Source organism: Streptomyces sp. NBC_00400 (genome assembly GCF_036048035.1).
Lineage (GTDB): Bacteria > Actinomycetota > Actinomycetes > Streptomycetales > Streptomycetaceae > Streptomyces.
Genome location: NZ_CP107940.1, coordinates 7,696,019 through 7,752,879 on the forward strand (window position 1 = coordinate 7,696,019; position 56,861 = coordinate 7,752,879).

Below are 56,861 nucleotides of genomic sequence, written 5' to 3' on the forward strand. Positions count from 1 at the left end.
AGCTCGCCGTTGGGCCGGCGGATACGGATCGACAGCTGCTGGGCGGGGGAGGGCAGCCGGCCCGGCTCCACCATCGACATCAGCGCGGGAACGTCGTCCGGCGCGGTGCACTCCAACAGCGTCTCCACCCGCCGGTCGAACCGCTCCGGAGCGATCCCGAACAGCTCCAGTACCTGGCCGTCCGCGTCGATCCGCCCGGTGCCCAGCATCAGCGTGAAGGCGCCGCCCCGGAGGGTGTCCAGTCCCGGTCCCAGCAGCGACCGCCGCTCCGTGCGGGCCATCACCCGGGCCGCGACGGCCTCCAGCCCCGCGGACACCTGGTCGGCATGGAGTTCCAGCAGATGGCGGCGGTCGGCGTCGAAGGCGTCCTGGGCCTTGTCGAGGACGACCAGGCACCCCAGCCGTTTGGCGTCCCCGCCCAGCGGCAGCACGCCCAGGGAGACATCGGACGGCAGTGCCCCGGCGCCGTCCCAGGGCTCTGCACCGGGGCTGCCCGGCGGAGCGGTGACGCCGTACTGCGCGAGCTCCGCCGGGCTCAGCCACAGGGGCAGGCCGGTGCGGAAGGCTGCCGCGACCGGGGAGTTGCCGGACAGCGGGAAGCTCGCCGGCAGTCCGTAGGGGGCGCCGGTGCCGCCGACCATCTCGGCCAGCTGAAGAGCGCCGCTCCCTTCGGCGGGCACATAGACGGCGGTCAGCTCAGCCCCGGTAGCCCCGAGGACCCGTGCGGTCACTTCCTGTACCGCCTCCGTATGCCGGAAGCCGTCGTCGTAAGCCACGGTCTCCGTATCCGCCCTCCGGAGCCGGAGCGTCCACCCCGCCACCGCTTCACCGGATATGTCGTCATTCACGGCCTCCTCTCCATGGTGCGGCACGCAGGGAGGGCACAGCTAGTCGGAGCGGGGGCACGGTGTGTGGCGTCAGGGATTCAGGGTGTCAACACGGCGGCCCCCTGCACCCGGTCGGCGGCCAGGTCCGTGAGGGCCTGCGGGGCACGGCTCAGCGGGTAAGGGCTGACGGTGACCCGGATGCCGATCCTTGCCGCGGTCGCCAGGAACTCCCGGCCGTCCTGCCGGGTGTTGGCGGTCACGCTGCGCAGATTCCGCTCGTTGAAGAGATGCCGCTGATAGTGGAGCGAAGGGATGTCGGTGAGGTGGATGCCGGCCACGGCGAGCGTGCCCGCACGGTCGAGTGCCTCCAGCGCCACCGGCACCAGATCGCCCACCGGCGCGAAGAGGATCGCCGAATCCAGCGGTTCGGGCGGGCGGTCGTAGGCCTCGCCGGCGGAGGACGCGCCCAGATCGAGGGCGAGTTCACGGGCCCGAGCGGACCGGGTCAGCACATGGACGGTCGCGCCTTCGGCCAGGGCGACCTGTGCGGCCAGATGTGCCGAGGCGCCGAAACCGTAGATGCCGAGCCTGCCGCCGAGGGGCAGTGCGCTGCGGCGCAGCGCGCGATAGCCGATGATCCCGGCGCACAGCAGCGGTGCCAGGTGTGCGGCGTCCTCGCCGTCCGGGAGCGGATAGGCGAAGTCCGCGGGGACGAGAGCGGTATCGGCGAAACCGCCGTCCGCGTCCCAGCCGGTGTACCGGGAGGCCGGACAGAGGTTTTCGTGGCCCGCGCGGCAGTACCGGCAGACACCGCAGGTGCCGCGCAGCCAGGCGCCGCCGGCCCGGTCACCGGCTCGGAACGCCGTCACCGCCTCGCCGGTGGCGATCACGCGGCCGACGATCTCATGGCCCGGGACGGTGGACGGGCGGTGCGGGGGCAGATCGCCCTCCGCCAGATGCAGATCCGTACGGCACACCCCGCAGGCCTCCACACGGAGCAGCAGGGCCCCCGGGCCCGCCTCGGGGGCCGGACGGCGCACGGCGGTCAGCGGCCCGGAGGCCATCGGGCCGGGACGCCGGACGGCCCAGCCGGACACCGTGTCCGGGCCTGCAGTGGTGGCCATGTCCCCAGGATGGCGCCCACCGGAGAGGCGGACAAATGGTGCGCCTCCGGGGCCCGCGGTCCGCCGATGTCCCGGGGCCCGCGGTCCGCCGGCGCCCCGGAGTCCGCGTCGTGCGGCGTCACCGGGGCGGGTCCGGAACCGGCCGGAGCGGGCCGCTCAGCCGGGAGGCAGGTGTGCGAAGTCCGCGTGTGCGATGACATAGCCGGATCGAGTGGTTTTATGGTCTCTTGCGGCGTATCGCGAGTGTCCCTTCCGCTTCCAGGGGATCCCCTCTTCGAAGAAGGGTGGGAGAGGCGCATGCGCGACACCGTCGGCACCGGCCGCTTTGCGGCAACCGGTGGCTGGCGTGTGCTGGTGTGCGTCGCGCTGCTGGCGTTACTGCACACCGCACTCACCACCGGCTGCTCCCATGGACCGGCCTCCGATGCCCATGGCTGCCCTCCGCACGCCGGCGCCCCCGCCGTGCCGGGCGCGGCCGAGCGGACCTGCGTCACGGCGGGGCCGCTGTCGGCGGCCACCGGCGGCGGAAAGCATCCCGGCAGCGGCGTCCGCCGCCTGTGCGACGCCTCGGCCTGCCATCTGCGCCATCAGGTCCCCACCGGGGCCGGTGGCAAGGCGCTCGGGCACTCTCCGGTCGCGCAGCTCCTCACCGCGTCGAAGGACGCCTCTTCCGGGGCCGCCGTCACGGCCGCTGCCCCCGCATCGCCACCACGCGCGCTCGTCCTGCGCTGCTGAGCCGGCCCGGCCGCATCACCCACCCCACCCCGTCACGGGGCCATGGGGCGATCGCGGTCTGCCGTCATCCGTTCTCGGCACTTCCACCGCAGGAGATGTGGCATGCCCCTCGATGTCTATGCCGCTCTCGGCGCGCTCGTCCGCGCCGAGGCCCGACGCACCAAGCCGGTACCCGCGCCCACCCCCGCCGACCACGCCGCGAAGCAGCAGCCGAGCACCCCGGTGCCTCCGCCGGCCGAACCGCCCGCCGAGCCATCGGCCGAACCGCCCGCCGACCTGTCGGCCGAACCGCCCGCCGACCTGTCGGCCGAGTCGCCCGCCGAGGCGCCCCCCGAGCCGCCGGCCGCCGCCACCGCGGCCCCGTCCTCGGCCCGGAAGAGTCTGCTCCTGAGGATGATTCACCGGCTGACCGCGTTCTTCGGCCGGCGGCGGCGTACTGGATCAGGGGCGGAAGGGCCACGCCGCCCGGTGCGCGGTCCGGGCCCCGACGGTCCGGGCGCCGACCGTCCGGGCGCCGACCGTCCGGAGTGTCACCGACGCCGGGACGGGGCGCGCCCCGCGGAACCGCCGTCGGGGTCGCCGCTCGCGTAGCGGCCGTGGAAGTGCGTATACCGCTCCAGCGGGTCGCCGTCCATGCTCCACGGCCAGAGGGTCGCCACCCCTCCGGTGGCCCGCAGCGCGGTCCCGGCCTCGGTCGTCCGGCCGGCTTTGATCAGGGCGTAGGCCAGCAGGTTGAGGTCGGCCAGGGCCGTCGCGTGCCGGAGGAACCCCGGGCCCGGCCAATAGTGCGCGGCCTGGTCGAGAGCCCGGGCGGCATCGGGGCGCCGCCAGATCTCGCCGGCGCCCAGAGCCGTCATGCCGCCCTCGGCGACCGCTCGCTGGTGGCTGATGGCGAGCGAGGTGAGTTCCAGACCGGCGGCGGGGGCATCGGGCGGCATCAGGGAGCGGACACCGTCGAGCAGGTCCAGCACCAGGGCGCTGGAGCCGCACTCGTCCGGCGAGAGATAGCCCAGGGCCTGCAGATGCGCCTCGCGGTTCCAGGGATCGCGGGCCTTGATCTCGCGCCAGATCGCTGCCAGCTCCGTGGAGGGACGCTGCTCCACGCGGAGAGTGGCCAGGTGCACCGTCCACGGGGTGGGGTCGGCGGGCAGCAGCTCGGCGGCGAGCCGGCAGGTCTCGCGGGTGGCGTGCAGGTCGACGGAGGAGTCCTGCTGCCGGGCGTGGAGCAGGTCCGACCAGGCGTGGAGCAGCAGCGCGCCATGGTCCTTCGGGCTGTGCTGGCGCCAGATGCCGGGCAGCGACCGGCCCGCCGACCCGGCGAGCACCCCCAGGCGGTGGGCCTTGCGGTCCCAGTCCTCGCCGGCTTCGTTGATCGCATCCGCCATCAGCGCCATGACGGCGGTGTCCAGCGAACCGCGGGACCAGCAGGTCTCGACGCGTCGCCGGACCCGCCCCAGGGTCACATCGTCGAGCTCGGGGACGAGGCGGGGAAGGCTGCCTTTGCGGCGTCTGAACGCGGGCATGTCTTTCGGCGGCCTTCCGGTGGTGGGCTCGTAGGCGGGGAGAGGAAAGGTGCGTGCGTAGCAGGCTAGTGGCACCGCTGTGCCGTACGGGCGGCGGGTGCGGGGCACACCGCCGACCGTACGGCACAGCGTTCGGTGGCCGTACGGCCACCCTCGGCTAACGGGAGGTGACGGCCGCCTTCTCGGCGGCACGGGCGCCGAGCCGGTCGCGGACCAGCGACACCCCGACCACCAGCACGGCGAGGAGCACCGACAGCAGCACCTGGATCCGGCCGCCGCCCTCGCTGTCGTCGGTGAGCATGTAGACCAGCACGAACGAGATCATCGCGATCGTCGCCCAGGTCAGGTACGGGAACAGCCACATCCGGACGACCAGCTTCTCGGGGTTCTCGCGCAGGATGATCCCGCGCATCCGCAGCTGCGAGAAGCAGATGACCAGCCAGACGAAGAGCGCGACCGCGCCCGAGGAGTTCAGCAGGAACTGGAAGACGGTGTCCGGCCACAGGTAGTTGAAGCCGACGGCGATGAAGCCGAAGAGGACGGAGGCGAGGATCGCGGCCTGCGGCACGCCCCGCGAGTTCGTCCGGGCGAAGGCCTTCGGGGCGTCGCCGCGCTGGCCGAGCGAGAAGGCCATCCGGGAGGCGGTGTAGAGGCCGGAGTTCAGACAGGAGAGCACGGCCGTCAGCACGATGACGTTCATGATCTGGCCGGCGTGCGGGATGCCGATGGAGTCGAGGGCCGCGACGTACGAGCCCTTCTTGGCTATCGAGGGGTCGTTCCACGGCAGCAGGGAGACGATCACGAGGATCGAGCCGAGGTAGAAGATGCCGACTCGCCAGATGACGCTCTTGGTGGCCTTGGTGACCGCGCGCTCCGGGTCCTCGGACTCACCGGCGGCGAGGGTGACGATCTCGCTGCCCATGAAGGAGAAGACGACCATCAGGACGCCGGTGAGGATGGCGCTGGGCCCGTTCGGCAGGAAGCCGCCGTGTGACGTCAGGTTGCTGAAGCCGGTGGCCGCGTTGTCGGAGCCGGGCAGGACGCCGAATATCGCCAGGCCGCCGAGGACGATGAAGGCCGCGATGGCGACGACCTTGATGCCCGCGAACCAGAACTCGAACTCGCCGAAGGAGGCGACCGAGGCGAGGTTGGTGGCGGTGAGGACGAACATCACGATCAGCGCCCAGGCCCACTGCGGGACGGCCGGGACCCAGCTGGTGAGGATGGCCGCACCGGCGGTCGCCTCCACGGCGAGCACCACGACCCAGAAGAACCAGTACAGCCAGCCGATGGAGAAACCGGCCCAGCGGCCCAGCGCCCGGTCCGCGTAGGCGGAGAAGGAACCGGAGGTCGGGTTGGCGGCCGCCATCTCGCCGAGCATCCGCATCACGAACACGACCAGCGCGCCGACCAGGGCGTATGACAGCAGGATGCCGGGGCCGGCGGCGGCGATGCCGGAGGCGGAGCCCACGAAGAGACCGGCACCGATGACCCCACCCACGGCGATCATGGACAGATGGCGGTTCTTGAGGCCCGACTGCAGGCCTGACTGCTGCGGGGCCTGCCCGTGCCCCGGGGGAGCGGGCGGAGCGGCCACGGGGTTGGGGGGAGATGTAGTCATCTTCGACATCCATTGAGGGTTGGAGGGGTCATGCACGTGGTGACTGCTGGGATCGCCTCGGTGGCCGGATGCACGACAGGGCCGGGTGCCCTCAGGCGGCGATCGTGGCCCTGACGTAGTGCGAAGGCGCGACGAGCGGGCCGTGGCCTTCGGATGCCCTGCGCGGGTGGGGAGCGCTGACCGCCCCTCCGCGCTGGGGCCCCCTCCTTGTGGGAGGTGAGCCGCATCACGTCCGGATTGGGATTTGCGTAAGCGTATGTGGCGGTGCGCGGCGGCGTATTTGTGAGAGGGGACAAATTCCCCTGCGAGAGCTGTACGGCAGGCCAATGAAGATTGGCGGGAAAGGGGCTCGCGCTCCGGGGCTATGGGTGGTGAGCGGTCTTCGCCGGCCGCTCACCTCGCCCCTGGGGCCGGCCGCCGCGACGTCCGCTGGTGCGGGCGGACAACACCTCCGGCGAACCCTTGGTCAGCGGGACAGATGCCTCGGGCCGCGGGCGCCCTAGCGTGAGTTCGGCCCTTCCGACGGCCGACGAGCAAGGGGACTCCATGGCCACCCTTCCCTCCGCCCGACAGACCCGTACCGCCCCGCCGCACGCTGTGCCCGCCACCCCATCAGTGGGGGGCGACGGCAGCGGGTCGGGGGACGTAACGCCGGGTGAACCACGCGGTGACGCTCCTGCGGGGGAGCCGCCGGAGCACCGGGCGGGACCCGAGCGTCCGAGGTCCGAGGCCGAAGGCGAAACCGAGGACGAGGCCGAAGAGCCCGGGATGGATCAGGCCACGGGCCCGGCGGGCCAGGCCCCCGGGACCGTGGTGATCGGGGCGACGACGCTGGCGCGCCGGGTCTGCGCCTCCCTGGAGGAGAGCGGACACCCGGTCGACCACCTCGCCGCACCGGACGACCAGGACCTGCGCCGGGCGCTCGCCGCACGGCCGGCCGGGGTGGCTGTCCTCGTGGGCGACGACTTGTCCGCACTGCGCTATGCGCTCGCGGTACGCCACGTCTGCGACACCGTCCGGATCGTGGTCACCGTCTTCGACCGCACCGTGGCGCAACAGCTCCGGTTGCTGCTGCGCCACTGTGTGCCGGTCTCGCCCGCCGACCTCCTGGCGCCGACGCTGGCCGGACTGTGTGTGGACCCCGACGCCCTGGCCGTATGGGACGACGGGCACGGTGCGGTGGCGGTCCGCCGGCCCGGGGAACAGCTGGTGGAGACGGCGTGGCGGGCGAGCACGGGCGCCCGGCGGCGCGCGCTGCTCGGGCGGCTGCGGGGGCAGTTGCAGCCGCATGACGCGGACGCCCGCCTGCTGCTCATCGGGCTGCTGGGGATCGTCGCGGTACTGGCCGCGGACTGGATGTGGCTGGTCGCCGTGTTCCACCAGCCGGTCAGCACCGCCTTCCTGGAAGCCGCCCGGGTCGTCGCCGGCGTGGGACCTGCCGCGCCGCATCCCGGCCATCCCGTGTACGAGGTGGTCTCCGCCGTGGCGATGCTGGTGACGGTGGGATTCACCGCGCTGCTGACCGCGGGCATCGTCGACCGGCTGTTCGGCCCCCGGCTGGTCGGCGTCCTGGGGCCGCGGGTGCTGCCCCGGGCCGGTCACGTCATCGTGGTGGGGCTGGGGCAGGTGGGGCTGCGGCTGTGTCAGACGCTGCGCCGGCTGGGGGTGCCCGTCATCGGTGTCGAGCGCGAGCCCACCGCCCCGAATCTGCGCCTCGCCCGGTCGATGGGGATACCCGTGGTGCTGGCGCACGGCGAGGACCGTGCGGTGCTGGCGCGGCTCGGACTGGCGCGGGCACGGGCGCTCGCCGCCGTCGGCTCCCACGAACTGGACAACATCGCCGTCGCGGTCGCCGCCCACGGTGTGGCACCGGACATCCGGGTGGTGCTGCGGGCCGGGGAGGACGAGGCGATCGCGGAGACCCGCTCGCTGCTGCCTCTCGGGCTGACCCGCGATATCACCAGGACCAGCGCGGCCTTCGTGGCCGCCCATCTCACGGCCTGCCCGTCCGGTGCCGCGCCCCGACGTGTCGTGGCCGATGCCGACTGCGACTATGTCGACCTGCCGGGGCGCGGTCTCGTCGGCCGGCCCGTCGCGGCCGGGGACGGCTGCGGCCATGTCTGTGGCGAGGGCGAACGGGCCCCGGCCCGTAGCGTGCCCGGGCCGGGGTGAGGCGCGGCACCCCGGCCGCGCTCCGCCCGGTCGTGTCCTGAGGTGTCCGGGCCGGTCGCGTTCCCGGGCGCCCCGCCCGTTCGCGTCCCTGAGGCTGAGCCCGGCCCGGTCCTCCGGCGATCCGGCCCGGTCCTCCGGCGATCCGGGCCGGCTCAGCCTTCCTCGACGGAGGATCCGGCCTCGGACGGCATGCTCAGCTCGGTCCAGATGATCTTGCCGGTGGGGGTGTAGCGGGTGCCCCAGCGCCGGGTGACCTGCGCGACGATGAACAGCCCGCGCCCGCCCTCGTCGGTGGTCCGGGCATGGCGCAGACGCGGCGAGGTGCTGCTGGCGTCGGAGACCTCGCAGATCAGGGCGTCCTGCCGGATCAGGCGCAGCGTGATCGGCCCGGTGCCGTGGCGGATGGCGTTGGTGACCAGTTCGCTGACGATCAGCTCCGTGGTGAACTGCAGGTCGTCCATGCCCCACTCGGACAGCTGCCGGCCGGCGAGAGCGCGGGCGCTGCCGACCACAGCCGGATCGGTGGGCAGGTCCCAGGAGGCGACCTGGTGCGCGTCCAGGGCGTGGGTCCGAGCCAGGAGGAGCGCGGCGTCATCGGACGGCGGCCCGGTCATCAGCGCCTTGACCACATTTCCGCCGATGTCCTTCAGCGTCTGCCCGGGCAGCGCGAGGGCGTTGCTCAGCCGGGACAGCCCGACGCCGATGTCCCGGTCGCAGGTCTCGATCAGTCCGTTGGTGTAGAGCGCGATCAGACTGCCCTCGGCCAGCTCCAGTTCGACGGACTCGAAGGGCAGCGTCCCGAGGCCGAGCGGCGGTCCTGCGGGCAGGTCGAGGCAGTCGACGGCGCCGTCAGGGCCGACGACCAACGGTGGCAGATGGCTGGCGCGCGCCATGCTGCACCGCCTGCTGACCGGGTCGTACACGGCGTACAGGCAGGTGGCCCCCATGAACGTCGAGGACACGCTCGGGTCCCCGGCGTCCGCCGCCGGGTCGGTGCCCTGCGTCTTCACCAGGCCGATGACCAGGTCGTCCAGCCGGGCCAGCAGTTCATCGGGCGGCAGATCCAGGTTGGCCAGGGTGCGTACGGCGGTACGCAGCCGCCCCATCGTGGCCGCGGCGTTGATGCCGTGCCCGACCACATCCCCGACGACCAGGGCGACCCGCGCCCCGGACAGCGGAATCACATCGAACCAGTCGCCGCCCACTCCGCTCGGGGCGTCCGCGGGGAAGTACCACGACGCCACCTCCAGGGCGGATCCGCCGGTCAGTTCGTGCGGCAGCAGGTTCTGCTGCATCACCCGGGCCGCGGCGCGCTCGCGGGTGAAGCGGCGCGCATTGTCGACACACACCGCCGCCCGGGCGACCAGCTCCTCGGCGAGCCGGACGTCGTCCGCCACGAAGGGCCCCAGACGGCGGGAGCGGAAGAACGTCGCCGCGCCCAGGGTGATGCCCCGGGCCTTGACCGGCGCCACCATCACCGAGCGGAAACCGAAGGCACGGATCACCGCGGCCCGCACCGGGTCCTCGGTGACCCAGGAGCTGGTGGCGAAGTCCAGTACCGGCTCCACGAGGGATTCGCCTTTGAGCAGACAGCGCGCGATGGGCGACGAGGGGGAACGCTGAACGGTTTCCCCCACGGCCAGCCCGGCCTCCGGGCAGCCCTCGTGCACCGACTGCTGGCCGGAACGGCGCATGGTGGGGGTGTTGTCGACCGGTCCGGGAACCGGCTCGGCGCCCCGCAGAACCGAATCCAGCAGGTCGACGGCGACGAAGTCGGCGAGCGCCGGCACGGCGACATCGGCCAGTTCCTGTGCGGTCCGGGTGACATCCAGCGTGCTGCCGATCCGCACGCTGGCGTCGTTCAGCAGCGCCAGGCGTTCCTGCGCCCGCCAGCGCTCGGTGACGTCGATGACCATGTACCACAGGCCGATGCGCCGGCCCTGGGGGTCCTCCAGCCCGAAGAACGACGCCGAGTAGGCGCGCTCCTGGCTCGGGTCCGCGTAAGTGGGGCTGCGGAATTCGTAGTCCATCACCGGTGCCCCGGTCTTCAGGACCCGCCGCATCCGCTCCTCGAACGCCTCGGCCTCCAGCTTCGGCAACACCTCCGCCACCCGCTTTCCCAGCCGCCGGTCGAGCGGGATCAGGCGCTCCAGTACCTCGTTGACCCAGACGTACCGCAGACCGGTGTCCAGCACCGCCATGCCGACCGGTGCACGCGCCAGGAACGGTTCCAGCATCAGCTGGTTCACTCCGCCGCCCGGCATCCGCCACTCCTCCAGCGCGAGGACGGACCACCGTTCGTGGCCGGTGCGGTCGAGAAGCGGCGTGACCTGCACCGCCAGCTGCAGATCCCGGCCGCCGCGGTGACGGGCCGCGACCGACCCGCCCCAGCCGTCCCCCGAGCGGCACCACCGGGCCACGGCGGCCACCCGCGCCGCGTCGCCGGGTAGCGCCAGCAGCTCTGCCGCGGGACGGTGCAGGATCTCCTCGGAGGGATAGCCGAGCAGCCGCTCCGCCGCCCGGGTCCACGCGATGACCCGCCCCTGTGCGTCCAGTTCGGCCGTCGCCGCCTTCGCCATGTGCCATGCACGGCCCGACCCGCCCGGCACGGTATTTTCCGAGGTCATCATCGCCAGCCTGTCAGCTCAATGGAGCGATATCGCCCAGTTTAGGAGAATTGTGGACTAGCGGCGGTTTGTGTGATCCGAGGGACGGGACGACCGCGGCTCGGCCGTCGTGCTCGGACGTGGTGCTCGGCCGTCGTGCTCGGACGTGGTGCTCGGACGTGGTGGTCAGGCGTGGTGCTCGGGTGTCGTGCTCGCCTGTCGCGCTCGGCCGTATCTGCCCGTGCTCAGGGAGTGGGCGGCAGCCGCAGCTGGAGCATCGCCAGCAGTCGCTGATCCGGGCGGCTGAGGTCGAGGCCGGTCAGCTCCTCGGCACGGCGGATCCGGTAGCGCAGCGTGTTGGGGTGCACATGCAGCTCGGTGGCGGCGGCCCGTACATCGCCGAAGGCGTTCAGGTAGGCGAGGACCGACTCGGCCAACTGCCCCTGGCTCCGGCTGTCGTGAGTGACCAAGGCGGTCAGCCGGGGGTCGCGCATCTCCGGGTGCGCGGAGAGCAGCGTCAGCACCTCGCTGACCAGCACCTCGGCCTGGATGTCCGGCAGCGCGGCGACCGTGGTGGCGACGCCGGCGCTCACCATCGCGTCGAGGATCCGGTCCGCCTCCCGCCGTGATTCGGGAACCTCCCCGAGCCCCGGCACGATGCAGCCGATGGAACCGCGCAACGACATGCCCAGATGCCGGCGCGCGGCCTCGGCGATCGCCTGCCCCCAGCCGCGCAGCGTGCCGGTGTCGATGCTGCGAGGCAGCTGCGGCAGCAGCACATAAATCCGCGCATCGGCCTGGGTGACCAGGGCGCTGCGGTGCCGGGCCGCGGTGTGCACCGAGATCAGGTTGCTGACCTCGGAGCGGGTCAGCTCCGGCGGGGTGGCCTCCGCGGTCCCGTACGAGAAGCCCAGGACGGCGGCCGGGCGGGCCGCGTCCAGGGCGAGGTGGTTCGCCAGCGGCTGGGGGCCGGTGCTGCCCTCCAGCAGTCCGGCCGCCAGTGTCCGGGTCAGCGTCAGGTCCGCGGAGAGCTCCCGGCGGCGCCGTACGAGGTGGAGAGCGGCGACCCGGGCCGCACCCAGCAACGCCTGGTCCGAGTGCTCGGTCAGGGGTGCCGAGCCCTCCTGCACCCAGATGGTGCCCAGCTGCCGCTCTCCGGACCGGATGGCCACCGCGAGCCGTCGGCGGATCCCCAGCTCGGGGTGGCTGTCGATACAGATCACCTCGTCGGAGGCGCGCAGCCGCTGGAAGACGCCCCACTTCCGCAGCCGCGCCAGATACGCCTCCGGACCCTGCCAGCCCAGGATGGACAGCCGCCGCAGGTCGTCGACCTCGTCGGAGTCGGTGGAGCGGGAGTAGGCCAGCACGCGGTTGGCGGTGTCCTCGATGCTGACGATGCCACCGGTGAGAACGGCGGTGGTCTGGGCGAGCGAGAAGAGATCGCCTTCCTCGTGCCCCTCGCCGGGGCGCCCCTGCGGCACACTCTCCAACGCCGCGCGGACCAGCGCATCCACCTGCTCCCAGCGCGCCTCACTCCGGACGGACAGCAGCGCGATGCCCGCCTCGACGGCGGTCGCGCTGAGCGCCGCGGCCTGTCCGGGAGTGTCCAGCTTGACCGCGACGGCGGCGGCGCCGTCACGCCCGCCGGCCCGCAGCGCGGGGAATGCGGCGCGGCCGCGGGCGCCTATGGCGAGCACCAGCTCGCCGGGGTGGGTGATCGGCGGATCCTCGGGGTCCAGCAGCGCGACGCTGCGGATTTCTACGTCCAGCCCGGCGGGCGCGGCCTGCAGCTCCACCAGCGGCTCACCCAGCGACATCAGCAGTTGGCGCAGGCTGATCCCGGTCGGGGGTGCCGAGGCCGCCGCGGCCGGCTCCATGGCCGGCGCCTCTGCTGGATCCGGGTGGCCTGGGCTCATGGGGCTGCTGGCCATCTTGCAGGCACTTCCGATCACGTCACATCAAGCATTCGGTCGGCCCTGAGGTGAGCCACCACCGCACGTATGAGCTACGCCAACAGTACTGATGCTATCCGCCGGGGTCATCGGGGCCATCGGGGCCATCGGGGCCATGGGGGCATCGGGGGCGCAGGGGCCGCGGGGGCCACCGGAGCTCCGGGCTCCCCCCCCTCACCCCCTCACCCCCTCACCCCCCCCATCCCTCGTCAGGTCGTACGGCCCTGTGGGGCGCCGGGCGAGGGCTCCTTCCTGAAGGCCCACGTCATCTTCGGCTCCATGACGAAGCGCAGGGCCCGCTGGACCGGTGGGGTGCACAGCAACGTCACGATCACACTGGCGAGGAGCGTGACGGCGAGGGCGCCCCACGGGGTGTGGATCCAGTCGGCGTCGTACCAGTCCCACCAGCGGGAGGCCTTGGCGAGGAATCCGTGCAGCAGGTAACCGTAGAGCGTGCCGGCGCCCAGTACGGTGCACCAGGTCCGGCGGCCGGGCACCCAGGCCAGGAAGCAGGCCGTGAGGACCAACGAGCAGCCGAACATGGCCAGTTGCATCAGGACACCGCACCACCACGGCACCCCCAGATGCTGTGCGCTGTCGGTGTGGTAGAACCATGCGTCGTTCATGCGCGGCACGGCCCAGTAGGCGAAGGCCAGTGCGGCCACGAGGACGGGCACCGCGGCGATCCGCGCCGCCCGGCGGCGCACGAGCTGGAAGTGCTCCGGTTTCAGGCACATGCCCAGGACGAAGAACGGCAGGAATTGCAGGACCCGCTGCAGGTCCAGGCCGCTGCCGAGATCCGGGGAAACCGAGGCCGCCAGGGCGATCGCCAGGGCCAGGGGCACCGGCCACCGGACGATCCGCCACAGCGGGGCGGTGAGCCGCCAGAGGAACAGGGCGACCAGGAACCAGGTGAGGAACCACGGGTCCGTCAGGTCGACCGAGAAGTCCGGCAGGTCGCCGGCCCAGTACCGGAACGCCGCGTAGGCCGTCTGGAAGACGATGTACGGGACGGCGACGCCGGTGACCAGCCGCTGCAGCTGGTTCCGCCGCATATCGAAACTACGGGAGAAGTAGCCGGATATGACGGTGAAGGCGGGCATGTGGAACGCGTAGACGAAGATATAGAGCGCGGCCGCACTCCGGCTGCCGGCGTACAGCGGTTCCCAGGCGTGGCCCAGTGCCACCAGCACGATCGCCAGGTATTTGGCGTTGTCGAAGTACGCGTCGCGGTGCTTCGCCGGGGGCGGTGGCGCCGGCTCGCCCTGGATGCCGTCCGGGGCGCCGGCAAGGGAGCGGGCGGCCGGGGAGTGGCCGGGGACGGCGGTCCGCTCGGCGGTGGCCGGCCGCTCGTTGTCCTGCAGGGCGGAGGCCGAGGCGGCGGAGGAGGAGTGGGAGAGCGAGGTCACGACACGGCCTCCCAGCGGTCGGTCGGCCGCCGGGAGCTTCTTGCCGTGGTGGTGGGGGCGATCACTGTGACGCTCGTGGCAAGCGGCATCCTGACTCCTCATGTGTGCTGGTGGGGGACGGGTGGAGGACCCTACCGGTGCCGGGTGGCGCTCCTGGTGTGAGCCGGCGGGGCCCGGTGCCCCACAATGCTGTGGGGACTTTCGACTCGTGATGCGCCCGCGGATCGGGAGGCGCGCCCACGGATCGGGCGATGCGCCTGCTCGGGAGGTGCGCCCGCGGGCCGGGAGGTGTGCCCGCAGGCCGACGGTGCGCCTGCGTCTCGGCCATGGGACGGTTCCCCCCTCCTGGTCGTCTACAGTGTTGTAGACCATCTGGCACTCTAGACACCGGGGCGCGCGGGACGCATCCCGACCCATCACGGGAGGGGCTGACGACATGGCGCGGTGCCCGGGTGCCCGTCCTTGTGTACGTCGCCGGTCATGGGCACCGTTCATCCGTACCGAATCCCGGCGGCCATCCGCCACCCGGGCCCGCCACCATGGCCGTTGCTCTCCCGGTCCCGTTCGCGTCGGCCTCGTTCCCACCTGCCTCGTGCGCACCGGTCCCGCTCACACCGGTCCCGTTCGCCGGCCGCACGCGCCGCCCCGCCCGCCCGCCGGGCCGCTGCCGCGCCCGCCCGCCGCGCCCTTCGCTTCGGCCCGACGGCACGACCACCAGTACAGTCGCCTCACCGACCGGTGCGCCGCGGCATACGTGGGTCCCGGTGACGCCGGAGGCATCCGCGGGACCCGCCCCGGCCGAACCGAGAGCACCGGCGAGGGTGCCGGTGCCCCCTCGCCCCCGCCGCGCGCCGGGCCGCAGGACCCCACGCCCACCGCACCACGGCGCACCCGCGCCGCATGTCCACCTCATCACCGGAAATGGATCCCATGAGCGCGATCAGCATCGGCCAAGCCGTCGTCCTCGGAGCCGTCGAGGGGGTGACGGAATTCCTTCCGGTCTCCTCCACCGGGCACCTCAAGATCGCCGAAGGTCTGATGGGCATCCCCGTCAACGACAAGACCGTCGTCGCCTTCTCCGCGGTCATCCAGGTCGGCGCGATCGCCGCGGCGCTCGTCTACTTCTTCAAGGACATCGTGCGCATCGTGGGTGCGTGGTTCCGCGGGCTGCGCAATCGCGAGGAGCGCTACCACCACGACTACAAGTTCGCCTGGTGGGTGATCTACGCCACCATCCCGATCGTCGTCGTCGGCCTGGCCGCCAAGCCCCTGATCGAAGGCCCGCTCGCCTCCCTGTGGGTGGTGGCCGGGTCGCTGATCATCGGCAGCGGGGTGATGTGGGCGGCGGACCAGATGGGCCGCCACAAGCGCGGTGAGGACGACACCTCGCTCAGGGACGCCATGTGGGTCGGCTGCTCCCAGATCCTCGCCCTCCTCTTCCCGGGCTTCTCCCGCTCCGGCGCGACGATGTCGACCGCCCTCATCCTCGACCTGGAGCGCGTCGCGGCCACCCGCCTCTCCTTCTTCCTGGGCATCCCGGCCCTCACCGGAGCCGGCATCTACGAGCTGAAGGACGCCATCGGCGCCGGCGCCGCCGTTGCGCCCCTGGCCATCGGCACCGTCGTCTCCTTCGCCGTCGCCTACGCCTCCATCTCCTGGCTGCTGAAGTTCGTGGCCAAGCACTCCTTCAACTCCTTCGTGATCTACCGGATCCTCGTCGGCGCGCTCCTCTTCGGCCTGCTGGGCATGGGCGTCCTTTCCTGACGACCGCCGCGGGTTCCGGCGCGGGTCCCGGTGGGGCGCCGATCGCCTCCCGCCGGAACCGGCGGGCCGCGGCAGGGCGGAGCACCTGGGGCGGGACCCGCCGCCCGGCGGCCTGTCCGCCGGCCCGGGGCGATCCGGCGCGCGAACGGTTGAACGCTCCCGGGATGCAGTCCGTACAAAGGGGTGTGCCGCGGGATTTTCCCCGATTCCCGGCCCGGCCCGGCCTTCCTGTGGACCTGGGCCCCGCGGCCGCTCCGCCGGTGTTTCCCCTGGCACCGCGGAGCGGCCGCCTTCACCGCCGCGCGCGCCGCCCCGGATCGTTCGACGACCGCGCCGCCGCCCCCCACCCGACGGGACATCAGATTCCACCCGGCTCCGCATGGGGTGTGTGTCCAGGTCAGCGGCACACTCGGTACGATTCCTGCCGCTGCCGGCCCGCGCCGACCTGAGGCCGGTTTATGCCGACGTCTTACGGGGGTTACTTCCACATGTTCGGAATCGTCAGGCCCTGCACCCATCGCCTGTCGCAAGGCCTCAAAGCGGAGTGGATGGCCCATCTGTGCGGTCTCTGCCTCGCGCTGCGGGGCGACCACGGGCAGTTCGCCCGGGTCGTCACGAACTACGACGGGCTGATCGTCTCCGTGCTGACAGATGCCCAGTCCGGCCCCGCGCAGACCCGCCGCCGTACCGCGGGGCCCTGCCCGCTGCGGGGTATGCGGACCGCATCGGTGGCGCAGGGGGAGGGCGCGCGCCTCGCGGCATCGGTGTCCCTCGTGCTCGCCTCGGCGAAGATACGCGACCATGTCGCCGACGGGAACGGAGCGTTGCGCCGCCGGCCCGTCGCCGCCGCCGCGCGCAAGGTGGCCGCGGGATGGGACCGGGCGGGGGCGCGCACCGGCGCCACCCTCGGCTTCGACACCGCCGTACTCGTCGACGCGGTCGACCGGCAGCTGGGCATTGAGGAGCTGGCCGGGCCCGGGACACCGCTGACGTTCATCACCGAACCGACCGAGACGGCGACCGCCGCGGCCTTCGCGCACACCGCGGTGCTCGCGGGCCGGCCGGGCAACGCCGCGCCGCTGGCCGAGGCCGGCCGGTTCTTCGGGCGGCTGGCCCATCTCCTCGACGCCGTGGAGGACCGTGCGGCGGACGCCGCCGAGGGCGCCTGGAACCCGCTCGCCGCCACGGGCGCCACCCTCGCACAGGCCCGCAGGCTGTGTGACGACGCGCTGCACGGCATCCGTCTCGCGCTGCGCGACGTGGAGTTCGCCGACTCCGCCCTGGTGCATGTGCTGCTGGTCCACGAACTGCGCCGCTCGGTGGACCGCGCCTTCGGCACGGCTTCCTGCTCCCACCAGGGGCACGGAGCGACGGGGCCGTACGACGGCCAGGGCCAGAACCCGTACCGAAACGGCGGGCCCTCCCCGTACGGACAGCCTCCGCAGAACGGGCAGCCGCCCCAGTACGGCCAGGCGCCGGCCGGCGGCGGCCCGTACGCCCACGGGCAGCAGCATCTGAACGGACCTCAGAACCCGTACAGCGGCGGTCCGGTGGGCCCCGGCGGTCCGACCGGCGGCCACGGCGGCTCCGGCGGCGGCGAGGGCGGGCTGCCGCACTTCCCGCAGCAGCCGAAGAAGCCCCGCGGCTTCCTCGCCGGCTGTGCAGCCGCCATCGGACTGTGCTGCACCTGCAAGCTCTGCTGCGCGGAGGAGTACGAGGGGCCGTGGTCGCGCAAGAAGCGCGAGGGGTGCTGCCAGAACTGCGATTGCTGCGACGGTTGCAGCTGCTGTGAGTGCTGCGAATGTTGCAGTTGCTGCGACTGCTGAATCGCTGACGGTTCCGGACGTCCGCCGGGTGGGTCGGGAAGGTCAAGGGCGACTTCACCGGCCCGCTCTGCGCGTCCGTCCGGCACGCCGGGCGGGACGCAGCCTGGGTCGCGGACCGACCCGCCGAGAGGAGCTCAACCAGGACCGGGATCAATGTGCCGTCCACGATCCACACCCGTTCCGCCGCGTCGGCGCAACGCGTTGCCGGCTTGAGAGAAGGGAGAGGACTCAGCCGCTGGATGACGTGACGCACAGGCCTCAACGCCCCACGCACACAAGGGAACACCACGCTCACGTCGTGCCGTCGTCAGCCGCTCTGCCGAGTCCGGTACCGGCGCAGGACCAACCAGGCCACGAGGGTCACGGCCGCCAGCCCTGCGACCACGGCCCAGCCGACTGCGCCGAAGCTGCCTGTCAGCCTCTCGGCTGAGGCGCCCGCCGCCGCCCCGCCGAAGACGTACAGCGCCGACCAGGTCGCGGCTCCCGCTAGAGAAGCGGGAAGAAAACGGGAATAACGCACCTTGGCTACTCCGGCTGCCGCCGGGGTCAGCGTCCGGATCACGGGCAGCAGACGGGTAAGAAAGACCGCCCATGCCCCATGACGGTGCAGTGCGGCCACGGCCCGGTCCCACTGCCGGTCCTCGATGCGACGCAGCAGCGCGACGGAACGCAGCCGGTCACCGTAGCGTCGGCCCAGCACATACCCCACGTGATCACCGCAGCTGGCAGCCAGCGCGACCACCACGAACAACCCAGCCAGCAGCGCCTTGCTGTCCACCGCCGCCCCCGCTATCAGCACCGCGGTCTCCCCCGGCACGGCGACGCCGACGCCCAGGCCTGATTCGGCCGCACTGAACGCCGCTGCTGCTCCCAACACCGCCGGCGCTGGAAGATCCTTCAAAGCTTCCATGGCCTGCGTGAACCATGACACGTGCTGCGCCCTCCCGACCTCTCGTTTCACTGCCCACTGGGGCACATCCAGTTCATCCCGGGGAGGGGAGGGAAACGGTCATCCATGGGATGAGTCGAGTCCATGACTCAGGTCGTACAAGCGGTTGCCGTGTCATTCCTCCAGAAGCGACCGGCGCACGCGGTTCGTATTGCTGTCGCCTGCTGATCAGCCCGTACCCGCCCGAAGTTTCCCGAGTACTACAGGGCCCCGAGGTGAAGGCCTGTCCCACTGCCCGGACGTTCCACGCAAGCTGCGGCGCGCACTGTTGATCACTCTGTGTGCGGGGGCCGCGTGGTGAGCCTGCTGGACGCGCTTCCTGACGACTTCACCCCACTGCCGAGGGGACCTCACGCGAAGAAGGCGCAGATGGGTCGAGCCGGTGCCGCCGGGCAGCAGCGAGACCATCAGATCGGCGTGCCGGGGGTCGGCGGCGGGTGAGCAGTTGTCGCACCGTCAGGGGCCGGTCGACGGGCAGGGTGTCGCGGCTCGGGCGGCGGCCGGAGTGCAGGGCGAGGACGGTGCCCGGGTCGGCGCCCAGGGCGCGGGCGGCCCGCTCGACGGCGGCCGGGCGTTGGCCGGCAGACAAGCCTCTGCCGCCGCACGATCAACATCGCAGCCAGGTGTGCCCCATCCGTGCCCTCCAGCCCGGTCAACACCGGTCACGAGGGGCACCACGAGCGCCCTTCGGGCGATCAAGGATCGTAGCGTCTTCCCAGGTCAGACGCCGCATGGCCGCCCCAGGGCCCGTGGATTCCCAAGCTCGGAGCGCGTCTCGCCGAGTCACTGCACCGCCCTGCCGGCGCCGTCAAGATCGCTACGGAATGATGCTGACTTTTCTGACGTGGCGTCAGACTTGAGGTCTGGATGTCTGGGCCCCATCCGGCCGCGCAGCGCAGCGCCCTCTGGCGGCGAATGGCCCCCGCGAAACAAGGCTTGCGGGGGCACGGAGATCGATTTCAGACCGTCCGGATCACAGACGCCTGCCCGATTCGGTGGCCGGTCTGGTCGAACCGCTGTTGAGCAGGAGTGCCTGGGCGTGTGCTCAGGCGGTAACGACGGCTGCTGGTTGCCTCGGGGTCAGGTGTCCGCTCCGGGCCAGTGCCGCGACAGAAGCGGCGCAGGTGAGTCCGGTGGCGCTGAGTGCGGACCAGGTCAGCCAGGCGATGTGGTGATGCTGGGCGAAGCCCCACAGTGCTCCGGTGGCGAGGTTGCCCAAGGTGATGCCCAGTCCGGAGACGGTGTTGTACAGCCCATAGTGGGTGGCGACCAGGCGGCCGCCGGAGAGGGCGACGACCGTGTCCATCTCGAAGGGGTAGACCACCGCGCTGCCCACGGCGAGCAGTACGACCGCTGTCACCAAGGAGACGAGGGTCATCGCTCTCGCTCCGGGCTGGGCGAGTGCGAGGGGCGCGAAGGCCAGCCCCATGGCCGCCAGTCCACGGAAAAGGGCTTCGTGCGGACTCCAGCGCCGCTTCGCCCAGCCGGTCAGGTGTAGTTGCCCGGCGACGGCGACAGCTGCGGAGACGACGAACAGCCCACTGGTGACCTTGGTCCCGTTGGCTCCCAGGGCCTCGTCGGCGGCGAGGGGGAGGGCCAGGTAGACCTGGAAGGTCAGTACGTAGGACCCGATCATCGCGGTCGAGAAGAGGAGAAAAGGGCGGTTGGACACGACGGTGCGCCATTGGGCCAGCACTCCGGCCGTCGCGTCATCCTTGTTCGCGGAGTCGCCGCGCCGGGCCGGCAGAGTGCGCCACTGCAACAGGGTGAGCACGGCGAAGATGGCAGCGGCTGCCGCGCACACCGCGCGGAAGTCGGCGGTCAGGAGGGCGAGGCCGACGAGCGGGCCGAGGAGCATGCCCCCCTGATAGAAGACGTTGAAGGTCGCGAAGGCGTCCACACGCCGGTCGCCCGCTTCGGCTGCCAGGTAGGCCCTCACGGCCGGGTTGAACAAGGCTCCGGCGAACCCGGTGGTCGCCGACGCGAGAACGAGGGCCGGGAGGTTATCGACCCAGCCGAGGACTCCGAAGCCGACCGTGCGCAGCAGGCAGCCGGCCATGATCGGGGCCTTGTAGCCGTACCGGTCGGCGATGGTGCCGCCGATGAGGAACATGCCCTGCTGGGAGAAGTTCCGCACGCCCAGGACGAGCCCGATGGCCCATGCGGCCAAGCCGAGGTCTCCGGACAGATGGGCAGCAAGGTAGGGCATGAGCATGTAGAACGCGAGGTTGATGGCGAACTGGTTGGCCATCAACAGGCGTACCGCGATGGGGAATGAACAGGTCTGCCGCCACACCGACTTCATCGGCTCACTCCTGCCGGCTGCTGCTCGCGCGTAGCGCCGAGCGGATCGGCGACGGTGGTGCATCGCGTCCAGCGGGTGACTGTCATCTCGCCGGGGTGAGTGATTTCCTGCGGTTCGAATGCCGGATCGTGGCCGAGGAGGCCGTGCTGCCGGCAGTACGTGTCGTCGAAGACCGTGCCGACGTAACGCTGGGGACCGTCGGGGAAGATTGCGACGATGTGCGACTCGGCCGGCATCCGGCCGGCCAGCCACCGGGCGACCAGGGCGACCGCGCCGACGCTCCAGCCGCCGGTGGCGTACCGGCACCGCGCGAGCGCACGGGCTGCCCACACCGACTCGGGGGCGGCGACCCAGTGCACCTCGTCGAAGAGGTCGTACGCGACATTGCCCGGGTAGATGCTGCTGCCGAGGCCGCGCATCAGTCGTGTCCCTGCGGGCTGTCCGAAGATGGTGGATCCGGTGGTATCGACTCCTACGATGTGGAGGCTGGGGAAGTAGCCGCGAAGCACTGCACCGATGCCGGCGGAGTGGCCCCCGGTACCGACGCTCACGACCAAGGCGTCGATACGGCCGAGTTGCGCCACGAGTTCATGGGCGAGCGGCCGGTACGCCGCCACGTTGTCCGGGTTGTGGTACTGGTCCGGGCACCAGGCACCCGGATGCACGGCTAGCAGCTCCTCGACCTGCTGACGGCGGGCTTGCTGCCAGCCGCCGACGGGGTGCGGGGCGTCGGCCATCTGGACGTCGGCCCCGTACGCGGTGAGCAGCCCTGACATCAGCGGTTCCATCCCGGGGTCTGTGACGACGGTGACCGGGTGGCCGTAGGTGACCCCGGCGAGGGCGAGCCCGAGGCCGAGGGTGCCGGAGGTGGACTCGATGATCGGGGCGCCGGGGAGCAAATCGCCCCTCTGGCGGGCGGATTGGACCATGTACAGCGCGGTCCGGTCCTTGATCCCACCGGGGTTGTGGCCCTCCAGCTTGGCCCAGAAGCCGCTCCCGCCTGCGGTGAACGGCTCCCCGACCCACAACACAGGTGTGTCGCCGACGAGACCGGCAGGCGTATGCAGGGGGCGTTTGGCGTCCGCGAGCAGCTGGGCCGGCGCGGCGGGGACGGTGGGTACGGCGAATTGGTTCATGGCGTGCTTCTCCCTCGGCCGGTGCGGTCATGCGGCGCCGGCCGGTCATGTGCGGGTGGAAGGAGGCAGAACTGACCGTGAGCCGGGAGGCGGCAGAGCTCCAGAAGGTGGCTCGCTCGCGCGGCTCAGGAACTGATCAGTTCTGCCACACGCCAAGCAGGGCTCGTTTGTGGCCATGTGCTGCGCCGACGGAGTCGTTGCCGACAGGCGGTCCCACCGCGGCCAAGTCGCCGGCGGACATGGTGGCGTCGAAGGGCTGAGGGGTTACGGTCGGCTGCTCGGGAGCCTCGATGCTCCGTGGGGCCTGGACGGAGGGCTCGTCAGCTCCGGAGCACTCGGCGGATCCGTGCCCACCATGACGTGGCGATTCACCGGCAGGGCCATCAGCGTTCTCCGTCTCCTGCGAGCAGGTGGAGGAAGCTGTCAGGAAGGCGTCGATACGGTCCGTTCCCGCTGGGGCCGGCCCGTGTGCGCAACCGAGCACATGGATCAGGGTTGCCAGAACAACGCAAAGAGCTGCCCTGCTCCACATCGCTGGGCGGTCGCTGCGGCACACTGCCAGAACCCTCACAAACGCGCATCGTAATGAAGCGAACACATAAAGTGCTTGTGAGGAACGTGTGCTCCGTGCCCGGTCACGTGGCTCCCACGTGGGGAATCCGCAGGAATTGCAAGGGCGGTATGGGGTTGGCGGCAGATGGCAGCGTGTACCACTCCGAGCGCGTCGATCGCCACATCGGGTGAATGGAGGGCATGGGCGGCTTCCTCACCGTGAACGTCCGGGTCCTCCTGGACGGTGAGGAGAGTCCGGACGGACACCGTGACGCTGGTTCAGTCAGCGTGACAGGGGTCAGGCTTAGCGCAGTCGGATTCGCAGCCGTCGCCTTCGGCGCGGCCATCGTGATCGGTGTGGTCATGGCCGGTGTGGCCGTGGCCTTCGGCTCCACTACAGACCGTGGACGCCTTCGCGGAGTGCTTCCCCTTATGGCATGGGGGTGCGTTCCCCGCGTGGGGCTGACCGGGGTGCGCTTCCTCGCAGTCCTGGTGCGCCGTCATCGTGCTGCTCCTTCGTCATCCGGCGGATGGGTCGGTAGGCAGGATGTGGTTGACCGGACATCCGGTGGTGGTCACTGCCCACGCCGCATACAAGGCGAGTACGGTCCAGGCCCAGCGGGTCACCGGGTGACCGTCGTGCAGGGGCGGCCCTCGGCCGCCCCTCGTACTTCCGGAGCACCGTCGCCGCCGGCATTCCGCACCTCACCGGCCGGGCCGCCTTGGCCGCGACCGGTGAACTCAACCTTTCGAGGTGAGGGGCGGCCACGGCCCTGCCATGGCCGCCCCCCGGGCCGGTCAGGCGCCCGGTGGCACCCGCGACGGGCGTCCCGAGCCCCCGGTGAAGCGGTAGCCGGCGATGCCGCCGAGGGCAGCGAGCAGTCCGCCCGCCGCGGTCCAGATCCAGCGGTCGGACCACCCGCCGGACGACCAGCCGCCGTCCGGCTCGCCCAGGGCGGCGGGCTTCCCCGGCGCGGCGCTCTCCCGGTCCTCGGGAGTGGCGGTGGAAGCGCCGGGTACCAGGGGAGCGGCGAGCGTGCCGTCCACGTCGTGGGCGCCGCCCCCGTCGGCGAGGGCGGCATCGACCTCGGCGTGTACCGGCAGACCGAGGTCGTCCTTGGGCAGGTCGACCACTGTCAGGCGTACGTAGTAGCTGCCCGGCAGGGGATCGTTCGCCCACGGTTCCGCCCAGGCGCGGACCGTGCGCAGCGTGCAGGACAGCTCGACGGAACCCGCATCCCGGGCCGCCGGCCTGGTCTGGGCGCCGTACTGGCACGCCTGACGGCGGCGCAGCCCGTCATAGACGTCGAGCTGCCAGGTGGCCGTGCCGTGCCGGGCGCTCTGCGGGAGGGTCACCTTGGCCTTGACGGTGGCGCGCTGCCCCGCGTCCACGGGCAGCACCCAGTAGAGGTAGTCGCCGGTGGACGCATCGGCCGTGGCCCGCTGGTCCGGTGTGATGGCGGTCGCCGTACGGAACGAGGTACCGGCCTCCGTCGGGGCCGGCGCCTCCCCGTCCGTGCTGGTGCTCGGACTGGGGGAGGGGCTGTCGGCGAAGACCGTTCCCGCCGTGCCGAAGAGGGCGGCGCCCGCCAGCACAGCGGTCGTCAGGGTGCGTAGGGTGCGCATCAGTTGGTCCTCCAGACGGTCACGCGCCAACGGGAGATCCAGCCCCACAGCAGGCCGGCGATCAGCCCGGTGAGGGCCAGCGAGACCAGCAGCCACCAGCCGTGTCCGAGGCCGAAGAAGGCCGCGTCGGAGGCGTCATCGGGCCCGTCCACCAGGTCGACGGTCAGCTCCACGGGCAGGCCCGGATCGGTCTTGACCGAGGCGGGCGCCGAGAAGGAGTTGCTGACCTGCAGACAGACGGTCTCCGCCGCGGATTCGTCGTCATCCGAGGAGGCGGACGAGGCCTTCGGGTAGCGCAGCCCGGAGGAGATCACATCCGTACGGCCGTCGCCGGCCTCCGCGCCGCGGACGATCTCCCTGCCGTGCACGGTCGAGGCCCGCAGCAGGACCCCGTAGTCGTTGTTGACCGCACGGTCGGCGGCGATGCTCACCGAGGCCCGCAGTTCCTGGCCGGGCCGCACGTCCACCTGGTACCAGCGGTGCTCGGCGAACTTCTCACGGTCGGTGTAGAGGCCGGGCTTGAGCTTCGGGGCACCGGCGCACTGCTGGGCCCCCTCGGTCGCCACCGGAGTGACCACCGGACGGGCGGCGCGGTCCACCAACTGGTGCACCCGGTCCCGGAGTTCCTTGGTGTGCTGTACCGAGGTGTAGGTTCCGCCGGTCGCCTCGGCGATACAGCTCAGCTGGTTGCGGGTCTTGGCGTCCGGCAGCAGCCCGAGGGTGTCGACGGTCAGGTGGATGCCCTTGGCGGCGATGTCCCGCGCCACCTGGCAGGGGTCGAGCGGGGCGCAGGTGTCCTCGCCGTCCGTGATGAGGACGATCCGGCGGGAGCCGTCGCCGCCCTTGAGGTCGTCGGCCGCGCCCAGCAGAGCCGGTCCGATGGGCGTCCAGCCGGTGGGGCTGAGCGTGGCCACCGCGGTCTTCGCCTCGGTCCGGTTCAGCGGCCCGACCGGGTAGAGCTGCCGGGTGTCCTTGCAGCCGACTTTCCGGTCCTCGCCGTGGTAGTTGGCGCCGAGGGTGCGTATGCCGAGCTGGACCTCGTCCGGCACGGCGTCCAGTACCTCGTTGAACGCCTGCTTCGCCGCGGCCATCCGGCTCTGGCCGTCGATGTCGCGTGCCCGCATCGAGCCGCTGACATCGAGCGTCAACTCGACTTTGGGGGAAGGCTTGGCGTCCGGTTCATCGGCGCCGGCAGGTGTGGGGGCGAGCGCGAGGGTCATCGCGGCCAGCAGGCCGCACACCCCGGCCGCCAGCCGTTTTCTTGTGATCATCGCCGGATCGTATGGAGAAAGTCCCGGCATTCCAAAAACGGCTCCTCAAATGCGGTGCGGACAAGGGGCGGTGGGGTGGTGGCCGGCCGTGCGGACCGGCGTCCGTTCTCCGTACGGCGGCGGGAAGGGGGGGTACGGAGCGCCGCCCGGTGCCGTGGTCAGGCCAGTGCGGCGGCCATCCGCCGTACGGCCTCGGTCAGCAGCTCGGGCGAAGTTGCCAGGTTGAGCCGGACGTGCCCGGCGCCGCCGGTGCCGAAGCCGGCACCGGGGCTGAGCGCGACCCTGCCGCGGGCGAGAAAGACCGCGGCGGGATCGTCACCGAGGCCGAGCGGGCGGCAGTCGAGCCAGGCGAGATAGGTGCCGGCGGCGGGGCGGTAGCGGACCGCGGGGAGCCGTTCGGCCAGCAGGCCGTCGAGCAGCCGGCGGTTGTCGTCGAGGCCGCGGAGCACCGCGTCGAGCCAGTCGCCGCCGTCCCGCAGGGCGGCCGTGTGGGCGATGATGCCGAGGTGGCTGGGGCCGTGGCTGACCTCCTCCGGGATGCGGGCCAGATCGTCGGCGGCGGGCCCGGCGAGGGCGAGCGCGGCCTTGAGGCCGGCCAGGTTCCACGCCTTGGACGCCGACATCAGCGACAGTCCCGCCTCCGCCCCCGGCACGCTCAGATAGGGCACGAAACCGGTGTCCAGGGAAACCACCGGGGCGTGGATCTCGTCGGCGACGACCCGTACGCCGTACCTGTCCGCGAGCGCCGCGACCGCGGACAGTTCCTCGGCGCCGTGCACGGTGCCGGTGGGATTGTGCGGGCTGCACAACAGATACGCGGCGCGGCCCCCGTCCGCGACGGCGCGCCGGAACGCCCCCTCCAGCGCCGCGAAATCGATCCGCAGGTCCGCACCCAGCGGCGCTTCCACCACGCGCCGGTCCATATGCGTCACGAACTGGTAGAACGGCGGATACACAGGGCAGTTGACGACCACCGGGTCTCCCGGCCCGGTGAGCTGCTTCAGCACCTCGACGATGCCCAGCATCACATCGGGCACGATCGCCGTACGTTCCACCGCGAGCCCGTCCCAGCCCCATCGCGTCCGTGCGAAACCGGCCAGCGCCCGGGCGTACGCCGTGCCCGCCGGGTAGCCGGTGTCGCCGAGCGCGACCGCATCCGTGATCGCCGCGGCGACCGGTTCGGCAAGCGGGACATCCATCTCCGCCACCCACAGCGGCAGCACATCGTCCGGGTAGGTACGCCACTTCATGCTCGTACGCCGCCGCAGTGCGCCGAGGGAGAGCCGGCGCAGCGGGTTGGGGTCGTCGGGGTGGGCACGCGGCACGAAATCCATGGAGCCAAAATAGGCACGGTGTGCGGCGAAGGGCAGAGGGAAAGCGGCCCTCGTCGTCGCCGGGGCGGGTGGCGTCGGCCTCCGGTCCGCGCCGGCCGGCCGGCGCGGACCGGGCGTCAGGTGGCGGTGAGCACCAGAGCGGCCTGGTCATCGGGGGTGGACCGGCCCGCGAAGGCGGTCACCGCGGCATGGACGGCCTCGATGAGACCGGCGGCGCCGGACGTCGTGCCGGGGCGGTCGAGCAGGGCATCGGCCAGACGGTGTTCGTCGAAGAACTCGCCGGTGGCGGAGCGGGCCTCGGTGATGCCGTCGGTGACCAGCACCAGGCTGTCGCCCGGCGAGAGGTCGAGCCGGCAGGGGGCGCCGTGGAATTCCGGGCCGATCCCCAGGAGCAGGCCCGACTGGACCAGATGCTCGACCGTGCCGTCGGTGCGGCGCACGAGCGGCGGCACATGACCGGCCCGGATCAGCTCCAGTGCGAGGTGCGACCGGGCGTGCCGCAGTTCGCCGTACACGAGGGAGACGAAGTGGTCCTCGTCGAGCGGGCTCCCGGTGAGCGCGTCGTTGATGGCGGCGACCACGTCCGCCGGATCGTGCAGCAGACGCGCGGCGGCGCGTGCGGTGTGGCGGACCATGCCGGTGGTGGTGGCGGCCGGTGCGCCGCGCCCGCAGACATCGCCGATCATGAACGCCCAGCGGTCGTCGGGGAGCGGGAAGACGTCGTAGAAGTCGCCGCCGACCTCCAGGCCTTCGCCGGCGGGGTGGTAGTACGCCGCCAGATCGGCGCCGGGAATCCGGGGCAGCTGGGGAGGCAGCAGCCCGGCCTGCAGATCACGGGTCAGCTGGACGCGGTCGCTGAACTGGTGGGCGTTGTCGGCACTGGAGGCGGCCCGGCGGGCCAGCTCCTCGGCGAGGGCGATGGCATGGCCGTCCAGCGGCCGGTCGGTGGCCAGGAGGGTCAGTACGCCGAAGGTGCGGCCGAGGGTGGCCAGCGGGACGCTGACGTAACCGGTGACGCCGGGCAGCACGGGCCGGTCGCCGGGCGAGGCCGCCGGGTGGCCGGTCTCCGTGGCGCCGGAGGCCAGGACACGGGCCACCGCCCGGTCGACCTGCCCGGCGAGCGCCGGGGAGGCGAGGAGGTCTTCCTCGGCACGGCCGGCGGCGGCCACCGCGATCCGCCGGGTCCGGCCGTCCTCCAGTACATCGACGCTGCACAGCGGGGCCAGGGTCGGGACGGTCAGCCGGGCCAGGCGCTGCAGGCAGTCCGCGTAGTGCGGCTCGCGGGTGATGGCCGTGCTGGCGTCCAGCACGAAGGCCAGGTCCTCACGGGCCTCCCGCTCCCGCTCCCGGGCGGCGCGGCCCGCCTCCAGGGCCTGGTGGCGCTCGATGGCCAGTGCGGCGATGCGGGCGAATGCGGCACTGAGGGCCAGGTCCTTCTCCTCGGGGGCCTTGGGGGCGCGGTGGTACATCGCGAAGGTGCCCAGCAGCCGGTCGTCCGTCCCCAGGATCGGGGTGGACCAGCACGCCGCGAGCCGGGCCCGCGCCGCCAGCTCCCGATAGCCCTCCCACCGGTGATCCGTGGCGATATCGGTGACGGTCACCGGCACCCGCAGATACGCGGCCGTGCCGCAGGAGCCCACGTTCGCACCGATGGCGATCCCGTCGATCGCCTCGTTGTAGAAGGCGGGCAGGCTCGGGCCGGTGCCGTGCCGCAGATGCCGGCCGTCGGGATCGGCCAGCAGCACCGAGACGATCAATTCCGGCGACAGGTCCTCGATCGCCCGGGCCATGCCGGTCAGAATGCTGCCGAGCGGGGCGTCGCGGGCGATCTGCTCCAGCAGGATGCGCTGCTCGGACGCGAGGAGCTGGGCGTGGTGATAGATGGTGGTCTCCACCGCGATCACGGCCACCCCGTCGACCTCGCCCACCGCGTCCCGGCGGGGCTCGTAGGTGAAATCGAAGAACCCCTCCCGCTCCTTCCCCGGCGCACCGAGCACCAGCCGCGCGCCGCGGGCCCGGAACGCGGTGCCGGTGCGGTACACCGCATCGAGCCGGTCCAGCACGCCCTGCGGGCCCAGCTCCGGAATCAGCTCGCCGATCGGCGAGCCGGTCTGCGTACGGCCGCCGCCGAACACCTCGAAGAACGACGGATTCGCCGCCTCCAGCAGATGGGAGGGGCCGCTCAGCGCAACGAAGATCACCGGAGCCTGATCGAACAGGTCCTCGTACTCCTCGGTCCGCCGAAGCGGGGACCGGGGATGAGTGGTGACCGCGCCGAGGCGATCCGGCTGTAGGGACATGACAGGCCGCCCTCTCTCGCACGCATCGACCGCGGCGCCCGTCCACCTCCACTCTGGCACACCACCCCGAGGAATCCAGGCCGCAGCCGGAAGGGTCACCGAGCGGATGCTCTCGGCGACACGCTGCACTCCTCGTCCTGCCTGTCGTCCTTCCTGCCGCTGCCGCTGCCGCTGCCGCTGCCGCTGCCGCACGCCGCGGGGCCCTGGTGCGTCCGTTCGGAGTACCCGGCGCCCTGCCCGAGAGAGGCTGCGCCTCATCTGTCCCCTCCTCTCCTAGGGTCCTGAGGGCCGGTCCGGCCTCGGCCGGTGGCCGCTCCCGCCTCCGCCGACGGGATGGAACCCAGTGATCGAACTCGCCCCGGACCAACTCCCCCCGCTCACCGACTGGTTCCCGGCCGGCTCCCCCGGGGCAGCCGCGCTGCCCGAACACGTACGGGCCTTCGGCACCGGCCGCTGGTGGGCCGACCGGGTCACCGCTCCGCGCGCCCTGGCCGTGGCCTGCGCGGACCACGTCCTGCTCCGCGGCGACCCGGGCGCCCTGGCCCCCGACGCCCTCGCCGTCTTCGGCGCGCACTATGTGCAGGCCCCCGCCCGCTTCCTGCCCGCCCTGGCCGGCGCCTTCGACCTGGTCGTGCCGTGGGAGCGGATGCTGTATCTGCACCAGGTGCCCGTACCGGTGCCGCGCATCCCGGACGGGGTGACGATGCGTCGGCTGGCGGCGGAGGACGCCCCGGCACTGGCCGCCCTCGCCCCGGATGCGGCGTGGCTCCATGCGAGCTGGGGCGGCCCGGCCCCTCTTGCCGCCTCCGGGCTCGGCTGGGCCGCCTTCCGGAAGGAGCACGTCCTCGCTGTTGCCTGTACGTACTTCCAGGGCACCCGGTACGAAGACCTCGCCTGTTTTACCGTCCCCGGACACCGCCGTCAGCGCCTGGCCCTGGCCTGTGTCACCGCCCTGTGCCGGGACGTCGCCACCCGCGGCCACCTCCCGAGCTGGACCTGCTCCCGCGACCACCGCCCCAGCCGGCTCCTCGCCTGGACCGCGGGGTTCCGCCTGGCGCGCGAGTACGTGCATCACCTGACCGGAAAGCCGGCCCGCCAGGGAGCCGGACTTCCCGCCTGAATGCCCGCCTGCCGTCCCGGTCCCCGGGGACACGAACGCGCCACACCGCCGAACACCACGGCGACGACGTCCCGCCTACGTACGCTGACGTGGCCGTCCCGTCGATGGCCGGTCCCGTTCGCGGTACGACAGGAGCTCACGATGGCCGCCTCCGCCGGTTCTCCTCCCCGGGCCGCAGCACGGCATCGCCTGCGCGCATGGATGCTGGAGGGCCTGGCCGACATGGCCAAGCACCACCCCGGGCCGCACGCGGGTCCCCAGAGCGCCCACCGTGGACAGCGCTGGTGGCGGGTGATGTGCCTGACGGGAGTGGACTACTTCTCGACACTCGGCTATCAGCCGGGCATCGCCGCCCTGGCCGCGGGCGCGCTGTCGCCGGTCGCCACCCTCGTCCTGGTCCTGGTGACGCTGGCCGGCGCGCTGCCGGTGTACCGGCGGGTGGCGCGGGAGAGCCCGCACGGCCAGGGCTCGATCGCGATGCTGGAGCGGCTGCTGTCCTTCTGGCAGGGCAAGCTGTTCGTGCTGACCCTGCTGGGGTTCGCCGCCACCGACTTCCTGATCACCATCACCCTGTCGGCGGCCGACGCCGCCACCCACCTGGTGGAGAACCCGCACCTCACCAGCGCCCTGAACAACAGGCAGCTGGTCATCACGCTGATCCTGATCGCGCTGCTGGGCGCGGTGTTCCTCAAGGGCTTTCTGGAGGCCATCGGGGTGGCGGTCGTCCTCGTGGGCCTCTACCTGGGGCTCAACGTGGTCGTGGTCGTCGCCGGAGTGTGGCATGTGGCCACCGCGGCGCACGTCGTCACCGACTGGTCCCATGCCCTGACCACCGAGCACGGCAGCGCCCTGGCGATGGTCGGCGTGGCCCTGCTGGTCTTCCCGAAGCTGGCGCTGGGCCTGTCCGGGTTCGAAACCGGTGTGGCCGTCATGCCCCATATCGAGGGCGACCCCGACGACACCGAGGAGCGCCCCACAGGGCGCATCCGGGGCGCGAAGAAGCTGCTCACCACCGCCGCCGTGATCATGAGCGTCTTCCTCATCATCACCAGCTTCATCACGACCCTGCTCATCCCCGAGCCGGCGTTCCGGCCCGGCGGGCCGGCCAACGGACGCGCCCTGGCCTATCTGGCCCACGAGTACCTGGGCTCCGCCTTCGGCACGATCTACGACGTCTCCACCATCGCCATCCTCTGGTTCGCCGGCGCCTCGGCCATGGCCGGCCTGCTGAACCTCATGCCGCAGTACCTGCCGCGCTACGGCATGGCGCCCCACTGGGCACGCGCGGTCCGTCCCATGGTGCTGGTCTTCACTCTGGTCGCCTTCCTGGTGACCTGGATCTTCAACGCCGACGTCGACGCCCAGGGCGGCGCCTACGCCACCGGCGTCCTGGTCCTGATCAGCTCCGCCGCGATCGCGGTGACCATCACCGCACGGCGCGCCCGCGAACGGGGCTGGACCATCGGCTTCGCCGTGATCTCCGTGGTGTTCCTCTACACCACCATTGCGAACGTCATCGAGCGCCCCGACGGGGTGAAGATCGGTGCCTGCTTCATCGCCGGGATCATCCTGCTGTCGTTCCTCTCCCGCCTCGCCCGCGCCTTCGAACTGCGCGTCACCGACGTCGTGCTCGACGAGAAGGCCGAACGGTTCATCCGCGACGCCGCCCACCGCAAGATCCGCTTCATCGCCAACGAGCCCGACCAGCGCGATCTGTCCGAATACCGCGACAAACTCCAGCAGATCCGCACCGACAACGACCTGCCGGCCGACGACGACTTCATCTTCGTCGAGGTCACCGTCGGCGACCCCTCCGAGTTCGAGAGCGAACTACGGGTACGCGGCGAGGTCATGCACGGCCGCTTCCGGGTGCTCGCCCTCGATAGCTCCACCATCTCCAACGCGCTGGCCGCGCTGCTGCTGCACGTACGCGACGCCACCGGAGCGCGGCCGCACATCTACTTCGAGTGGACCGAGGGCAACCCCTTCGCCCAGTTCCTCCGCTTCTTCCTCTTCGGGCAGGGGGAAGTCGCCCCCGTCACCCGCGAAGTCCTGCGCGAGGCCGAACCCGACCGCGACCGGCGCCCCCGCGTCCACGTCGGCTGAACGAGTCCGGCCGTGGTGTGCGCAGGGGCGCCGGTCGCGGTGGTTCAGATGCGGTCGGCGGCGATCAGCAGCAGTGGTCTCGAGCGGTGATCGGATCGGAACGGTGTGCCTGAGCGGGGCGTCAGGGGCACTGGCGCACCGCGTGGATCCGGTGGACTGGGTGGACAGGAACGACACGCCTGCGGGGTGGAGTCGGGCAAGACATGGCGGTGGTCTTCGGCGACTGTGCCGTGCTGATGCCTGGGCAAAAGATGCCCGAGCGGAGCGGGGCTGCCCTACCGTAGGGCGCCATGAAGGTCCTGATCATCGGCGGCAGCGGGTTCCTGGGGACGGAACTTGTGCGCCAGGCGACGGCCGCGGGCTGGGAGACAGCCGCAACGTACTGCTCCCGCCCCGGAGCCAGCCCCGGAGCCATGTGGCACCAGCTCGACCTTCGCGCCACCGGGCACGTCGACGAGGTGCTGGCAGCGGTTGCCCCCAGCGCCGTCATCAACGCAACGAGTGGAAACAGTGACTGGGCGGTCACGGCCGAGGGCTCGATCCGCCTGGCGATGGCCGCGACGAAACGCGGTTGCCGCCTGGTCCACGTCTCCAGCGACGCGGTGTTCTCCGGTTCGCGGATTCACTACGACGAGACCTGCTTGCCCGACCCGGTCACCCCGTATGGCGCGGCAAAGGCCACCGCCGAGACGGCTGTGCGGCTCCTGGCGCCGGCCGCCGCGGTCGCACGCACGTCATTGATCATCGGGCACGGCACATCCGTGCATGAGCGCATGGTCCATGCCCTGGCTGCCGATGCGCACGACGGTGTCCTGTTCACCGACGACATCCGCTGCCCGGTGCATGTCGAAGATCTGGCCTCCGCTCTGCGGCAACTCGCAATGTCCGACCAGGCCGGGATATTCCACCTCGCCGGAGCGGACGCCCTCAGCCGCTACGAACTCGGCGTTCTCATCGCTCAGCGCGACGGACTCGACGCCACCCGGCTGCCTGCCGGGCGTCGCGCCGACAGCCGGGTGCCCGGGGCGCTCGAGGTCCGCCTCGACAGCAGCGCCACGCAGAGGCGCGTACACACCCGGCTGCGTGGGGCCCGGGAGTTCCTTCAAGCCCGGTAATACGGGGGTGGGATGCTGCCGGCCGATAGGCGGGACAGCCCTTAGGGCCGCGCAAGGACGCAATCGCCGCAGAGGGCTCCCGAGGCGTCCGGAGCGGCACGGTAGATCAAGCAGCAACTCCGCCGCCGGAAGCGCCCGTTGCCCGCGTCCAGGGTGTGGGTGTCCCGGAGCTGTGGCCGGCTCAGGAACAGCAGGGCCGTTGTGCGGGCGGGGCGCGCCAGGGCCGGTGCCGCGGACACCACGCCCGCGGCCGCGCCGTTCACGGCCGATGCCACGTTGCCCCACAGGATGCGCGGGGAGACCGAGAAGGACGCTGCGGCGTCGACCAGTTCGCGGATCGGCCCGTCGAGCAACTTCTCTACGGCGTCGGCGTCGGCGTCGGCCCCGGTGTCCGCGGAGGCGTGGGCGTCGGCCCGGGTACGGGTACGGGTACGGGCGCCGTCATCAGAGTCGGAGTCGGAACCGGAGTCGGAGTCGGAACCGGAGTCGGAGCCGCACTGGGCGCTACCGGCGGCGATGGAGGCCACCGTCTCTCGCGGCAGTGACAGGGCGAACGCGCCGCCGAGGCCGGAGTGCCACCTCAGATCGTCCAGGGCGGGCGGTCGTGAGGGCAGGCGCAGGCCGTGCAGAGCGGCCAGGCCGAGCATCGGCGAGATGACCCGCGCCACCAGGCCCAGGTGCGCCACGGACGCGGCCACCCGCAGTTCGACGGCCTCGGGCGGTCTGCCGCTGCGGGCGGCAAGCGAGGCACGCACCTCGCTGACACGCTCCCGCAGAACGCCGCTCTCCTCCCGCGCCACCTCGCTCAACTTGCGCCAGGGGGAACTGAGTTCCGATGCCGCGGGGTGCGTCTCGAAGGCGAAGAAAGGCCCGAAGGCCGCGACCTGTTCCTGCCAGGCGGCAGTGGGTTCCGTCATGGCTACCTGTCCGGTTTCGAGGAGACGGGGGGAGGGCGGGGCGGAGCCGGTTGCGCAGAAGAGCCGGCCGTGCAGGACGGGGCGCTGCCGGGGGCGGAGCGCGACCGCGCTACCGGGGCAGTGCACAGCCCTTCACTTCCCCCGTTGGTAGAGGTCGGTCAGCAGCGCGACGGCAGCGTGGGTCGCCGGATGCGGGTCCTGGCGTCGCCAGATGAGGTGGACCGCGATGGGCGAGGCATCGCGCAGCCGCCGGAAGACGATCCCGTCGCGCCGGTACTGGTTGACGGTGCTCTCGGGGGTGATGCCGACGCTGCGGCCGGTGGCGATCAGCGCGAGCCAGTCATCGATGTCCTGGGTGAATTCCACGACGGGACGCGCCGACGCGGGCCACAGGTCGGCCGTGGTGGTGCCGGTGCGCCGGTCGATGAGGAGGGTGCGTTCGCGGATGTCGGCCAGGGCGATGGAGCGGCGGGTGACCCAGGGGTCGTCGTCGGCCATGGCGCAGTAGCGGCGTTCCCGGCCGACGACGGCACTGGCGAAGCGCGCGTCATCGAAGGCGGTACGCACCACGGCCAGGTCGCACAGGCCCTCCGCCAGGCCGCCGGTGGGCGAGTTGGTGCGGACCAGATGCAGCTCGACGTCGGGGTAGCGGGCGGCCCAACGACGCTGGTACTCGGCCGTGTGCCGGCCCATGGCCGACCATGCGTGGCCGATGCGCAGCCGGGTGTGGCCGGTGGTGGCTTCGCGGATGAGGTTGTCGGCTTCGGCGAGCATCTTGCGGGCGCGCGCCAGCACCTGGACGCCGGCGGTGGTGGGGATGACGTTCCGGCTGGTGCGGTGCAACAGCCGTACCCCCAGGGAGTCTTCGAGCGAACTGAGCGTGCGGGACACCGCCGCCTGGGAGATGCCGAGATCGATGGCGGCATCGGTGAAGCCGCCGGCGTCGACGATCGCCACCAGACAGCGCAGGTGTCGCAGTTCCATTGTCCAATCCATAACCACAGCGCATCGATGAGTACGTGCATGCATTTTACGTATGGATGTGTCCGGCCGGATGCTCGGTGCATGGGAAAGAGCACTCAAGGCGCGTGGCACCCCGAGGCAGCTCGTGGGGGACCGGCGGCGCACCCGGGCCGTGCGGCGGGGGTGGCGATGATGTTCGCGAGCGGGCTGTCCAACCAGATCGGCGCCGCGACCGGAGCGCTGGCATTTCCGGTGATCGGACCGGCGGGCGTGGTGGCCGTACGGCAGTGGGTGGCCGGACTCGTCCTGCTGGCGGTGGGGCGGCCGCGGCTGCGCGCGTTCACCTGGCGGCAGTGGTGGCCGGTGCTGTGCCTGGCGGCGGTGTTCGCCACGATGAACCTGTCCCTGTACACGGCGATCGACCGCATCGGTCTGGGCCTCGCGGTGACCCTGGAGTTCCTCGGGCCGCTGGCCGTGGCACTGGCCGCCTCCCGCCGCCTGGCGGACCTGCTGTGCGCCCTCGTCGCCGGGGCCGCGGTCGTCCTGCTGACCCGTCCGCAGCCGGCCACCGACTACGCGGGTATCGCGCTGGCCCTGCTCGCCGCTGGGTGCTGGGCGTCCTACATCCTGCTCAACCGGCTCGTCGGCGCCCGGCTGCCGGGCGCCGAAGGCTCGGCCGCGGCCGCCGGTGTCTCCGCCCTGCTGTATCTGCCCGTCGGAATCGCCGTGCTCGCCGACCACCACCCCAGCGCGAGCGCCGTGGGGTACGCCGCCGTCGCGGGCCTCCTCTCCTCGGCCGTCCCGTTCCTCGCCGACCTGCTCGCACTGCGCCGGGTCCCCGCCCGCTTCTTCGGGGTCTTCATGAGCGTCAACCCCGTCCTTGCGGCACTGGTCGGCCTCGTCGTCCTGAACCAGACCCTGCAAGGAATCGACTGGCTGGCCATCGCGGCCATCGTGACGGCCAACACCGTCAGCATCCTGACCGCCGGCTCCCGCTGCATGGCTCCGTCCGGCGGCCGTGGTACGGCGGTTCCGGAGGGGGCGGTTGACCCTAGGGTGGTGGGTGCGTTCACGGGGGAGACTGCCCCGGTCGTGGGGATCACGCCCGCCGCGGCGATCACCCCCACGGCGGAGACCACTCTCACGGCAGGCTCCACCCCCACGGCAGACTCCGCCCCCACCGCGGTGCACGGCCGCCGGCCCGCGTCGATCCCGTGCCGTGAAGTCTGCTGAGCGGCGTACCCGTAGGCGGCAGGGCGGACCGGGGTGCGCCGGCCGGCGGTAGCGGAGCTTCCGCCACCTCCCTTGGCCAGGACAAATGTCCCAAGGAACGCAGGGCCGGTGCCTCTGCCGCCGGAGTGTGCCGGGAACCTAGCGTGCAGGCATGTCACAGACCAGCACAGATCACGCGGCGGAGTTCTCCGACGTATCCAAGAGTTTTCTTCAGGTGAAGGCGGTCGACGGGCTGGAGCTGTCGGTCGGGCGGGGGAGGGTCACCGCGCTGCTCGGCCCCAACGGGTCGGGAAAGTCCACGTTGATCGACATGCTTCTGGGCCTGCTGCGTCCGGACCGCGGGCGGGTCGAGGTGTTCGGCGGGACACCCGATGCGGCCGTACGGTCCGGGATGGTCGGGGCGATGCGGCAGGACGGGGCTTTCCCCGCCAGTGCCAAGGTCCGCGAGGTTCTGGAGCTGGCACGACGGCTCTATCCGCAGCCCGCGTTACTGAGCGAGCCGGCCGAAGTGGCCGATATCGGCGGCCTGTTGAGCCGCCGCGTGGACCGGCTGTCGGGAGGTCAGCTGCAGCGGGTGCGCTTCGCCTTCGCGGCCGCGGGCGCGCCCGGCCTGCTCGTGCTCGACGAGCCGACGGTCGCCATGGACGTCGAGGCCCGGGCCCGGTTCTGGGAAGGCATCAGGAGCTGTGCCGAGCGCGGCCGTAGCGTGCTGTTCTCCACCCACTACCTGGAAGAGGCCGACGCTGCGGCCGATCGGATCGTCGTGATGAACCGAGGCAGGATCCTGGCCGAAGGAACCGGCGAGGAGATCAAGCGGACGGTGGGCAGACGCACGGTCAGCTTCCGCACGGACGGTCCGCCGCCGCCCGGACCGGAACTACTGCCCGGGGTTTGCGGCGTGGAGCGGCAGGACGACAGGGTCCGGCTGCACACCACCGACTCCGACGCCACCCTCCACGCCGTGCTGTCCGGCGACTTCGCGGCCCGGGATCTCGAACTGTCCGGGAGCAGCCTCGAAGAGGCCTTCCGCGCGCTCACCACCGGGACCGCTCACCAGGCCGTACAGGAGGTGCAGCACTGATGCTGACGCGCCACTACCTCCGCTTCGAGCTGCGGCGGTTGCGCCGCGATCCGAAGTTCGTGGTTCTCACCGTGGCCATGCCGGCGTTGCTGTACCTGATGCTCTCCACGATCGGCGGTCCGGGCGCTTCGGGGGCCGGATACGCCCCGGACGCCGTGGTCATGGCCGGTATGGCCTGCCACGGAGTGCTGATGGTGACCATCACCAACGGGGTCAACATCGCACTCGACCGGAACATCGGCTGGGTCCCACAGCTGCGCACCACTCCGCTGCGCGCGACGCAGATAGTCATCGGCAAGGGGGTCAGCGGCCTGCTGCTCTCTCTGCTCTCGCTGCTCGCCGTCTTCCTGATCGGCGGGTCGGCACACGGCATCCAACTGAGCGCTGCCCAGTGGCTGGAGATCGGCGCGATCACCTGGCTGGGCAGCCTGCCCTTCGCCCTGCTGGGCATGGCCCTGGGCTTCCTCGTCTCGCCCACCACCAGCGGTCCTGCCGTCATGGCCTGCGTCATCGGCATGTCCGCGCTGGGCGGGCTGTGGGTACCGGCCCGGCTGTTCCCCGCATCCCTCCAACACGTGTCCAAGGCGCTGCCCACCCACCACTGGGTCCATCTCAGCCAGGCTCTCCTGGAGGGCGGGGCATCCCCCCTGTTGGAACTGTCGGACCTTGCCGTGCTGGGGGGCTGGACGGTGGGCTTCGCGCTGTTGGCCGGCTTCGCCTTCCGGCGGGAGGTGGCACGTTGAGCCGCGGCAGGGGCGGGGCGAGAGGCCGGAGCATGGGCACTGTGCGGACGCTCATCGTGGACGGTGCGGCCTCGACAGGCCGGAGTAGGGGCGCTGCTCAGCCGCCCGCTGCCCGCCGTAGGCAGCCCGGCCATGACAGGCCGGAAAATAGACTGAGAGTGCTGTACGCCGCGGTCCGAGCGCGGGGCAGGGGGAGGGGACGTTCATGAGCCGGCGCTTCGGCCCGGGTGCGAAGACTGCGGGCGGGCCGGGGGAGCCCGCCTCCTCCTGGGGCGCCGTGGTCGGCACCACGGTCGGACTGATTCCGCTGTTCGGCCTGGTCCCCTCGCTCTCCGCATCGGACAGTCCGCTCATCACCGTCCTGGCGGCCGCCTGTGCCCTGGGCCTCTTCGCGGCCTCCCAGGTGATCCTCGCCTGGTCCTACCACTCCTCCCGGCTCGACCAGCGGTTCCGGTTCGCCTTGCTGGTTCCGCTCACGGCGCTGTCCGTGGCACTCCCGCTGTGGCTCGGCAAAGACTGGACCATCCTGCTGCCGTATCTGTCAGCGACCGGCGCGGTCGCCGTACCCGCCAGGCTGACCCTCCCCGCGCTCGCGGCCTCGGCAGCGCTGGCCGTCTTCGTGGCAGGCCGGACCGGAGCGGACACCACCTCGCTGGTGGTGATGACCACCGCGGTCGGCCTGGCCATGACGACCTATCGCCGCATCCTCGATCTCAACGCCGAACTCCGGTGCACCCGCCGCGCATTGGCGCGGGCCGCGGTGACCGAGGAGCGGCTGCGCTTCTCCCGGGACATGCACGACACACTGGGGCACAGCCTCCTCCAGCTGACCCTGCGTGCGGAAGTGACACGGCGGCTCTACCGGGCGGGCGAGACGGACGTGGAGGCGGAGCTCCGGCAGATCGAGGACATGGGCCGTCAGTGCCTGGAGCAGGTGCGGGAGGCCGTTACCGGCTACCGGCAGCTCAGCCTGTCCGCGGTCATCGAGGAGGCCCGGACGACACTCGCCGACGCCGGGGTGTCGGTGACGGTGGACGCCCCCGCCGGCCGGCTGCCCGAGGTGGTGGAGACGGCGCTGAGCTGGGTCGCCCGCGAGGCCCTCACCAACGTCGCCCGGCACTCCCGGGCCGCCAACTGCCGTGTCGTACTCCGCAGCGAGGACGGCCGTGCCCTCCTGCAGGTACTCGACGACGGCGTAGGGCCCGCCCGGTCCGTCCGGCACCCTCGTCAGGGGCCCGGCGGCAACGGGCTGGCCGGGCTCGCCGAGCGGGTCACCGCGCTCGACGGCCGCCTGCGCACCGGCTCCGCCCCGGGCGGCGGCTTCCGTCTCCAGGCCATCATCCCCCTCGCGGCGGCCGACCGCGCCCGGGAGACGACATGATCCGGGTGCTCCTCGCCGAGGACCAGGCCATGGTGCGCGGTGCCCTCGCGACCCTGCTCGGCCTGGAGCCTGACATCACGGTGGTCGGCCAGGTGGAGGACGGGCCGGGTGCGGTGTCCGCCGCACGCCGACTGCGGCCGGACCTGTGCCTGCTCGACATCGAGATGCCCGGGGGCAGTGGACTGGACGCCGCCGTGGCCCTCCACGCCGAACTGCCGGGAACGAAAATCCTGATCTTCACGGTCTTCGACCGGCCGGGCCATCTGCAGCGCGCGCTCGCGGCCGGGGCCAGCGGTTTCATCGGGAAGAACAGACCGGTGGACGAGCTTGCGGTGGCGATCCGTCAGGTGATGGCCGGGGAGACGGTGATGGACCCCGCACTGGCCGCCGCGGCGCTGCGGGCCGGGCCCAACCCGCTCACCCGCCGCGAACAGGAGGTGCTGGCAACGGCGATCGACGGAGCGTCGATCCCCGCCATCGCGGCGCGGGTGCATCTCTCCGAGAAGACGGTGCGCAACTACCTCTCCTCGGCGATCCAGAAGACGGACACCGCCAACCGCTTCGAAGCCGCCCACACGGCACGCGAGCGCGGTTGGCTGTAGGCGCCCCGGCGGAGCGGGAGGGCGGTCCCCGCCGAGCCCGGGTGCGCAGCCGGGCCGCCGCGCTGTGCCGGCCTGGCGCAGGCGATCAGCTCAACTCCGGCCCGTACCCCCGGCAGCGGAATGTCCCACCCCATGCGGACGGTGGCTCCTGACCCCGTTGCCGAAGGTGTGGTCCTCGTTCACCGTGCCCCGTGGCTGCCGGAAGCCGCGGTGCCGCGGCGGCCTGGGGTTACCTGTCGACCAGGCAGAATCGGAAAGCCCGCTGCCCCGGTGTGACACACCGGGGCAGCGGACAATCTTGGCTCTGTGTCGGCGGGACGAGTCCCCGCCGGGTGGAGAGCGGTCAGCGGTTGAAGATGGGCATGATGGCCTTGCTGTCGTCGCACCACACCTCGTGGTACCCGTTCGCCTGGGCATTCGGGAGTTCGGACGCTTCGCACGCCGCCTTGGAGGGGTACTTCTCGGCACCGATGGGGACCCAGCCGTCGCCGGGGGGCGGGGCGGCGGAGGCGGTGGTGGCGGTCAGCGGAATGGCGACCACTGCGGCACCGACCGCGAGACCGGCACCGATTCGAGTACGCCACGACTTCATGGTGATCTCCTTAGTTCATCATTGACGCTCTGAGCTGGTCGGGCTCAGAGAGGTTCTGGGCTCGTGCCCGGGGCGGGGGCCGAGGTGGTCAGCCGATGGGGTTGACGAAGGTGGCGGGGTGGGTGGCGCTCCGCTGGTCGACGAGCGTGCCCCAGGGCCATTCCACGGTCAGCGAGGTGGTCTCGTTGGGCGGGGTGACGTCCGCGAAGGCGGGCTGGTAGAAGCCCGTCTCTTCCTTGGTCATGGCGAGGTTGAGCGTGAAGTCGGTGCTGTCCCCGGGCTGCAGGGTGATCGAGCTGAACTTCTTCGACGAGCGGGCCAGCGACCAGCGCTCGCCGCCGTTCTCGGACTTCAGGTCCACGCCCGGGAAGCCGCCGATCTTGCAGGCGCTGCTGCCCTTGTTGGTCAGCACGATGCTGGCGGTCGTCGCACCGTCCGCGTCCGGGTCCGGGACCGCGTCGCCGCCCGTGGCGAACGCCGCCTTCAGGCCGGAGGTGTGGCAGCGCTGGACGCCCGAGCCCGCCCCGCCACCGCCGGTGGTGTGTGCGCTGCCCGACTGCTTGCTCGTTCCGCCCGCCTTGGCATCGGCCTGGGCACCGGAGTCCGCCTTGGCACCGGAGCCCGCCTGGCCGTCGGAGCCCTGCGCTCCGGCGGAGGAGCCCGTGCCGCTGGATGCGACGGCGGCCGCGCCCGCGTCCGAGCGGCCCGCGGGCTTCGCGCCGGTGGCGTCCGCGCCGGAGCAGGCGGTCAGGGTGAGGCCGGCGGCCGCGGTCAGAGCCGCGGCGGCAATGCGCAGACTGCGGCGACGAGCGGTGCGGACAGTGGCGCTGGAGCTCATTTTGGGGTCCCCCGGGGCGGTCGGTGTCGTTGTTTCCTCGGTACGTCACCCACTCTGGCCGGGGCCACTAGCGCAAGGCTGCCGCTCCGCTAACGTCCGGCTAACACGGCTGTGAGCAGGGGAAGTCAGCCGGGGAGAAGCCGAAGAACCAGGTACGTCCGCGCAGTGGGGAATCGTGTACCCGCCGACCGGAACCAGGGGACGCCGAGAGGACTGCCTCGCCCGTGCGGCGGATGCGGTAGCGACCTCCGAAGGACGCCCGAAGGCAGGGGAGTTGACGACGATCGACGTGTCATCCACTCCAGCCCAGATCGGAGCCTCACCGTGCTGAAGCAGATCTTGCGCGCCGCCACTGTCCTCGCTCTCGCCGCCCCCGTCGCGGCCGCCGCGCCCGCGCCCGTGCCGGCGCCCGAAGCCGCGTCCCACACCCCGGCCGCCACCCTTGTCTCCGCCCTCAAGGGGAAGGCCCGACTGAGCTACCCCGTCGCCGAGGAGAAAGTACGGGTCACCGTCGACGCCCACTCCACCTATGCGGCGGGCGGAATTCCCACCCGCTCCTGGGGAACCTTCCGTATTTCCCATGTCATCGACGGCCGTGACTACTGGGGCGATTTCGAGGTCGACTGCCTCACCACCGGCGGCCCCACCGCCACCGTGACCGGCCGACTCGTCCGTACCAGCCCCGGCCACCCGTGGCAGACGCACCTGGACCCGCACACCCGCATGGGCGTGAGCTTCTACGTCCCCAAGAGCGGGAAGGCCCGCGCCGGCCTGTCCGGGGCAACGCCCAAAGGCGCACCCGTGCTGACCAAGTGCATGGCGCCCGCCGCCGACATGGCGGTCATCGAGGGTGGTTACGCCCTGCGGGACAGGCTGGGATAGGCGGCAGGCGGCAGGCGTCGGCACATGACGCAGGCCGGGGCGGCAACCGTCCAAGTCCGGTCCGAGGTGGTCCGTCGGACAGGCCCCTCCGGGAACGGGTACCCCCTTCGCCGATCGGTCAGCGATCGAGGGAGAACGCGTTCTTGGCTCGTTCCACGGATTCTTCGGACGCCATACCGCCGGAATTCTCTGTGGCGAGTGCCTGGTTGAGTCCGACGAAGGGACGCAGGCGTTCCTCGTACCGCGGAAGCGCGGTGCGGTGGTCGCCGTCCGCCCTGGCGAGTTCATCGGCCAGCACATAGGCACCCACCAGGGCCAGGCTGGTGCCCTGGCCTGACAACGGCGACGGGCAGTAGCCCGCGTCACCTATCAGTACCGTCCTGCCGTCCGACCAGTGATCCATGTGGATCTGGGCCATCGCGTCGAAGTAGAAGTCGGGGGCGCCCCACATGGCCTTCAGGAGCCTCGGGGTGTCGCCTCCCAGATGCGACATCCGCTCGGCGAGGAGTGACTTCTGCCGCTCGGTGTCACGGTGGTCATGGTCGAGGGGGTCCGACACGAAGCCGAGCATGGCCCTGATCTCGGTGTTGTCGCGTACCGGGTATACGCAGTAGCCGGCGGTGTCGTCCTGGAGCCACACCTGCCAGTTGTCGAGGTTCAGGAAGTTGTCCGTGCTGAAGACGGCCAGGTGCGGTCCGAGATGGTGGATGAACCGACGCTCCTCGCCGAAGGCCAGCTGCCGTACCTTCGAGTGGAGGCCGTCCGCCCCGACCACGAGGTCGAAAGTCCGGCGCCGACCGCTCTCGAAACCGGCGTTGATGCCGTGCGGGCCCTGATCGAGGGTGACCAGGGAATCATTGAAGACGTATTCGACGCCGTCCCGCACTTGCCGGTACAGGAGTTGGGTGAGGTCTTCCCGCAACAGTTCGATGTCTCCACTGTCGAGCCGGCCGCTGCTGAACGTCATCTCGGTGGAGCGCCAGAGCTCATTGCCGTCACGGTCGTGCATCGACATCCCCCGCATGCGGGTGCGTGCGTGCTGTGCCTCGGCCAGCAGGCCCATCCGTTCCAGGACGTCGAGTGCCACGCCGCGGACGTCGATCGCATGGCCGCCTGGACGTATACCGGGAGCGCGTTCGATGACGGTCGGCGCGTAGCCCCGGCGCCGCAGCCAGTAGGCGGTGGTAAGTCCGGCGACGCTCGCGCCGGAGATGAGCACGGTCTTCACAGAAACCCCCTCGTACGGTGTACGCGCTTGAATGTACGCCGTACGCCCAGGCGTGCCAAGTGCTCATTTCGTGGTCCTGTACTAGGTCAGGAAGGCTTTCGGTGCGGTCTTCCCTGCTAACCTCTGTACTAGTACAGGAAGAAAGAGGAGACAGGTGGTCGCGAAACTCGTCCCGCCCTATCTGCGCGTCGCCGCCGAGATCCGGCGACGCATCGCCGACGGTGAACTCGCTCCCGGCGACCGGGTGCCCTCGACACGTCAGATCGCGAGGGAGTGGAATGTCGCACTGGCCACCGCCACGAAGGCGCTCACCGCTCTGCGTCAAGAGGGGTTGGTACAGGCAAAACCGCGCGTGGGCACTGTGGTGGCAGCTTCTCACCGGCGCCCCGTCGCTGCTCGCCCCCGCACTGCCCCGGACCGGGAGCGTGAGCGTGAGCTGACTCGTGAACGGATCGTGCACACCGCCATAGAGATCGCCGACGCTGAAGGGCTGGCTGCGGTCTCCATGCGGAGCGTCGCGGCACGGCTGCACGCCGCCACCATGTCGCCGTACCGCTATGTGAACAGCAAGGACGACCTCGTGCTCCTCATGGCCGATGCTGTTCTCGGCGAGCTCTGTTTCCCCCCTGCGGCGCCCGCCTACTGGAGGGTCCGGTTGGAGTGGGGCGCCCGATCGCTCTGGACCCTGCACCGGGCACATCCTTGGCTGGCGCAGATCGGCCCGCTGACCCGCCCGTTGATACTGCCCCATCTGATGGCCTACTCCGAATGGATGCTGAAGGCCCTCGACGGTCAGGGCCTCGACCCGACGACCATGCTCAACCTGAACGCCCTCCTCTACAGCCATGTGCAGGGCATTGCGGTCCAGCTGGAACGTGAAGCACAAGCCGCAAGCATCACGGGCCTGTCGGAAGACCAGTGGCTGGACACCCAGGCCCCCGCCCTTGCGGCGATCACCGCGTCCGGCGACTACCCGACATTCACCCAGGTCATCGAAGCCGTCGGAGAGTCCGGCTATGACCTGGACCTCGATGAACTGTTCGAGATCGGCCTCAGCTCCATGCTCGACGGCGTGGCCGCGCTCATCGAGGGACGGTCCCGCCGGGCGGGGCGCTCAGGCGCACCTTGATCGCCTCGATGCCCGCCCGGAGCAGGCAGCTGTCCACTCCTGTCGCAGGTGCCCGGCTTCGCTGGTCAGGAAGGTGCCAGGCGTCGTAAGCGTCCTGATTCACCCGTCCCCGGGGGACGGGGCGCACCGGGCGGGCCGACACGATGGAAAGCCGCCGCCGCCCGGTTCTAACCTGGGGGAATGGGCGGTGACTTGCTCACGCTGTTTTTCTGCGGCGATGTCATGCTCGGCCGTGGCGTCGACCAGATCCTTCCGCATCCAGGGGACCCGGTGCTGCGGGAGGTCTACGTGCGGGACGCCCGGGCCTATGTGGAGCTGGCGGAGGTGGCGAACGGCCCCATTGACCGTCCGGTCGGCTTCTCCTGGCCATGGGGGGAGGCCCTGAGGGTGCTCGATGAGGCCGCGCCCGCCGCCCGGGTCCTCAACTTGGAAACCGGCATCACCCAGAGCGCCGACTTCGCCCGCGGCAAGGAAATCCACTACCGGATGAGCCCCGCGAACCTTCCGTGCCTCACCGCCGCCCGCCCCGACGTCTGTGTATTGGCCAACAATCACGTCCTCGACTTCGGTCACCAAGGGCTGGCGGACACCCTTGACGCCCTGGCGGGGGCGGGGCTGCGGACGGCCGGGGCGGGAGCGGACGCCGACGCGGCGGACCGGCCGGCGAGCGTCCCGCTCGAAGGCGGCCGCCGGCTCCTGGTCTTCTCCTTCGGAATGCCGTCCAGCGGCATCCCCCGGCCATGGGCCGCGGGCCCGGACCGCGCCGGGGTCGCCTTCGTGGCCAGGCCCTCGTCCGCCGCCGCGACCGCGATCACCGACCGGGTACGAGAGCGGAAGCGGCCGGGCGACATCGCCGTGGCTTCCGTCCACTGGGGCGCCAACTGGGGCTACCACGTGCCCCGTGACGAGGCCGCGTTCGCCCGTACCCTGATCGACGGCGGCGTGGATCTCGTCCACGGGCACTCCTCGCACCACCCCCGCTCCCTGGAGGCGTACCGGGGGAAGCTGGTGATCCACGGGTGCGGCGACTTCATCGATGACTACGAGGGCATCACCGGCTACGAGCAGTACCGGGACGACCTGCGGCTGCTCTACCTCGTCTCGGTGGACCCGGACACCGGCACACTCCACGACGTGCGGATCACCCCGCTGCAGGCCCGGCGCATGCGGCTGCGGCACGCCTCACACCAGGACACCCGGTGGCTGCGTCAGATGCTCGACCGGATCAGCTCCGGCTTCCACCCCTGCGTCGCCTCCGCCCCCGAGGGCACGCTCACGCTCCGTCCCGCGCAGGGGAGCGGCCGCGGCTCCGCGGGCCGTCCTCGGCCATAGGGCCGGGATGGCCGGCAGAGCCGGACGGGCACGAGGCGGCGTGGCGCGACCGGCGAAGAGGGGCGCCGCTCAGGGCAGCAGCGTGTCGAGGAAGGCGTTCGAGAACACCCGTGCCGGGTCGTAGGAGTTCAGGATGTCCCGGGCGGTGCGCCAGTCCTCGAACGCGGCCGGGACGGTGCCGCCCACCGCGGCCGGGTCCGTCCACGGCCCGCTGTCCGTATAGGCCCAGCCCTTGGACCACTCGGGACGTACGGACGCATACGAACCGGTGTAGGTCTGCCAGATCCACTGCTCCAGCTCGTGGAAGAAGGGCCCGGCGCCGGGCGTGCCGGGATAGGTGGCGAAGTCTAGCCACACCACGGTGTCCCACTCGGGATGGTCGGCGCGCGCTCGCGCCGGGGACAAAAGGGGACCGTCCAGAGGGTCCGTACCGGTGATACGCAGCTCGACCGGACCGTTGACCGGGTAGGAGCCGCGGTTTTGATGAGCCGTCAGCACGCTCTGGTAGCGGGCGTAGAAGTCCCCCACCACCCGCTGCACATTCGCCCGGGAGGTCAACACCGCCCACCCCGCTTCGACGATCCTCAGCGTCGTCGGTTCGACGTACAGCAGGCTGTTCTTCGACCAGCCCCAGACGTCCCATGTACCGGTGACGATCAGCCCGGACCCCACGATGGACATGGCAAGTTTGGTGAAGGCAGGCGTCTTGTCGCCCCCGCCCGCGGCGATCTCCCCGAGCAGCCCCGACATCTCCTCGGTGACACGGTTGGCGAAGGTGTAGGCGTACGGGGCGTCGAGCTGCTTGGCGAGCAGCGGCTTGCTGGGCGCCAGGCTCCACACCTTCAGCCACGGCACATCGGTGAACGGGAACCAGATCGCCTCGATGCGTCCGGTGCGGTCCAGGTAGGAGCCGAGGGTGCGGCCGCCTGTACCGGGCGGGCCGAAGACCGTGCCCACGTTCACATCGAACCAGTTCTGGCAGCGCAGCCGCGTGTTGGCCGCCGCGGTCATCGTCACCTCGGTGAGGAAGGCGCGGCCCAGATGGACGAGGAAGGCGCGGATGTCGGGGTCGGAGCGGGTGAAGGTCTTGAGCACATAGCGGCCCTCGGCCGCGCTCCACACCACGGCGGTGAGGGAGGTGACCTGGGAGCTCAGCGTGCCGAAGCCGGAGCCCGCGGGTGGGCGTTCGGTGGCGGTGGGCAGCCCCGTGCCGTGGCCGCCGATGGCGAGCACCCCGCCGATGGTGAGGTCGCCGGGCGCGGTGGTGGTGGCGAGGCCGAGCCCCGCCTCCTCCAGGCGGGCGAGGATGGTGTCGAGAGTCGCCCCCGTCTGCGCGGTGACGCTCCCCGGGCCGCCGCCGCGCACACTGACCGCGGTGAGGTGGGAGGTGGTGTCGACGATGACCGTCCGGTTGGTGTCGGCCCCGGCGGGTACCACCAGCGGCGACCAGGTGTGGCCCTTGCCCCGGGCCCGTAGCCGGTAGCCGTGCTGATGAGCCCAGTTGGCGAGGGTGACCACATCGTCGGGGGTACGGGCCGAGGCCGTCCATACGCCCTCGACGACGATCTCCAACGACCAGTTACGGAAGGCCTGCTGGCAGAGCGGGATGCCCGCAGGAAAGTCGGGCGGAGGGGCGAGGGTGGCCGCGGCGCTGCCCATGGGGATGCGATGAGCGGGCTGCAGCCCGGTTGCCGCGGCGAGCCCCGCGGCGGCGGCCCCGGTCAGCAGCGTGCGGCGGGTGAAGGAAGCTCTTCGAGCGCTGTCGTCGGACATGGCTGTCCCTCCGGCGCGCGGCGCGCCGGCCCCGCTGCACCGCGCACGGATCGTAGGGGTGAGACCGTACGAGCGCCCCGGTGCGGTGGGGATGTGCCGGAAGAGTAAGGTGACGGGCCATCAGTTGCAATGGCCGTCAGGAAATACCGCTCCCCGGCGGGCCGAAGGGGATCGGCCCGCCGGGGATGTTGAGGGAGCGGGGCCCGAGTCTCACAGCGGTACCGGCTCTCTCAGCGGTACCGGCTCTCCCGGCGCTCCCCGCTCTACCAGCGGTACCAGCGGCCGCGTCGACCACCGGCGCCGGCCGACCGCATCAGGAAGCCGAGCAGCCAGAACGCCAGCACGACCACGGCGACGATCCACAGTGCCTTCAACGCGAAACCCGCGCCGAAGAGAAGCAACGCGAGCAGCAGAACCAGAAGCAGCGGAACCATTTCCCTGTACCTCCGTATCGGTAAGACGCGAGAGCGCTCAGGGAGAATCCACGGGAACGAGAGGAAAGCTGGTGCGCTCTGCGGCCCTTTCCTGCCGTCTTGCCGCTCACAGCGCGTGGAAACATGGCGCGATACACGTGAGAGAAGGCGGACCCGGGATGCCGGTGGTGTTGACGAAATCGTTCAGGCGGCGTCAGTCGACGTCAATCGACTCAGGCGACGTCGTGAGGAGACAGCAGGGAGCCCAGGGGCCCGAGGTCGAGATTGAGGTCGGCCATTGTGAGGCCGTACCGCTCACAGAGTTCCGCCATTCGGTCCTGGAGAATCATGAGCGTCATTCCGATTTTTTCTTCCTGTTCCTCGCTCAGACCGCCTTGGTCGACGCGGTGAAGTGCGGTGCGCTCCATGAGCTGCCGTAAGAGCTCCACAATGGTCAGCACCAATTTGATGAGATCGCGTTCGACCGTCTCCGGGTCGGTCTTCAGCCGTTGGGCGATGCCGCTGTCCTGCCCCTGGCAGCGCTCCCCGGGCCCGGCCGGCACCAGGTCGAACGCCCGTGCCGCCGCCTGCGCCACCTCCGCGAAGGCGGGCTTCACGGCCGCGGCCGGATCGACCGGTTCATCCGTCATGGCGTACCTGTCCTCGTCACGTGGGAATGTCTCCTCGGGGGAGGTGCGGGAAGCGAACTGAAGGGCTGGGCAAGCGGGTTCATGGAGTCGTCGGCGCCGCGGAGCTTCACCATGGTGCCGGATTGTCGGGGGTGATCGAGCGGATCACCGCTCGCAGGTTGATATGGACCAGATCCACGTCGGCAATGGACAGCACCACATCTCCGGTAAGGACCGCCCCGCCGTTCAGGAGTCGGTCCAGGAGATCGATCAGAGCGATCTGCCGCCCGGCTGGAGATTCTCCCTCGGAGAGGTCCGTCGGGTGGGAGGTATCCGTGCGCGCGGTATCCGTGTGCGAGGCATCCGTGTGCGCGGTATCCGTGTGCGAGGCATCCGTGAATGCGGCCTCATGAAGGTCATTTCCCTTCACGGATGTGCGCTTTCCGCGGGCGGTGTCGCGAAGGAGTACGGGGCCCATGGACCGGTGATCTCGACGCGTACGCCGGGGACGCCATCGGCCAGACCCTGCAAAGCCCGGTGGAATTCCCCGATGCGGTCCGTGGGGACCAGATAGGCCTCGTTGGCGATGTTCTCGCCTGCACCGGAGGCCAGTTCACCGTGCTGCGGGCGGTGCGCGACCATGTCCGGAGCCATGTCGGCCACCCGGCCCCGTACGTCGGCGGCGACAGCTCCCGCCGCGCGGTAGGCATCACGATGCGTACGCTGCTGGGCCCGCCGCTGCTGCAAGTAGGCCCGGCCGGGGCTGACCGTGGACGCGGCGGGGGCCGGGCTGTCGGGCGGCGCAGGAGATCCGGCAGCGGCCGCTGCGCGTGCGTCCGCGTAGACCTTCACCCCCACCTCGGCATGGCCGTCGAGCCGGGAGAGCAGCGCGTCGAACTCCGCGCCGCGCTCGTCCAGCACCGCCCGCACCCGGGCATCATCCAGATACACCGTGGCCAGGCGCATGGGCAGCACCATGGTGCCGGCCCAGGCGGCCTCGACGACGGCGTGGTGTGTCCGCGCGATCGTCTCCAGCTGCGTCAGGTCCTCCAGCTGTGCCTTCATCCCCTCCGTACTGAAGGCGTCGGCCGGGACGGAGGAGACGAGGGCGGTCAGGCGGCCGGCGGTGACCGTCCGCAGGGGGCCGTCCCGCAGTCCGGTCAGCTGAGGAGCCGACGCTTCGAGGGTGGTGCCGGCGCGGCCGATGGCGTAGACGTACGAGCTCCGGGAGCGGTCGGATTCTTGTTGACGAGCGGGCCGGTCAGCGGGCCGGTCAGCGGGCCGACGAGCGGTTCGATGAGGGGGGCGATCGCGGGGGAGCGGCGAGACGGCGGTCTCCCTCGCTCCTTGCGTGGGGCGGTTCACTGCTCCTCCTTGCGGTCTGCCTGGTGCGCGCCGGAGGCCTGGCTCCGGGGGGAGCCGATGGCCGCGCGCAGTTCGGCGAGTTCGGCGCGCAGTTGCCGGTTCTCCTCGGCCAGCGGGTCACCGGCGACGGCCGGCGGGCGCCCCTCGGGGACCTGCTGCGGTGCGCGGGCGCGGGACGACAGGGAAGGATCGTGTTCCCACCAGTCGATACCCATTTCCTTGGCCTTGTCGACGGAGGCGACGAGCAGCCGGAGCTTGATGGTCAGCAGCTCGATGTCGAGCAGGTTGATCTGGATGTCGCCCGCGATGACGACGCCCTTGTCGAGGACGCGCTCCAGGATGTCGGCCAGGTTGGCGGACGCCCCCTGCCGGCCGTACGGGGACGGACCGGAGGAAGGCCCCATACGGCCGGCCAGTGAATCGGACATGATCAGCCTCGTCTGTGCGGTCGCGGTCGCGGTCGCTGTCGTGGTCGCGGTCGGGACGGTCAGCGGGCAACGGCGGCACGGCGGCCCCGGCGGGGTGCCGGCGGCTCGTCCTCGTCGTACGGGTCCCGTTCGTCCGCCGGGTCGTCGTCCTGGTCGAGGGGTTCCGTGTGGTCGTCGGGCTCGTCGAGCGGTTCCCCGTGGTCGTCGTGTTCGTCGACGGGCTCTTCGAAGTCGTCTTCGTCGCCGTCATCGTCGCCTTCGGTGTCCTCCCGGTCCTCCTCCTCCGCCGTGACGGCGTCATCGTGCTCGACCACGACCTCGCCGTCCTGGATCTCACCGCGCCAGCCATCCGTGGCCTCGCCGCGCAGCATGATGAATTTGCGGTAGAGCTTGAGGTCCAGCCGGGCCCGGCGGCCCTGGGCGCGCCAGATATTGCCGGTCTTCTCGAACAGCCCCTTGGGGAAGTACTCGAGAACCAGCAGCACCCGGGTCAGGTTGTCGGTGAGGCGGTGGAAGGTCACCACACCCTTGACCGTGCCCTTCGCACCTTCGGTGGTCCAGCTGATCCGCTCGTCGGGCACCTGCTCGGTGACATTGGCCCGCCAACTGCGGGTGGACTTGGCGACCTTCACCTTCCAGTTGCTGCTGGTGTCATCGGATTTCTCGACACTGACGACGCCCTTGGCGAAGGTGCTGAATTCCTGGAACTGCGTCCACTGGTCATACGCCTCGCGTACGGGAACACCCACATCGATGTCCTCGACGATCGTCACGCTCTTGGACTTGCCGCCGCCGCCCTTGCGGCCCTTGTCGAACAGGCTCTTCACCTTGTCCTTGACGGTGTCCTTGAGGTGGGAGGCGCCCGCGGTCAGCGCCGCCTGCTGTGGCGACTTGCCCTCGCCGAGAGCCTTGCCGCCCTTCGCCAGACTGCTCACCAGGCCACCGGCGCCCTGACCGGGTTCGGCGAGTTTGCCGACGCTCTCGCCCAGCTTGCGGCCGAGGCTGGTGACCGCGTGTTCCGCCCGTGCCTGGAGGTAGTGCTGCAGCTCCTCCTTGAGCTGGTCGGCCGCCGCGCTCTTGGTCACCTCGTCCTTGATCTTGCTGAAGGTCGACTCAGCCATTACTGCCCCCACGGTCGGCAACCGTGCGCGCCGCGCCGGAAGCCTTGTGCGAGGCCTTGTTACGGGCACCGGAAGCGGTCTTGCGCCCCGGGGCGGTGGAGGTGCGTCCCCGGGAGGACGCGGCCTTTCCCGAAGTCTTGGCCGCACTCGACGCCGAGCTCCGCGCCTTGGAGGACCGGTCGGTGGCGGTCGGCTTCTCGGCCGATGCCGGTTTCGTGGCCGATTTGGTGGCCGATTTGGTGGCCGTCTTCGTGGCGGACTTCGTGGACGAGCGCCCGGCACCGTCCGTCCCGCCCTCGTCCAGGGCCAGGGTCCGCTCGTGCAGGGAGTCGGCGAGGCCGTTCATCCGCTGGTTGAGCGCCGCGCCGGCGGCCGACTTCGTGGCGTCCACCAGCTCCTTGCGCACCTGGTCGTTGAGGGGACCGAGAACCGGTGAGCCGGCCACCCAGGCGCCCAGTTGCCGCGGGTCCGGATTCAGTTTCTTGCCGGCCAGGAACATGCCCAGGCCGATAGCCATCTTGGCTTTCTTCGTGCGCCCCAGTAGGTAGCCCCCTACGAGGGCCACACCTATCTTGGCGTTGCTCATCATCTCTCGTACACCTCGTTCTCCCCGTGATCGTTCTCCCCGTGATCAGGAGTCGGTACGTAGTCGTTGCTGGTTGGCCTCCAGCCACTCCAGCCGGTCCAAGAGCTCGTCCTCGCGGGAGTCGAACTCATCGCTCGTGATGCTCCCGTCCAGCAACTGCTGTTCCAGCGCGGCCAGTTCCTCCCGCACCGGCTCCGGGTCGTAGTACTCACGCTCCGCGGTGAGCAGCACTTGGTCCAGGACCCAGACCGTGCCCCGCACCGGGGCGACCGGCAGCGTCAGGAACTGCGTGATGAGGCCCATGACGGATCTCCGCCCGCCCGTCAGACGAAGCTGTACGGCGGCAGCGGGCCGTGCAGACTGAAGGTGTAGACGTCTCCGCGCCGTTCGGCTTCCGTGTGGACCGCTTCGGAGAACGCCGCTGCCTTCTCCTGTTCGACGAGGAACGACACATTGAGGAAGTGGCGCTTGGCCGGTTCGACGTTCGCGGTGCGCACCGCAGCCGGAGCGAGCCGGGCCACGATGTCCGTACGGGCACGGTCGTGGCGGGCCTCGACCTCCTGCGAAATCAGCTCGCCCAGGGCCACCTTGGTGTCGTAAGCGTCCGGATTCTGCCGGGTACGGTCGTTGAGCTGCTGCACCTCGGCGGACTCCCGCACGACCTCCCGCAGCAGGTCGTCCTCGTCGCGTGCGACCTTGAGGTGGTACTCGCGGCAGCCGTCGATCTCCTTGAGGCGCTGGGTGTAGGTGTCGCGGTGTTCCTCCAGGGCGGAGACCACCTGCGCGTCGTCGGGGCCGACCAGACCGAAGCGCATGGGGAGGGCGGCACCGTCGGCAAGCAGACGTTCCTGGACGCTCTGGTGGGCCGCCACATCGCGGCGCTTGGCCCGCAGCCCGTCCGGTGCGTCGCTGACCACCGCGCACAGGTGCTTCGTCTTGACGGTGCGCAGCCGTGCCGCCGGGTCACCGACACCGTTGACGTCGGACAGCTGCAACGGGTGCTCCGCGCCGGTGATGGCATAGAGGTAGGTCGCCATGGTCAGTCCTCCCGACGGCGGGCCGTGCGACGGCTGGTGGAGCCGGCGGATTTACGCGCCGGGCGTTCTTCCGCCTCCTCCTCGGAGCCCTCCTGGCCCTTGTGCAGGGAGTCGGTGAATGCCTCAACGGCGCCGGTCAGTGCGCCCTTTGACTTTCCTTTGGCGCCGCTCTCGGTTGCCTCACCGACCAGATCGGTGAGCTGGCTCGGTGCCTTGCGGCCCGATTCCAGGTCCAGACGGTTGCACGCCTCGGCAAAGCGCAGATACGTGTCCACGCTTGCGACGACGACGCGTACGTCAATCTTGAGAATTTCGATGCCGACGAGGGAGACGCGCACAAAGGCGTCAATGACAAGTCCGCGGTCGAGAATCAGCTCAAGGACATCGTAGAGATTTCCCGAACCGGCCCCGCTGCTGCTGGTCGGTGCGTGGGATTGCTGAATGGCTGTCACGGTCGATCGTCCCTTCCAGTTGACTGGAGCGGGTCATGGGGCCGTCACGTCATGGCCGGGCCGAGCGGTGGCCGCATCATCGGTCGATCTGGCCGCGCCCATATCGGCGAGTGCGCTCGTATCCCAGGAGCTGGCCCTGTGCGTCGAGGTGAACGCGGTAGGAAGCCATGACGCTTGCGGTGTCCGGAACCCTTTCGATCTCCACCACTTCCACATCCGCCGACCAGCCGTCGTCGGTGGCCTTGAGTGCCGACACCGAGCCGGGCTCGCACTGCAGCATCCGGGCAAGTTGCCCCGAAGCGTGGCGCATTGCTGTGGGGGCGGCGATCCGCTCGGGTCCGCCGTTGTGTGCTTCTTCCTTGCGGTCCGTTTCCTTGCGGTCCGTGTTTTCCTCGGTCGCCATGATCCCGCCTGTCGTGCGTCGTAGGGTTTTTGTCGAAGTACGGTGGATGTCTGTGGCGATGGAGGACCGCGTGCCCCCGGGAATCTCACCTATGCGCAGCCGCCCGCAGTGGACGGAATTCCGTCCCGGTGAAGGCATGATCCGCCGATCAGCTCGTCGATCACTCCACGGACCCGACGCGACCGGACCGGAACCCCCTGATGTCTGATCCGGTTCCTGGGCCCCGTTCCTGTCGCCCGCTCCGGCCTGCGAGGGAAAGGGGAGCGGGGGCGGACCGCCACGCGAATTCCCGTGATGCGGAACTGATGCGGAGCGGAAATTCAGGGGCGCGGGCGCCCGGCACGGACCGTGCCACGCCATGACGGAAAACCGGCCCTTCCGCCGTGGCGCCACGGCGGAAGGGCCGGTGAGAAGGTCCGGTGGTCCGGCCCGGAGGGTGCTACGACCCGGCGGGCGGTTTGCCGGCCACGGTCACCTGCGCGGGACGCAGCAGGTGGTCGCCCACCCGGTAGCCCTGGCGGAGGACCGCGGTGCAGACGGGCTCTTCCCGCTGGTCGTCGGGGGTGTAGGTGACGGCCTCGTGGATCAGCGGGTCGAACGGGGCGCCCGCCGTACCGAAGGGCTGGAGGCCCAGCGCCCCCAGCTCGGTGTGCAGAGCCTCGGCGACGCGCTGGAAACCACCGGTCACCTCGCCCTGCTCACCGGCCTCGGCAAGGGCGTCGAGTACGGGCAGCAGCCGGCTGAGCACATTGGCCACGGCGATCTCGCCGACCGCCAGGCGGTCGCGGTGGACCCGCTTGCGGTAGTTGTCGTACTCGGCCTTCAGCCGCTGAAGATCGGCCGTACGCTCCTGGAGCTCGGCGCGCAGCACCACGTCCTGCGACGCCGGCCGCGCGGCGGCCTCGTCCTGGCGGGACGGCCGACCGGGGTCCCGGCCCTCCCCGGGCGGCCTCCCCGTGTCGTCCTGCGCGGGCCGTTCCTCGGCCTGGGCGGCGTGGGGCGGGACCGGTCCGGCGGGTTCCTCCTGCCGGTGCCCCACGAGAGCCGGCGGCGGCTGCGGGAGGTCACGGATGTGGGTCGGACGGTTCATCGTGTGCTTCCCTCCTGCTTGTCGTCATCGACGATCTCCGCATCGACGACATCGTCCTGCTCGCCGGAGGCTGCGCCCGATCCGCCCTCGCCGGAGCCACCTGCCCCCTCGGAACCCTGCGCGGATCCCTGGGCCTGAGCCTGCGACTGGGCGTCGGCGTACATGGCCTGGCCCAGCTTCTGGGAGACGGTCGCGAGCTTTTCGGAGGCCGTACGCAGCTCCGCGGTGTTGTCCCCGTCGGCGGACTCGGCGGCCTTCAGCTTCTCCTTGACCTCACCGATCGCGGTCTCGACCTCGGTCTTGACCTCGCCGGGGACCTTCTCCTCGTTGTCCTTGAGGAACTTCTCCGTCTGATAGACCAGTTGCTCGGCCTGATTGCGGGTCTCCGCGGTCTCCCGCCGGCGGCGGTCCTCCTCGGCGTGGTGCTCGGCGTCGCGGACCATCCGGTCGATGTCGTCCTTCGGCAGCGAGGAGCCGCCGGTGACGGTCATCTTCTGCTCCTTGCCCGTGCCCAGGTCCTTGGCCGTGACGTGCATGATGCCGTTGGCGTCGATGTCGAAGGAGACCTCGATCTGCGGGACCCCGCGGGGGGCCGGCGGCAGACCGGTCAGCTGGAACATCCCGAGCTTTTTGTTGTACGCCGCGATCTCGCGTTCGCCCTGGTAGACCTGGATCTGCACGGAGGCCTGGTTGTCCTCGGCCGTGGTGAAGATCTCGGACCGCTTGGTCGGGATCGTGGTGTTGCGTTCGAGGAGCTTGGTCATGATGCCGCCCTTGGTCTCGATGCCGAGGGACAGCGGGGTGACGTCCAGCAGGAGGACGTCCTTGACCTCACCCTTGAGGACACCGGCCTGCAGGGCGGCGCCGACGGCGACGACCTCGTCGGGATTGACACCCTTGTGCGGATCCTTGCCGGTCAGCTCCTTGACCAGTTCGGTCACCGCGGGCATGCGGGTCGAGCCGCCGACCAGGATCACATGATTGATGTCGGAGACCTTGATCCCGGCGTCCCGCACCGCATTGTGGAACGGGGTCTTGCAGCGTTCGAGGAGATCGGCGGTGAGCTGCTCGAACTGCGAGCGGGTGAGCTTTTCGTCCAGGTGCAGGGGCCCGTCGGCCGACGCGCTCAGATACGGCAGATTGATCGTGGTCTCGGTCGCCGCGGACAGTTCGATCTTGGCCTTCTCGGCGGCCTCCCGCAGTCGCTGGGTGGCCATCTTGTCCTGGGACAGGTCGATGCCGTAGGCGTTCTTGAACTGCTTGGTGAGGT

48 protein-coding genes and 2 pseudogenes (2 of these 50 running past the window's edge) are annotated in these 56,861 nt (G+C 71.0%); 16 read left to right on the plus strand and 34 right to left on the minus strand.

What is annotated here, in order from left to right:
- Both OHS81_RS33855 and OHS81_RS33860 read right to left on the minus strand, forming a co-directional pair.
- Positions 1–641: the start of a SpoIIE family protein phosphatase gene (locus tag OHS81_RS33855; protein ID WP_328391617.1), read on the minus strand. Its footprint begins 1,765 nt before the window's first position; the window shows 641 of its 2,406 coding nt (coding positions 1–641); it begins with the start codon at positions 639–641; its stop codon lies beyond the left edge, outside the window.
- Positions 642–925: 284 nt separating this feature from the next.
- The gene (locus OHS81_RS33860) at positions 926–1,951 is read right to left on the minus strand and encodes a zinc-dependent alcohol dehydrogenase family protein (protein WP_328389653.1); all 1,026 of its coding nucleotides are present in this window, start codon (positions 1,949–1,951) and stop codon (positions 926–928) included.
- Positions 1,952–2,248: 297 nt separating this feature from the next.
- Here OHS81_RS33860 and OHS81_RS33865 point away from each other — a divergent pair, with 297 nt between their 5' ends.
- Positions 2,249–2,686 (plus strand): hypothetical protein, encoded by a 438-nt coding sequence (locus OHS81_RS33865; protein ID WP_328389655.1) that lies wholly within the window; start codon positions 2,249–2,251, stop codon positions 2,684–2,686.
- A 102-nt stretch (positions 2,687–2,788) separates the two neighbouring features.
- A complete protein-coding gene (locus tag OHS81_RS33870) occupies positions 2,789–3,277 on the plus strand; it encodes a hypothetical protein (protein WP_328389656.1) in 489 nt (162 codons plus the stop codon).
- Here OHS81_RS33870 and OHS81_RS33875 read toward each other — a convergent pair.
- Complete coding sequence (locus OHS81_RS33875) at positions 3,217–4,209, minus strand: hypothetical protein (protein ID WP_328389657.1); 993 nt, start codon at positions 4,207–4,209, stop codon at positions 3,217–3,219. The genes OHS81_RS33870 and OHS81_RS33875 overlap by 61 nt on opposite strands.
- A 157-nt stretch (positions 4,210–4,366) precedes the next feature.
- Positions 4,367–5,830: an amino acid permease gene (locus OHS81_RS33880; protein WP_328389658.1), complete on the minus strand. Its 1,464-nt coding sequence runs from the start codon at positions 5,828–5,830 to the stop codon at positions 4,367–4,369.
- Positions 5,831–6,598: 768 nt separating this feature from the next.
- On the opposite strand from OHS81_RS33880, the gene OHS81_RS33885 reads away from it, so the two are divergent.
- The gene (locus OHS81_RS33885) at positions 6,599–8,002 is read left to right on the plus strand and encodes an NAD-binding protein (protein ID WP_328389660.1); all 1,404 of its coding nucleotides are present in this window, start codon (positions 6,599–6,601) and stop codon (positions 8,000–8,002) included.
- Positions 8,003–8,154: 152 nt separating this feature from the next.
- On the opposite strand, the gene OHS81_RS33890 is transcribed toward OHS81_RS33885, so the two are convergent.
- The 3 genes from OHS81_RS33890 to OHS81_RS33900 all read right to left on the minus strand — a co-directional run bounded on the left by OHS81_RS33890 (position 8,155) and on the right by OHS81_RS33900 (position 13,969).
- On the minus strand, positions 8,155–10,632 hold the full coding sequence (locus OHS81_RS33890) for a SpoIIE family protein phosphatase (protein ID WP_328389662.1): 2,478 nt from the start codon (positions 10,630–10,632) through the stop codon (positions 8,155–8,157).
- Positions 10,633–10,853: 221 nt separating this feature from the next.
- Entirely contained in the window at positions 10,854–12,485 is a 1,632-nt protein-coding gene (locus OHS81_RS33895) for a helix-turn-helix domain-containing protein (protein ID WP_328389664.1), read from the minus strand.
- Positions 12,486–12,769: 284 nt separating this feature from the next.
- Positions 12,770–13,969 carry an acyltransferase family protein gene (locus tag OHS81_RS33900; protein WP_328389666.1) on the minus strand — a complete coding sequence of 400 codons (1,200 nt, stop codon included), beginning with the start codon at positions 13,967–13,969 and terminating at the stop codon, positions 12,770–12,772.
- A 930-nt stretch (positions 13,970–14,899) separates the two neighbouring features.
- Here OHS81_RS33900 and OHS81_RS33905 point away from each other — a divergent pair.
- Both OHS81_RS33905 and OHS81_RS33910 read left to right on the plus strand, forming a co-directional pair.
- A complete protein-coding gene (locus tag OHS81_RS33905; RefSeq protein ID WP_328389668.1) occupies positions 14,900–15,733 on the plus strand; it encodes an undecaprenyl-diphosphate phosphatase in 834 nt (277 codons plus the stop codon).
- A 488-nt stretch (positions 15,734–16,221) separates the two neighbouring features.
- Positions 16,222–17,559, plus strand: a complete 1,338-nt coding sequence (locus OHS81_RS33910) for a DUF5685 family protein (protein WP_328389670.1) — start codon at positions 16,222–16,224, stop codon at positions 17,557–17,559.
- A 142-nt stretch (positions 17,560–17,701) separates the two neighbouring features.
- On the opposite strand, the pseudogene OHS81_RS33915 reads toward OHS81_RS33910, so the two are convergent.
- From OHS81_RS33915 to OHS81_RS33950, 8 genes and pseudogenes are all read right to left on the minus strand, one after another.
- A pseudogene (locus OHS81_RS33915) lies at positions 17,702–17,812 on the minus strand (IS5/IS1182 family transposase); the annotation flags it as partial.
- Between the two features lie 54 nt (positions 17,813–17,866).
- Positions 17,867–18,490 carry a DedA family protein gene (locus tag OHS81_RS33920; protein ID WP_328389672.1) on the minus strand — a complete coding sequence of 208 codons (624 nt, stop codon included), beginning with the start codon at positions 18,488–18,490 and terminating at the stop codon, positions 17,867–17,869.
- 1,063 nt (positions 18,491–19,553) lie between these two features.
- Positions 19,554–20,813 (minus strand): MFS transporter, encoded by a 1,260-nt coding sequence (locus tag OHS81_RS33925; protein WP_328389674.1) that lies wholly within the window; start codon positions 20,811–20,813, stop codon positions 19,554–19,556.
- Positions 20,810–21,949: a PLP-dependent cysteine synthase family protein gene (locus OHS81_RS33930; protein ID WP_328389676.1), complete on the minus strand. Its 1,140-nt coding sequence runs from the start codon at positions 21,947–21,949 to the stop codon at positions 20,810–20,812. Before OHS81_RS33930 ends, OHS81_RS33925 begins: the two co-directional genes overlap by 4 nt.
- A 1,350-nt stretch (positions 21,950–23,299) precedes the next feature.
- Positions 23,300–24,127, minus strand: coding sequence for a hypothetical protein (locus OHS81_RS33935; RefSeq protein ID WP_328389678.1), 828 nt, complete (start codon positions 24,125–24,127; stop codon positions 23,300–23,302).
- Positions 24,127–25,398 (minus strand): VWA domain-containing protein, encoded by a 1,272-nt coding sequence (locus tag OHS81_RS33940; RefSeq protein WP_328389680.1) that lies wholly within the window; start codon positions 25,396–25,398, stop codon positions 24,127–24,129. The genes OHS81_RS33935 and OHS81_RS33940 overlap by 1 nt, the downstream gene beginning before the upstream one ends.
- 158 nt (positions 25,399–25,556) lie before the next feature.
- A complete protein-coding gene (locus tag OHS81_RS33945; RefSeq protein WP_328389681.1) occupies positions 25,557–26,732 on the minus strand; it encodes a MalY/PatB family protein in 1,176 nt (391 codons plus the stop codon).
- Between the two features lie 116 nt (positions 26,733–26,848).
- Positions 26,849–29,032, minus strand: coding sequence for a SpoIIE family protein phosphatase (locus OHS81_RS33950; protein WP_328389683.1), 2,184 nt, complete (start codon positions 29,030–29,032; stop codon positions 26,849–26,851).
- 343 nt (positions 29,033–29,375) lie between these two features.
- Here OHS81_RS33950 and OHS81_RS33955 point away from each other — a divergent pair, with 343 nt between their 5' ends.
- The 3 genes from OHS81_RS33955 (at position 29,376) to OHS81_RS33965 (ending at position 33,373) form a co-directional block, all read left to right on the plus strand.
- Positions 29,376–30,152, plus strand: coding sequence for a GNAT family N-acetyltransferase (locus tag OHS81_RS33955; protein WP_328389685.1), 777 nt, complete (start codon positions 29,376–29,378; stop codon positions 30,150–30,152).
- Positions 30,153–30,293: 141 nt separating this feature from the next.
- Entirely contained in the window at positions 30,294–32,258 is a 1,965-nt protein-coding gene (locus OHS81_RS33960; RefSeq protein WP_328389687.1) for an amino acid transporter, read from the plus strand.
- A gap of 290 nt (positions 32,259–32,548) precedes the next feature.
- The gene (locus OHS81_RS33965) at positions 32,549–33,373 is read left to right on the plus strand and encodes an SDR family oxidoreductase (RefSeq protein ID WP_328389689.1); all 825 of its coding nucleotides are present in this window, start codon (positions 32,549–32,551) and stop codon (positions 33,371–33,373) included.
- Between the two features lie 41 nt (positions 33,374–33,414).
- On the opposite strand, the gene OHS81_RS33970 is transcribed toward OHS81_RS33965, so the two are convergent.
- Positions 33,415–34,290, minus strand: coding sequence for a (2Fe-2S)-binding protein (locus OHS81_RS33970; RefSeq protein WP_328389691.1), 876 nt, complete (start codon positions 34,288–34,290; stop codon positions 33,415–33,417).
- A 132-nt stretch (positions 34,291–34,422) separates the two neighbouring features.
- On the minus strand, positions 34,423–35,274 hold the full coding sequence (locus tag OHS81_RS33975; protein ID WP_443058806.1) for a LysR family transcriptional regulator: 852 nt from the start codon (positions 35,272–35,274) through the stop codon (positions 34,423–34,425).
- A gap of 81 nt (positions 35,275–35,355) precedes the next feature.
- On the opposite strand from OHS81_RS33975, the pseudogene OHS81_RS33980 reads away from it, so the two are divergent.
- The 5 genes and pseudogenes from OHS81_RS33980 to OHS81_RS34000 all read left to right on the plus strand — a co-directional run.
- Positions 35,356–36,234, plus strand: a pseudogene (locus OHS81_RS33980) (EamA family transporter); the annotation flags it as partial.
- Between the two features lie 403 nt (positions 36,235–36,637).
- Positions 36,638–37,567, plus strand: a complete 930-nt coding sequence (locus tag OHS81_RS33985) for an ABC transporter ATP-binding protein (RefSeq protein ID WP_328389695.1) — start codon at positions 36,638–36,640, stop codon at positions 37,565–37,567.
- Positions 37,567–38,310 carry an ABC transporter permease gene (locus tag OHS81_RS33990; RefSeq protein WP_328389697.1) on the plus strand — a complete coding sequence of 248 codons (744 nt, stop codon included), beginning with the start codon at positions 37,567–37,569 and terminating at the stop codon, positions 38,308–38,310. Before OHS81_RS33985 ends, OHS81_RS33990 begins: the two co-directional genes overlap by 1 nt.
- A gap of 205 nt (positions 38,311–38,515) precedes the next feature.
- The gene (locus OHS81_RS33995) at positions 38,516–39,691 is read left to right on the plus strand and encodes a sensor histidine kinase (protein ID WP_328389699.1); all 1,176 of its coding nucleotides are present in this window, start codon (positions 38,516–38,518) and stop codon (positions 39,689–39,691) included.
- Positions 39,688–40,293, plus strand: a complete 606-nt coding sequence (locus tag OHS81_RS34000) for a response regulator transcription factor (protein ID WP_328389701.1) — start codon at positions 39,688–39,690, stop codon at positions 40,291–40,293. The genes OHS81_RS33995 and OHS81_RS34000 overlap by 4 nt, the downstream gene beginning before the upstream one ends.
- A 343-nt stretch (positions 40,294–40,636) precedes the next feature.
- On the opposite strand, the gene OHS81_RS34005 is transcribed toward OHS81_RS34000, so the two are convergent.
- A complete protein-coding gene (locus tag OHS81_RS34005; RefSeq protein WP_328389703.1) occupies positions 40,637–40,885 on the minus strand; it encodes a hypothetical protein in 249 nt (82 codons plus the stop codon).
- 88 nt (positions 40,886–40,973) lie between these two features.
- Entirely contained in the window at positions 40,974–41,723 is a 750-nt protein-coding gene (locus OHS81_RS34010) for a DUF4232 domain-containing protein (RefSeq protein WP_328389705.1), read from the minus strand.
- Between the two features lie 324 nt (positions 41,724–42,047).
- On the opposite strand from OHS81_RS34010, the gene OHS81_RS34015 reads away from it, so the two are divergent.
- The gene (locus tag OHS81_RS34015; RefSeq protein ID WP_328389707.1) at positions 42,048–42,605 is read left to right on the plus strand and encodes a hypothetical protein; all 558 of its coding nucleotides are present in this window, start codon (positions 42,048–42,050) and stop codon (positions 42,603–42,605) included.
- Between the two features lie 118 nt (positions 42,606–42,723).
- On the opposite strand, the gene OHS81_RS34020 is transcribed toward OHS81_RS34015, so the two are convergent.
- Entirely contained in the window at positions 42,724–43,833 is a 1,110-nt protein-coding gene (locus OHS81_RS34020) for an FAD-dependent monooxygenase (RefSeq protein ID WP_328389709.1), read from the minus strand.
- A gap of 154 nt (positions 43,834–43,987) precedes the next feature.
- Between OHS81_RS34020 and OHS81_RS34025 the strand changes: the two genes are divergently transcribed.
- Together OHS81_RS34025 and OHS81_RS34030 are read left to right on the plus strand one after the other, a co-directional pair.
- The gene (locus OHS81_RS34025; RefSeq protein WP_328389711.1) at positions 43,988–44,962 is read left to right on the plus strand and encodes a GntR family transcriptional regulator; all 975 of its coding nucleotides are present in this window, start codon (positions 43,988–43,990) and stop codon (positions 44,960–44,962) included.
- A 180-nt stretch (positions 44,963–45,142) separates the two neighbouring features.
- A complete protein-coding gene (locus tag OHS81_RS34030; protein ID WP_328389713.1) occupies positions 45,143–46,294 on the plus strand; it encodes a CapA family protein in 1,152 nt (383 codons plus the stop codon).
- Positions 46,295–46,363: 69 nt separating this feature from the next.
- On the opposite strand, the gene OHS81_RS34035 is transcribed toward OHS81_RS34030, so the two are convergent.
- From OHS81_RS34035 to dnaK, 14 genes are all read right to left on the minus strand, one after another.
- Positions 46,364–48,067 (minus strand): cholesterol oxidase substrate-binding domain-containing protein, encoded by a 1,704-nt coding sequence (locus OHS81_RS34035; RefSeq protein WP_328389715.1) that lies wholly within the window; start codon positions 48,065–48,067, stop codon positions 46,364–46,366.
- Between the two features lie 263 nt (positions 48,068–48,330).
- Positions 48,331–48,501: a hydrophobic protein gene (locus tag OHS81_RS34040; protein WP_086717956.1), complete on the minus strand. Its 171-nt coding sequence runs from the start codon at positions 48,499–48,501 to the stop codon at positions 48,331–48,333.
- Between the two features lie 212 nt (positions 48,502–48,713).
- Positions 48,714–49,130 carry a gas vesicle protein K gene (locus OHS81_RS34045; RefSeq protein WP_328389721.1) on the minus strand — a complete coding sequence of 139 codons (417 nt, stop codon included), beginning with the start codon at positions 49,128–49,130 and terminating at the stop codon, positions 48,714–48,716.
- A gap of 106 nt (positions 49,131–49,236) precedes the next feature.
- On the minus strand, positions 49,237–49,389 hold the full coding sequence (locus OHS81_RS34050) for a gas vesicle protein (RefSeq protein WP_328391619.1): 153 nt from the start codon (positions 49,387–49,389) through the stop codon (positions 49,237–49,239).
- Positions 49,390–49,535: 146 nt separating this feature from the next.
- On the minus strand, positions 49,536–50,474 hold the full coding sequence (locus OHS81_RS34055; protein WP_328389723.1) for a GvpL/GvpF family gas vesicle protein: 939 nt from the start codon (positions 50,472–50,474) through the stop codon (positions 49,536–49,538).
- On the minus strand, positions 50,471–50,902 hold the full coding sequence (gene gvpJ / locus OHS81_RS34060) for a gas vesicle protein (RefSeq protein WP_328389725.1): 432 nt from the start codon (positions 50,900–50,902) through the stop codon (positions 50,471–50,473). The genes OHS81_RS34055 and gvpJ overlap by 4 nt, the downstream gene beginning before the upstream one ends.
- A gap of 59 nt (positions 50,903–50,961) precedes the next feature.
- The gene (locus OHS81_RS34065) at positions 50,962–52,023 is read right to left on the minus strand and encodes an SRPBCC family protein (RefSeq protein ID WP_328389727.1); all 1,062 of its coding nucleotides are present in this window, start codon (positions 52,021–52,023) and stop codon (positions 50,962–50,964) included.
- Positions 52,016–52,540 (minus strand): hypothetical protein, encoded by a 525-nt coding sequence (locus OHS81_RS34070; RefSeq protein ID WP_328389729.1) that lies wholly within the window; start codon positions 52,538–52,540, stop codon positions 52,016–52,018. Before OHS81_RS34070 ends, OHS81_RS34065 begins: the two co-directional genes overlap by 8 nt.
- Positions 52,541–52,654: 114 nt before the next feature.
- Positions 52,655–52,912, minus strand: a complete 258-nt coding sequence (locus tag OHS81_RS34075) for a gas vesicle protein GvpG (RefSeq protein WP_328389731.1) — start codon at positions 52,910–52,912, stop codon at positions 52,655–52,657.
- 20 nt (positions 52,913–52,932) lie between these two features.
- Entirely contained in the window at positions 52,933–53,646 is a 714-nt protein-coding gene (locus OHS81_RS34080) for a GvpL/GvpF family gas vesicle protein (protein WP_328389733.1), read from the minus strand.
- A 2-nt stretch (positions 53,647–53,648) separates the two neighbouring features.
- Positions 53,649–54,098 carry a gas vesicle structural protein GvpA gene (locus OHS81_RS34085; RefSeq protein ID WP_328389735.1) on the minus strand — a complete coding sequence of 150 codons (450 nt, stop codon included), beginning with the start codon at positions 54,096–54,098 and terminating at the stop codon, positions 53,649–53,651.
- A 76-nt stretch (positions 54,099–54,174) separates the two neighbouring features.
- Complete coding sequence (locus OHS81_RS34090; RefSeq protein ID WP_328389737.1) at positions 54,175–54,501, minus strand: gas vesicle protein GvpO; 327 nt, start codon at positions 54,499–54,501, stop codon at positions 54,175–54,177.
- Positions 54,502–54,940: 439 nt separating this feature from the next.
- On the minus strand, positions 54,941–55,591 hold the full coding sequence (grpE, locus tag OHS81_RS34095; RefSeq protein ID WP_328389739.1) for a nucleotide exchange factor GrpE: 651 nt from the start codon (positions 55,589–55,591) through the stop codon (positions 54,941–54,943).
- A protein-coding gene (dnaK, locus tag OHS81_RS34100; protein WP_328389741.1) for a molecular chaperone DnaK crosses the window boundary here: on the minus strand, positions 55,588–56,861 show its 3' portion. 643 nt of this gene lie beyond the right edge of the window; only the last 1,274 of its 1,917 coding nucleotides appear in the window; its start codon lies beyond the right edge, outside the window; it ends in the stop codon at positions 55,588–55,590. The genes grpE and dnaK overlap by 4 nt, the downstream gene beginning before the upstream one ends.

What these genes read in the sequence shown, in the direction of transcription:
- OHS81_RS34030 (WP_328389713.1), top strand. Translation starts at nt 45,143, where the DNA reads ATGGGCGGTGACTTGCTCACGCTGTTTTTCTGCGGCGATGTCATGCTC.
- OHS81_RS33950 (WP_328389683.1), bottom strand. Translation starts at nt 29,032, where the DNA reads ATGTCCCTACAGCCGGATCGCCTCGGCGCGGTCACCACTCATCCCCGG.
- grpE (WP_328389739.1), bottom strand. Translation starts at nt 55,591, where the DNA reads ATGAACCGTCCGACCCACATCCGTGACCTCCCGCAGCCGCCGCCGGCT.
- OHS81_RS34040 (WP_086717956.1), bottom strand. Translation starts at nt 48,501, where the DNA reads ATGGTTCCGCTGCTTCTGGTTCTGCTGCTCGCGTTGCTTCTCTTCGGC.
- OHS81_RS33985 (WP_328389695.1), top strand. Translation starts at nt 36,638, where the DNA reads ATGTCACAGACCAGCACAGATCACGCGGCGGAGTTCTCCGACGTATCC.
- OHS81_RS34065 (WP_328389727.1), bottom strand. Translation starts at nt 52,023, where the DNA reads ATGGCTGAGTCGACCTTCAGCAAGATCAAGGACGAGGTGACCAAGAGC.
- OHS81_RS33935 (WP_328389678.1), bottom strand. Translation starts at nt 24,127, where the DNA reads ATGCGCACCCTACGCACCCTGACGACCGCTGTGCTGGCGGGCGCCGCC.
- OHS81_RS33865 (WP_328389655.1), top strand. Translation starts at nt 2,249, where the DNA reads ATGCGCGACACCGTCGGCACCGGCCGCTTTGCGGCAACCGGTGGCTGG.
- OHS81_RS33975 (WP_443058806.1), bottom strand. Translation starts at nt 35,274, where the DNA reads ATGGAACTGCGACACCTGCGCTGTCTGGTGGCGATCGTCGACGCCGGC.
- OHS81_RS33890 (WP_328389662.1), bottom strand. Translation starts at nt 10,632, where the DNA reads ATGATGACCTCGGAAAATACCGTGCCGGGCGGGTCGGGCCGTGCATGG.
- OHS81_RS34045 (WP_328389721.1), bottom strand. Translation starts at nt 49,130, where the DNA reads ATGACGGATGAACCGGTCGATCCGGCCGCGGCCGTGAAGCCCGCCTTC.
- OHS81_RS33960 (WP_328389687.1), top strand. Translation starts at nt 30,294, where the DNA reads ATGGCCGCCTCCGCCGGTTCTCCTCCCCGGGCCGCAGCACGGCATCGC.
- OHS81_RS33875 (WP_328389657.1), bottom strand. Translation starts at nt 4,209, where the DNA reads ATGCCCGCGTTCAGACGCCGCAAAGGCAGCCTTCCCCGCCTCGTCCCC.
- OHS81_RS33925 (WP_328389674.1), bottom strand. Translation starts at nt 20,813, where the DNA reads ATGAAGTCGGTGTGGCGGCAGACCTGTTCATTCCCCATCGCGGTACGC.
- OHS81_RS33990 (WP_328389697.1), top strand. Translation starts at nt 37,567, where the DNA reads ATGCTGACGCGCCACTACCTCCGCTTCGAGCTGCGGCGGTTGCGCCGC.
- OHS81_RS34010 (WP_328389705.1), bottom strand. Translation starts at nt 41,723, where the DNA reads ATGAGCTCCAGCGCCACTGTCCGCACCGCTCGTCGCCGCAGTCTGCGC.
- OHS81_RS33895 (WP_328389664.1), bottom strand. Translation starts at nt 12,485, where the DNA reads ATGGAGCCGGCCGCGGCGGCCTCGGCACCCCCGACCGGGATCAGCCTG.
- OHS81_RS33905 (WP_328389668.1), top strand. Translation starts at nt 14,900, where the DNA reads ATGAGCGCGATCAGCATCGGCCAAGCCGTCGTCCTCGGAGCCGTCGAG.
- OHS81_RS33880 (WP_328389658.1), bottom strand. Translation starts at nt 5,830, where the DNA reads ATGACTACATCTCCCCCCAACCCCGTGGCCGCTCCGCCCGCTCCCCCG.
- OHS81_RS33930 (WP_328389676.1), bottom strand. Translation starts at nt 21,949, where the DNA reads ATGAACCAATTCGCCGTACCCACCGTCCCCGCCGCGCCGGCCCAGCTG.
- OHS81_RS33870 (WP_328389656.1), top strand. Translation starts at nt 2,789, where the DNA reads ATGCCCCTCGATGTCTATGCCGCTCTCGGCGCGCTCGTCCGCGCCGAG.
- OHS81_RS34035 (WP_328389715.1), bottom strand. Translation starts at nt 48,067, where the DNA reads ATGTCCGACGACAGCGCTCGAAGAGCTTCCTTCACCCGCCGCACGCTG.
- OHS81_RS34090 (WP_328389737.1), bottom strand. Translation starts at nt 54,501, where the DNA reads ATGGCGACCGAGGAAAACACGGACCGCAAGGAAACGGACCGCAAGGAA.
- OHS81_RS34000 (WP_328389701.1), top strand. Translation starts at nt 39,688, where the DNA reads ATGATCCGGGTGCTCCTCGCCGAGGACCAGGCCATGGTGCGCGGTGCC.
- OHS81_RS33945 (WP_328389681.1), bottom strand. Translation starts at nt 26,732, where the DNA reads ATGGATTTCGTGCCGCGTGCCCACCCCGACGACCCCAACCCGCTGCGC.
- OHS81_RS33910 (WP_328389670.1), top strand. Translation starts at nt 16,222, where the DNA reads ATGTTCGGAATCGTCAGGCCCTGCACCCATCGCCTGTCGCAAGGCCTC.
- gvpJ (WP_328389725.1), bottom strand. Translation starts at nt 50,902, where the DNA reads ATGTCCGATTCACTGGCCGGCCGTATGGGGCCTTCCTCCGGTCCGTCC.
- OHS81_RS34080 (WP_328389733.1), bottom strand. Translation starts at nt 53,646, where the DNA reads ATGGCGACCTACCTCTATGCCATCACCGGCGCGGAGCACCCGTTGCAG.
- OHS81_RS33860 (WP_328389653.1), bottom strand. Translation starts at nt 1,951, where the DNA reads ATGGCCACCACTGCAGGCCCGGACACGGTGTCCGGCTGGGCCGTCCGG.
- OHS81_RS33965 (WP_328389689.1), top strand. Translation starts at nt 32,549, where the DNA reads ATGAAGGTCCTGATCATCGGCGGCAGCGGGTTCCTGGGGACGGAACTT.
- OHS81_RS33995 (WP_328389699.1), top strand. Translation starts at nt 38,516, where the DNA reads ATGAGCCGGCGCTTCGGCCCGGGTGCGAAGACTGCGGGCGGGCCGGGG.
- OHS81_RS34005 (WP_328389703.1), bottom strand. Translation starts at nt 40,885, where the DNA reads ATGAAGTCGTGGCGTACTCGAATCGGTGCCGGTCTCGCGGTCGGTGCC.
- OHS81_RS33885 (WP_328389660.1), top strand. Translation starts at nt 6,599, where the DNA reads ATGGATCAGGCCACGGGCCCGGCGGGCCAGGCCCCCGGGACCGTGGTG.
- OHS81_RS33970 (WP_328389691.1), bottom strand. Translation starts at nt 34,290, where the DNA reads ATGACGGAACCCACTGCCGCCTGGCAGGAACAGGTCGCGGCCTTCGGG.
- OHS81_RS34070 (WP_328389729.1), bottom strand. Translation starts at nt 52,540, where the DNA reads ATGGCTATCGGCCTGGGCATGTTCCTGGCCGGCAAGAAACTGAATCCG.
- OHS81_RS34075 (WP_328389731.1), bottom strand. Translation starts at nt 52,912, where the DNA reads ATGGGCCTCATCACGCAGTTCCTGACGCTGCCGGTCGCCCCGGTGCGG.
- OHS81_RS33940 (WP_328389680.1), bottom strand. Translation starts at nt 25,398, where the DNA reads ATGATCACAAGAAAACGGCTGGCGGCCGGGGTGTGCGGCCTGCTGGCC.